This is a genomic window from Cytobacillus horneckiae (assembly GCF_002835735.1).
In the GTDB taxonomy this organism is placed as follows: Bacteria; Bacillota; Bacilli; order Bacillales; family Cytobacillaceae; genus Cytobacillus; species Cytobacillus horneckiae.
The window spans coordinates 1-57,671 of the sequence record NZ_PISD01000015.1; the positions used below are offsets into that span (position 1 = coordinate 1).

General features: G+C 36.8%; 46 protein-coding genes, 4 tRNA genes and 2 pseudogenes (1 of these 52 running past the window's edge). 40 read left to right on the plus strand and 12 right to left on the minus strand.

The window, feature by feature from the left end:
- The first annotated feature begins 378 nt into the window (after positions 1-378).
- The 19 genes from CWS20_RS07960 to rlmH (CWS20_RS28625) all read left to right on the plus strand — a co-directional run bounded on the left by CWS20_RS07960 (position 379) and on the right by rlmH (CWS20_RS28625) (position 18,012).
- On the plus strand, positions 379-1,329 hold the full coding sequence (locus CWS20_RS07960; RefSeq protein ID WP_066188614.1) for a YybS family protein: 951 nt from the start codon (positions 379-381) through the stop codon (positions 1,327-1,329).
- A gap of 24 nt (positions 1,330-1,353) precedes the next feature.
- Positions 1,354-3,327: a DHH family phosphoesterase gene (locus tag CWS20_RS07965; protein WP_066188616.1), complete on the plus strand. Its 1,974-nt coding sequence runs from the start codon at positions 1,354-1,356 to the stop codon at positions 3,325-3,327.
- On the plus strand, positions 3,324-3,773 hold the full coding sequence (rplI, locus tag CWS20_RS07970; protein ID WP_066188618.1) for a 50S ribosomal protein L9: 450 nt from the start codon (positions 3,324-3,326) through the stop codon (positions 3,771-3,773). The genes CWS20_RS07965 and rplI overlap by 4 nt, the downstream gene beginning before the upstream one ends.
- 155 nt (positions 3,774-3,928) lie before the next feature.
- On the plus strand, positions 3,929-5,293 hold the full coding sequence (gene dnaB, locus CWS20_RS07975; RefSeq protein ID WP_066188623.1) for a replicative DNA helicase: 1,365 nt from the start codon (positions 3,929-3,931) through the stop codon (positions 5,291-5,293).
- 193 nt (positions 5,294-5,486) lie between these two features.
- The gene (locus CWS20_RS07980; RefSeq protein WP_066188626.1) at positions 5,487-6,779 is read left to right on the plus strand and encodes an adenylosuccinate synthase; all 1,293 of its coding nucleotides are present in this window, start codon (positions 5,487-5,489) and stop codon (positions 6,777-6,779) included.
- 223 nt (positions 6,780-7,002) lie between these two features.
- Entirely contained in the window at positions 7,003-7,389 is a 387-nt protein-coding gene (locus CWS20_RS07985; RefSeq protein WP_066188628.1) for a DoxX family protein, read from the plus strand.
- Between the two features lie 140 nt (positions 7,390-7,529).
- A tRNA-Lys gene (locus CWS20_RS07990) sits at positions 7,530-7,605 on the plus strand.
- Between the two features lie 13 nt (positions 7,606-7,618).
- Positions 7,619-7,690, plus strand: a tRNA-Glu gene (locus CWS20_RS07995).
- Positions 7,691-7,760: 70 nt separating this feature from the next.
- Positions 7,761-7,837, plus strand: a tRNA-Asp gene (locus tag CWS20_RS08000).
- A gap of 81 nt (positions 7,838-7,918) precedes the next feature.
- A tRNA-Phe gene (locus tag CWS20_RS08005) sits at positions 7,919-7,991 on the plus strand.
- A 445-nt stretch (positions 7,992-8,436) separates the two neighbouring features.
- Positions 8,437-9,903, plus strand: coding sequence for a peptidoglycan DD-metalloendopeptidase family protein (locus tag CWS20_RS08010; protein WP_101226266.1), 1,467 nt, complete (start codon positions 8,437-8,439; stop codon positions 9,901-9,903).
- A 357-nt stretch (positions 9,904-10,260) separates the two neighbouring features.
- Positions 10,261-10,971, plus strand: coding sequence for a response regulator YycF (gene yycF, locus CWS20_RS08015; protein ID WP_066188633.1), 711 nt, complete (start codon positions 10,261-10,263; stop codon positions 10,969-10,971).
- A 7-nt stretch (positions 10,972-10,978) separates the two neighbouring features.
- Complete coding sequence (gene walK, locus CWS20_RS08020; protein WP_066188636.1) at positions 10,979-12,808, plus strand: cell wall metabolism sensor histidine kinase WalK; 1,830 nt, start codon at positions 10,979-10,981, stop codon at positions 12,806-12,808.
- Positions 12,805-14,145, plus strand: coding sequence for a YycH family regulatory protein (locus tag CWS20_RS08025; protein ID WP_083957097.1), 1,341 nt, complete (start codon positions 12,805-12,807; stop codon positions 14,143-14,145). The genes walK and CWS20_RS08025 overlap by 4 nt, the downstream gene beginning before the upstream one ends.
- A gap of 17 nt (positions 14,146-14,162) precedes the next feature.
- Entirely contained in the window at positions 14,163-14,948 is a 786-nt protein-coding gene (locus CWS20_RS08030; protein ID WP_066188638.1) for a two-component system regulatory protein YycI, read from the plus strand.
- 8 nt (positions 14,949-14,956) lie between these two features.
- The gene (locus CWS20_RS08035; protein WP_066188641.1) at positions 14,957-15,751 is read left to right on the plus strand and encodes an MBL fold metallo-hydrolase; all 795 of its coding nucleotides are present in this window, start codon (positions 14,957-14,959) and stop codon (positions 15,749-15,751) included.
- 212 nt (positions 15,752-15,963) lie between these two features.
- Entirely contained in the window at positions 15,964-17,181 is a 1,218-nt protein-coding gene (locus CWS20_RS08040) for a S1C family serine protease (protein ID WP_066188644.1), read from the plus strand.
- A gap of 103 nt (positions 17,182-17,284) precedes the next feature.
- On the plus strand, positions 17,285-17,446 hold the full coding sequence (locus CWS20_RS08045; protein ID WP_066188646.1) for a CxxH/CxxC protein: 162 nt from the start codon (positions 17,285-17,287) through the stop codon (positions 17,444-17,446).
- Between the two features lie 80 nt (positions 17,447-17,526).
- Positions 17,527-18,012, plus strand: coding sequence for a 23S rRNA (pseudouridine(1915)-N(3))-methyltransferase RlmH (gene rlmH / locus CWS20_RS28625; RefSeq protein WP_083957098.1), 486 nt, complete (start codon positions 17,527-17,529; stop codon positions 18,010-18,012).
- A gap of 612 nt (positions 18,013-18,624) precedes the next feature.
- On the opposite strand, the pseudogene CWS20_RS28630 reads toward rlmH (CWS20_RS28625), so the two are convergent.
- Both CWS20_RS28630 and CWS20_RS08060 read right to left on the minus strand, forming a co-directional pair.
- Positions 18,625-19,665, minus strand: a pseudogene (locus CWS20_RS28630) (recombinase family protein); the annotation flags it as partial.
- On the minus strand, positions 19,665-20,441 hold the full coding sequence (locus tag CWS20_RS08060; protein ID WP_066188652.1) for a hypothetical protein: 777 nt from the start codon (positions 20,439-20,441) through the stop codon (positions 19,665-19,667). The gene CWS20_RS08060 and the pseudogene CWS20_RS28630, both read right to left, overlap by 1 nt.
- Positions 20,442-20,568: 127 nt before the next feature.
- Here CWS20_RS08060 and CWS20_RS27935 point away from each other — a divergent pair, with 127 nt between their 5' ends.
- The 4 genes from CWS20_RS27935 to rlmH (CWS20_RS08075) all read left to right on the plus strand — a co-directional run bounded on the left by CWS20_RS27935 (position 20,569) and on the right by rlmH (CWS20_RS08075) (position 22,783).
- Positions 20,569-20,724, plus strand: coding sequence for a hypothetical protein (locus CWS20_RS27935; protein ID WP_157087865.1), 156 nt, complete (start codon positions 20,569-20,571; stop codon positions 20,722-20,724).
- A 56-nt stretch (positions 20,725-20,780) separates the two neighbouring features.
- Positions 20,781-21,797: a hypothetical protein gene (locus CWS20_RS08065; protein WP_066188655.1), complete on the plus strand. Its 1,017-nt coding sequence runs from the start codon at positions 20,781-20,783 to the stop codon at positions 21,795-21,797.
- 97 nt (positions 21,798-21,894) lie between these two features.
- The gene (locus CWS20_RS08070) at positions 21,895-22,230 is read left to right on the plus strand and encodes a hypothetical protein (protein ID WP_066188657.1); all 336 of its coding nucleotides are present in this window, start codon (positions 21,895-21,897) and stop codon (positions 22,228-22,230) included.
- Positions 22,231-22,303: 73 nt separating this feature from the next.
- The gene (gene rlmH / locus CWS20_RS08075; protein WP_066188661.1) at positions 22,304-22,783 is read left to right on the plus strand and encodes a 23S rRNA (pseudouridine(1915)-N(3))-methyltransferase RlmH; all 480 of its coding nucleotides are present in this window, start codon (positions 22,304-22,306) and stop codon (positions 22,781-22,783) included.
- Between the two features lie 316 nt (positions 22,784-23,099).
- Here rlmH (CWS20_RS08075) and radC read toward each other — a convergent pair whose 3' ends face one another.
- The 4 genes from radC to CWS20_RS08095 all read right to left on the minus strand — a co-directional run bounded on the left by radC (position 23,100) and on the right by CWS20_RS08095 (position 25,442).
- Positions 23,100-23,708, minus strand: a complete 609-nt coding sequence (gene radC, locus CWS20_RS08080; RefSeq protein WP_083957099.1) for a RadC family protein — start codon at positions 23,706-23,708, stop codon at positions 23,100-23,102.
- 198 nt (positions 23,709-23,906) lie between these two features.
- The gene (locus CWS20_RS08085; protein ID WP_142385369.1) at positions 23,907-24,665 is read right to left on the minus strand and encodes a hypothetical protein; all 759 of its coding nucleotides are present in this window, start codon (positions 24,663-24,665) and stop codon (positions 23,907-23,909) included.
- A 25-nt stretch (positions 24,666-24,690) separates the two neighbouring features.
- Entirely contained in the window at positions 24,691-25,197 is a 507-nt protein-coding gene (locus CWS20_RS08090) for a hypothetical protein (protein ID WP_066188666.1), read from the minus strand.
- 41 nt (positions 25,198-25,238) lie between these two features.
- The gene (locus CWS20_RS08095; protein ID WP_066188669.1) at positions 25,239-25,442 is read right to left on the minus strand and encodes a hypothetical protein; all 204 of its coding nucleotides are present in this window, start codon (positions 25,440-25,442) and stop codon (positions 25,239-25,241) included.
- A 261-nt stretch (positions 25,443-25,703) separates the two neighbouring features.
- Between CWS20_RS08095 and CWS20_RS08100 the strand changes: the two genes are divergently transcribed.
- The 11 genes from CWS20_RS08100 (at position 25,704) to CWS20_RS08150 (ending at position 46,707) form a co-directional block, all read left to right on the plus strand.
- Positions 25,704-25,952, plus strand: a complete 249-nt coding sequence (locus tag CWS20_RS08100) for a TIGR04540 family protein (RefSeq protein WP_066188671.1) — start codon at positions 25,704-25,706, stop codon at positions 25,950-25,952.
- 15 nt (positions 25,953-25,967) lie between these two features.
- Positions 25,968-26,570: a DUF1819 family protein gene (locus tag CWS20_RS08105; protein WP_066188673.1), complete on the plus strand. Its 603-nt coding sequence runs from the start codon at positions 25,968-25,970 to the stop codon at positions 26,568-26,570.
- A complete protein-coding gene (locus tag CWS20_RS08110; RefSeq protein ID WP_066188675.1) occupies positions 26,567-27,115 on the plus strand; it encodes a BREX protein BrxB domain-containing protein in 549 nt (182 codons plus the stop codon). The genes CWS20_RS08105 and CWS20_RS08110 overlap by 4 nt, the downstream gene beginning before the upstream one ends.
- Before the next feature lie 11 nt (positions 27,116-27,126).
- Positions 27,127-30,690: a BREX system P-loop protein BrxC gene (gene brxC, locus CWS20_RS08115; RefSeq protein WP_066188676.1), complete on the plus strand. Its 3,564-nt coding sequence runs from the start codon at positions 27,127-27,129 to the stop codon at positions 30,688-30,690.
- A 49-nt stretch (positions 30,691-30,739) separates the two neighbouring features.
- Complete coding sequence (gene pglX / locus CWS20_RS08120) at positions 30,740-34,246, plus strand: BREX-1 system adenine-specific DNA-methyltransferase PglX (protein ID WP_066188679.1); 3,507 nt, start codon at positions 30,740-30,742, stop codon at positions 34,244-34,246.
- A 51-nt stretch (positions 34,247-34,297) separates the two neighbouring features.
- Complete coding sequence (gene pglZ, locus CWS20_RS08125) at positions 34,298-36,790, plus strand: BREX-1 system phosphatase PglZ type A (RefSeq protein WP_066188682.1); 2,493 nt, start codon at positions 34,298-34,300, stop codon at positions 36,788-36,790.
- A 315-nt stretch (positions 36,791-37,105) separates the two neighbouring features.
- Complete coding sequence (locus tag CWS20_RS08130; protein WP_241504154.1) at positions 37,106-39,997, plus strand: helicase-related protein; 2,892 nt, start codon at positions 37,106-37,108, stop codon at positions 39,995-39,997.
- Positions 39,998-40,013: 16 nt separating this feature from the next.
- The gene (locus CWS20_RS08135; RefSeq protein ID WP_066188688.1) at positions 40,014-40,994 is read left to right on the plus strand and encodes a restriction endonuclease; all 981 of its coding nucleotides are present in this window, start codon (positions 40,014-40,016) and stop codon (positions 40,992-40,994) included.
- Between the two features lie 25 nt (positions 40,995-41,019).
- A complete protein-coding gene (locus tag CWS20_RS08140; RefSeq protein ID WP_066188690.1) occupies positions 41,020-42,396 on the plus strand; it encodes a HEPN domain-containing protein in 1,377 nt (458 codons plus the stop codon).
- A 743-nt stretch (positions 42,397-43,139) separates the two neighbouring features.
- Complete coding sequence (locus CWS20_RS08145; RefSeq protein WP_066188695.1) at positions 43,140-44,174, plus strand: AAA family ATPase; 1,035 nt, start codon at positions 43,140-43,142, stop codon at positions 44,172-44,174.
- Positions 44,125-46,707: a S8 family peptidase gene (locus CWS20_RS08150; RefSeq protein WP_066188697.1), complete on the plus strand. Its 2,583-nt coding sequence runs from the start codon at positions 44,125-44,127 to the stop codon at positions 46,705-46,707. Before CWS20_RS08145 ends, CWS20_RS08150 begins: the two co-directional genes overlap by 50 nt.
- Positions 46,708-47,359: 652 nt before the next feature.
- On the opposite strand, the gene rluF is transcribed toward CWS20_RS08150, so the two are convergent.
- On the minus strand, positions 47,360-48,067 hold the full coding sequence (gene rluF / locus CWS20_RS08155) for a 23S rRNA pseudouridine(2604) synthase RluF (RefSeq protein ID WP_066188700.1): 708 nt from the start codon (positions 48,065-48,067) through the stop codon (positions 47,360-47,362).
- Between the two features lie 245 nt (positions 48,068-48,312).
- Here rluF and CWS20_RS08160 point away from each other — a divergent pair.
- Positions 48,313-48,621: pseudogene (locus CWS20_RS08160) on the plus strand (SPASM domain-containing protein); the annotation flags it as partial.
- Between the two features lie 104 nt (positions 48,622-48,725).
- Here the strand turns inward: CWS20_RS08160 and CWS20_RS08165 are convergent.
- Both CWS20_RS08165 and CWS20_RS08170 read right to left on the minus strand, forming a co-directional pair.
- Entirely contained in the window at positions 48,726-49,664 is a 939-nt protein-coding gene (locus CWS20_RS08165; RefSeq protein WP_066188703.1) for a DUF1672 family protein, read from the minus strand.
- A 586-nt stretch (positions 49,665-50,250) separates the two neighbouring features.
- Positions 50,251-50,682, minus strand: a complete 432-nt coding sequence (locus CWS20_RS08170; protein ID WP_066188706.1) for a MarR family winged helix-turn-helix transcriptional regulator — start codon at positions 50,680-50,682, stop codon at positions 50,251-50,253.
- 116 nt (positions 50,683-50,798) lie between these two features.
- Between CWS20_RS08170 and CWS20_RS08175 the strand changes: the two genes are divergently transcribed.
- The gene (locus CWS20_RS08175) at positions 50,799-51,386 is read left to right on the plus strand and encodes an NAD(P)H-dependent oxidoreductase (protein WP_066188709.1); all 588 of its coding nucleotides are present in this window, start codon (positions 50,799-50,801) and stop codon (positions 51,384-51,386) included.
- 235 nt (positions 51,387-51,621) lie between these two features.
- On the opposite strand, the gene CWS20_RS08180 is transcribed toward CWS20_RS08175, so the two are convergent.
- The gene (locus CWS20_RS08180; protein WP_142385370.1) at positions 51,622-52,017 is read right to left on the minus strand and encodes a hypothetical protein; all 396 of its coding nucleotides are present in this window, start codon (positions 52,015-52,017) and stop codon (positions 51,622-51,624) included.
- Between CWS20_RS08180 and CWS20_RS08185 the strand changes: the two genes are divergently transcribed.
- The 4 genes from CWS20_RS08185 (at position 51,987) to CWS20_RS08200 (ending at position 55,413) form a co-directional block, all read left to right on the plus strand.
- The gene (locus CWS20_RS08185) at positions 51,987-53,021 is read left to right on the plus strand and encodes a vWA domain-containing protein (protein WP_066188715.1); all 1,035 of its coding nucleotides are present in this window, start codon (positions 51,987-51,989) and stop codon (positions 53,019-53,021) included. The genes CWS20_RS08180 and CWS20_RS08185 overlap by 31 nt on opposite strands.
- A gap of 141 nt (positions 53,022-53,162) precedes the next feature.
- Complete coding sequence (locus CWS20_RS08190) at positions 53,163-53,909, plus strand: methionine ABC transporter ATP-binding protein (RefSeq protein WP_066188718.1); 747 nt, start codon at positions 53,163-53,165, stop codon at positions 53,907-53,909.
- Positions 53,902-54,564, plus strand: coding sequence for a methionine ABC transporter permease (locus tag CWS20_RS08195; RefSeq protein WP_066188724.1), 663 nt, complete (start codon positions 53,902-53,904; stop codon positions 54,562-54,564). The genes CWS20_RS08190 and CWS20_RS08195 overlap by 8 nt, the downstream gene beginning before the upstream one ends.
- 18 nt (positions 54,565-54,582) lie before the next feature.
- Positions 54,583-55,413 carry a MetQ/NlpA family ABC transporter substrate-binding protein gene (locus CWS20_RS08200; RefSeq protein WP_066188727.1) on the plus strand — a complete coding sequence of 277 codons (831 nt, stop codon included), beginning with the start codon at positions 54,583-54,585 and terminating at the stop codon, positions 55,411-55,413.
- A gap of 854 nt (positions 55,414-56,267) precedes the next feature.
- Here CWS20_RS08200 and CWS20_RS08205 read toward each other — a convergent pair.
- Both CWS20_RS08205 and CWS20_RS08210 read right to left on the minus strand, forming a co-directional pair.
- Positions 56,268-57,653, minus strand: a complete 1,386-nt coding sequence (locus tag CWS20_RS08205; RefSeq protein WP_066188730.1) for a HAMP domain-containing sensor histidine kinase — start codon at positions 57,651-57,653, stop codon at positions 56,268-56,270.
- Between the two features lie 10 nt (positions 57,654-57,663).
- Positions 57,664-57,671: the end of a response regulator transcription factor gene (locus tag CWS20_RS08210; protein ID WP_066188732.1), read on the minus strand. 703 nt of this gene lie beyond the right edge of the window; only the last 8 of its 711 coding nucleotides appear in the window; the start codon falls outside the window, past its right edge — the gene reads right to left on this strand; the stop codon is at positions 57,664-57,666.

Genomic DNA, 57,671 nt, shown 5'->3' on the forward strand with positions numbered 1-57,671 from the left:
TCTGAAGAGAGTGATTGCAGAATGTTTCAGGTGAATAAAGATGATTTATTCCTCTGAAGAAAAGTACTTTACAGCATTAGAAAAGAAAAAATAGAGCGAAGCTTTGCAGATTCAAAACAACTGCATGGGCTTCGCTATTGTCGCTTCCGCGGAAGCAATTGTTACTCACCGCAGCTTGTCAACAGATAATAGAGTTACAACAGGTTATTATTTTGTTATAAATAAAAAACTTGTAGAAAAAGCCAAGGTTTCTCTACAAGCTGAGAAAACGCCATTTGGGCGTCTTCTTTTTCTTATACAGTCCTAAAGTTGAATGCAGCGTGTGATGTGTATAAAATAGGATACGTGGGCATGTCCCAATTTGTGAGGTGAATTTATTTGAAGAATGTACATAAGCTTACTGAAGGTGCAGTTTTATTAGCTGTTTTTACAGTTTTATTATTGATGTCACTCTATATTCCAGTTTTCGGAGTGTTATTAACCTTTGTTTTACCACTGCCGTTTATTCTTTTTGCAGCAAAGAATAAACGAAGTGATTCGATTGTCTTTTTTATTGCAGGACTTCTCTTTTCCTTAATTGTCGGTACGGTCATTTCCATTCCAATCACACTTGCCTTTGGCTTAACGGGGCTCGTAATTGGAGACTTTATTCGGGAGAAAAAGGAAAGGTCTGTCACTTTTATTGGCGGTACATTAACTTTTCTAGTGGTATCAATATTGATCTATGCGGCAATGAATGTCCTGTTTAATATTAATTTCGTTGAAGAAATGACGAAAGTGATGGACGAATCCATTGAAATGTCACGTTCTGTTGTTGATTCAATCGGAGCAGGTGCTGCGGATACCGAGGAATTATTTACTCAGTTAGAAACCGCAATGAAAACGATGGAGACATTAATTCCTAGTATACTTGTAATGATGTCATTAAGCACAGCTTTTATTATCCAATTAATTGCTTTTCCTATCGTTAAAAGGTTTGGGGTCGAAGTAACTAAATGGAATTCATTTGCTGATTTAACTTTTCCAAAAAGCATTTTATGGTATTATTTGATTACTATATTTGCAACCTTAATGATGAATCCTGAAGAAGGCACATTCTGGTATATGGCACTGCTGAATTTGTCCTTTATTTTGCAAATGCTGATGGTTATTCAAGGTTTATCCTTTGTCTTCTTCTTCAGCAGACTAAAAGGCTGGCCAAAAGCCGCGCCTGTCATTATCCTGATTTTAACAGTGTTCATGCCAATCTTCCTTTATATTATAAGGATATTAGGTATAATTGATATAGGGTTTGATTTGAGGAAACGATTAGATAAAAGGGATGCATAACACTACTGCTTAGGAGTTGAAAACATGCCATCGTATTTAGAAAAGCGATCCATTCGTTACTGCTTTTTTGGCTTAATAGGCGTAACGGTGGTGCTTCTCGGCATATTGGCGTTTTACAATTGGGTATTGAGTATTGTGGGTTTGCTCCTTTTCGGCCTTCCTTTTTACTTCTTATTTAAACTAGATTTAGAACAGAGGAAAGAGACGGAGGAGTATATCACCACATTATCCTATCGCGTAAAAAAAGTCGGTGAGGAAGCACTGATGGAAATGCCGATAGGAATCATGCTTATTAATGATGATTATTATATTGAATGGACAAATCCCTTTATGGCCTCTTGTTTCGATGAAGATACATTGGTCGGCCGTTCGCTTTATGATGTAGGCGATTCGCTTATCCCAATTATTAAACGGGAAGTGGAGACAGAGACAATCACCTTAAATGAACGGAAATTCCGTGTCGTTCATAAGCCGGAGGAACGCCTGCTTTACTTCTTTGATGTGACAGAGCAAATTGAAATTGAAAAGCTTTATGAAGATGAAAGAACAGTCATTGCAATCATTTTTCTAGATAATTATGATGACTTAACACAAGGCATGGATGATCAAACGAGAAGCAGTTTGAATAATCTTGTCACATCAATTTTAAACAAATGGGCAATGGAGAACGGCGTGTTTTTAAAGAGGGTCTCATCTGAACGGTTTATTGCAATTTTTAATGAGCATATTCTAGCGCAGTTTGAGAAAAGCAAGTTTACGATTCTTGATTTTGTCAGGGAGACCACCTCAAAGCAAAATGTTCCGTTAACACTGAGTATTGGCGTGGGATCTGGGGTACCGGCTCTGCCGGAACTTGGGATTCTGGCGCAATCGAGCCTTGATCTTGCCTTAGGTAGGGGCGGAGACCAAGTGGCGATCAAACAGCCGAATGGAAAAGTAAAGTTTTTCGGTGGAAAAACAAATCCGGTAGAAAAAAGAACAAGAGTCCGCGCACGCGTGATTTCTCATGCTTTAAAAGAGCTTGTCTCTGAAAGTGATAAAGTGATTGTAATGGGGCATAAACGACCGGATATGGATGCAATCGGCTCGTCTATCGGTATTCAAAAGGTAGCGGAAATGAATCATCGGGATGGGTTTATCGTCATTAATCAAGATGAACTGGATAATAGTGTTCAGAGGCTCATGAATGAGATTAAAAAGAATGAGGCGTTTTATTCGCGGTTTATCACGCCGGAGCAGGCGTTAGAGATGGCGACAGATGATACGCTTCTCGTCGTTGTTGATACGCATAAGCCTTCTATGGTGATAGAAGACCGATTGCTTGCTAAAATAGAAAATGTAGTCGTCATTGATCATCATCGCCGTGGAGAAGATTTTATTCATAATCCGCTGCTTGTTTATATGGAGCCCTATGCTTCCTCAACAGCAGAGCTCGTTACTGAGCTATTAGAATACCAGCCGAAAAATCAAAAAATTGATATGCTTGAAGCAACGGCCCTATTAGCGGGGATCATTGTTGATACGAAAAGCTTTACATTGAGAACGGGTGCAAGAACCTTTGATGCTGCCTCTTATCTGCGCGGACAAGGAGCAGATACGGTCCTCGTCCAAAGATTTTTAAAAGAGGATGTCGATACATTTATAAAGCGCGCCAAAATCATTGAAACCGTCTCCTTCTACAGGGAAGGGCTTGCGATTGCAAAAGGCAGAGAAGATGAAGTGTATGATCAAGTTCTCATCGCTCAGGCTGCAGATACGCTATTAGCAATGGATGGCGTCACTGCTTCATTTGTCATCTCTTATCGGGCGGATCAGATGATCGGTGTCAGCGCGCGTTCGCTTGGTGATATCAATGTGCAGGTCATTATGGAAACGCTAGAGGGTGGCGGTCATTTAACGAATGCAGCAACCCAGCTGCAAAATCTCTCCATTGAAGATGTCGAATTAAAACTAAAAGAAGCAATAGATGAATATCTAGAAGGGAGAAAGCAAGAATGAAAGTAATTTTTCTAAAAGATGTAAAAGGCAAAGGGAAAAAAGGTGAAGTGAAAAACGTAGCTGATGGCTATGCACAAAACTTTCTAATCAAACAAGGTTTGGCAGTCGAAGCAAATAATTCAAATGTAAGTTCATTGAACGCGCAAAAGAAAAAGGAAGAAAAAGTTGCGGCTCAAGAGCTTGAAGATGCAAAAAAACTAAAAGAAACGGTTGAAAAAATCACAGTGGAATTTTCTACAAAAGCCGGTGAAGGCGGACGTTTATTCGGTTCCATTACGAGCAAACAAATCGCAGAAGAGCTTAAGAAAAACCATGATATTAAAATCGATAAGCGTAAAATTGAGTTAGATGATGCGATTCGGACACTAGGGTATACTAAAGTGCAAGTGAAATTGCATACTGAAGTGGCTGCCACTTTGAACGTGCATGTGAAAGAAGCAAACTAATATTTCCAAATCATTTAAGCACGAAACATGTTAGAATAGTATAGTTAAAGAAAAATGTGATCGGTGAAAGCTGATCACATTTTTCTAATGAAGATATGATGAGGCGCCTTCGTATTCAAGGGAGGCATCTGCACGTATTAAAGGAGGTTGTTTAGATGAGTGATTTATATGCCGATCGTCTTCCTCCGCAAAACATGGAGGCTGAACAAGCTGTCTTAGGTGCGATTTTTTTAGAACCTTCCTCTCTTACAATGGCATCGGAAATTTTAATTCCTGAGGATTTTTACCGTGGCGCACATCAAAAAATATTTAATGTGATGCTTAAGCTGAATGACGAGGGAAAAGCGGTCGATCTCGTAACGGTAACTGAAGAATTAAATGCTGCGAAAATGCTTGAGGATACAGGCGGTGTCAGCTATTTAAGCGAACTTGCAGGTTCAGTTCCTACTGCTGCTAATATTGAGTATTATGCGAAAATCGTGGAAGAGAAGTCACTTCTGCGCAGACTGATACGGACTGCTACAAATATTGCACAGGATGGCTATACACGTGAGGATGAAATAGATTCCTTGCTCGGAGAAGCAGAGCGGAGCATTTTAGAGGTATCTCAGCGCAAAAATGCTGGTGCCTTTCATAATATAAAAGATGTACTTGTTAGAACCTATGACAATATCGAAGTCATGCACAACCGAAAAGGAGACATTACAGGCATTGCTACTGGATTTGCTGAGCTTGATAAGATGACAGCAGGTTTCCAGCGCAATGATTTAATTATTGTAGGTGCTCGTCCTTCTGTTGGTAAAACAGCCTTTGCCTTAAATATTGCTCAAAATGTGGCTGTTAAGACAAGAGAAAATGTCGCCATCTTCAGTCTTGAGATGGGTGCTGAACAGCTGGTTATGCGTATGCTTTGTGCAGAGGGAAATATAGATGCACAGAGGCTTCGTACAGGCTCGCTGACTGATGATGACTGGGGCAAGCTGACAATGGCTATGGGAAGCCTCTCAAATGCAGGCATATTTATCGATGATACACCTGGTGTGCGAATTACAGAAATTCGGTCTAAATGCCGCCGTTTAAAGCAAGAGCATGGGCTTGGCATGATTTTGATTGACTATTTGCAGCTCATTTTAGGCAGCGGGAGATCTGGAGAGAATCGTCAGCAGGAAGTATCTGAAATCTCAAGGTCTCTAAAAGCCCTTGCACGTGAACTGCAAGTCCCTGTCATTGCTTTATCGCAGCTCTCTCGTGGTGTGGAGCAGCGTCAAGATAAACGCCCGATGATGTCAGACATTCGTGAATCAGGGAGTATTGAGCAGGATGCGGATATCGTAGCCTTTTTATACCGTGATGATTATTATGATAAGGAATCAGAGGATAAGAATATTATTGAAATCATTATCGCTAAACAACGTAATGGTCCTGTAGGAACCGTTCAGCTGGCATTTGTAAAAGAGTATAATAAATTCGTAAACTTAGAGAAACGGTTTGACGAATCATTTTCCCCGCCTGGGGCATAAAGGATCAGTGAGAGCTGATCCTTTTTTGTTTGCGCTTTTGGAGGCTACATTTTCTATTAGTATACCGAAATGATTACGAACATATTTTAATAATTTTATATAAAATGTTCGTGTTTTGTTGACTTTTTATCCTTGAAAATGTAAAATTAGTTTGTTTGATAAGGGATTAAGAAACCTCGGAGGTGCATGTAACATGTCATCAGTAGTAGTTGTTGGAACACAATGGGGAGATGAAGGTAAAGGAAAGATTACGGATTTCCTCTCTGAAAATGCAGAAGTCATTGCCAGATATCAAGGCGGAAACAATGCAGGCCATACGATTAAATTTAATGGCGAAACGTATAAATTGCATTTAATTCCATCAGGAATTTTTTATAGTGATAAAATTTGTGTCATTGGAAATGGAATGGTTGTTGACCCGAAAGCGCTAGTTGCTGAGCTTGCCTATTTGCATGGAAAAGGTGTAACAACAGATAATTTAAGAATAAGCAACCGTGCGCATGTCATTCTTCCATATCACCTTAAATTAGATGAAGTTGAAGAAAACAGCAAAGGCGATAATAAAATCGGTACAACGAAAAAAGGCATTGGTCCTGCTTATATGGATAAAGCAGCCCGCGTCGGTATTCGAATTGCTGATTTACTTGATAAAGAAGTGTTCGAAGAAAAGCTTGCTCGCAATCTTGCTGATAAAAACCGTCTTCTTGAAAGAATTTATGAAACAGAAGGCTTCAAATTAGAAGATATTTTAGATGAGTATTTTGATTATGGTCAGCAAATTAAGAAATACGTATGCGATACATCAGTTGTGTTAAATGATGCACTAGATGATGGCCGCAGAGTGTTATTTGAAGGCGCTCAAGGCGTTATGCTTGATATTGACCAAGGAACATACCCATTCGTTACATCATCTAATCCAGTAGCCGGCGGAGTGGCTATCGGTTCTGGTGTAGGTCCAACAAAAATCAAGCATGTTGTAGGTGTTTCAAAAGCATATACAACACGTGTAGGCGATGGTCCTTTCCCTACAGAATTAAACAATGAAATCGGCGATCAAATTCGTGAGGTCGGCCGTGAATACGGAACAACAACTGGAAGACCGCGCCGTGTTGGCTGGTTTGACAGTGTCGTCGTTCGCCATGCCCGCCGCGTGAGCGGAATTACAGACCTTTCCCTTAATTCCATTGACGTATTAACTGGAATTGAAAAGCTTAAAATTTGTACAGCTTACAGCTACAAAGGGGAAATCATTGAAGAATTCCCAGCAAGCTTAAAAGTATTAGCTGATTGCGAACCAGTTTATGAAGAGCTTCCAGGCTGGACAGAAGATATTACAAACTGCAAATCTTTAGATGAGCTTCCTGATAACGCACGTCATTACTTAGAGCGTGTCGCTCAACTAACAGGCATTCCGCTATCAGTATTCTCAGTAGGCCCTGACCGTACGCAAACAAACGTAGTCAGAAGCCCATGGCGCCAAAACTAAAACTAACTACTCAACCACAGCACCCCTCCAAGCTGCCCAACAGCTAAGGGGTGTTTTTAATTTAGCTATAATCAATTATTATCAATTAATACGAATAATGTTGAACGATGTTGAATAATGTTGAATGATGTAGGTGACAGGTACCCAAAACAAACGAAATGATGGTTTAAATTGATGCAAATAAAGGGAAAGGTTAGCAGTATTACGGTTGGAGGTGTGATGGGTGAAGACATTTTTTCGGGTAGTGTATTCGTTGATTTTGCTTGGGGCTGGGGTTATGCATTTTGTTAAGGAGAAACAATTTCGCAGTATTGTTCCTAAGGCATTGCCATTTAAGAAGGCAATTGTACTTATATCAGGCGTGATGGAAATTGCCTTTGCTCTACTATTATGGTCACGCAAAGGGCAAGTCATTATTGGCAAATTATTATCGCTTTTCATGATCGTTATTTCTCCTGCAAATATCAATATGGCAGTCAAAAACAATACATATTATAAAGGGAAGAAACTCCATCCGCTTATATTATGGCTGCGTCTGCCTATGCAAATTCCCCTTATAATGGGCGCATTAAAGCTGACAGCAAATTCTAGTGAAACAAAGAAAAACTAAATGACTGCGGTTATTTAGTTTTTTTATCTTAAAAGATTTTTTCTATTAAACTAAAAATATTTTAAAAAAGCATTGTACAAATAATAGTCTATGTGATATTATAAAAAGCGTCGTCAAGAAAGCGCTTCATTAAAATATTAGAGCCATTAGCTCAGTTGGTAGAGCATCTGACTTTTAATCAGAGGGTCGAAGGTTCGAGTCCTTCATGGCTCACCATTTCCTAAAAAATGGCCCCTTGGTCAAGCGGTTAAGACACCGCCCTTTCACGGCGGTAACACGGGTTCGAATCCCGTAGGGGTCATCGGCATTAGGTTGATAGTAAAAGTCTGGCAAGGACGGACTTTTACTATCGTCCTTTACATAAAAAATCTGGTCCGGTAGTTCAGTTGGTTAGAATGCCTGCCTGTCACGCAGGAGGTCGCGGGTTCGAGTCCCGTCCGGACCGCCATTTACATATATGTATGCTTTGATCTTATTAAGGGAATTATGGATGTTATAATATGAAAATCCATAAAAATTATCATTTTATGGCTCAGTAGCTCAGTCGGTAGAGCAAAGGACTGAAAATCCTTGTGTCGGCGGTTCGATTCCGTCCTGAGCCATCAAAAAGGGAGTATGAATTCAATTCGTGCTCTCTTTTTTTTATTCCGCGTAAATTACCACTCTTCTAAACTTACCCTTACAAATTCTATCCATTAATATTACATTGCCATGACAAAATACCCCATGACCTTTGTCATTTTTTCCACTAATAAGACATAAAGTGTCACCCGCTATACAGTTTTATTACAATATAGAGACTTCCCATCGATAAAAAGAACGATATGGTACATTAAAAGGGCGTGAAAAATAGGATAGACGATACTTAGCTAGTAAGCTAGTTTAACTTATTTAAGTAAATGTTTCCTATAAACTTTAGCTTCTAGTTAAAATATCTCATAAGCAAAACTAAGCCATTCGCCGGTAGAACTTGGCGAAGACCAAGTTTTTTCTAATAGATAGATAGATAGAACGAAGTATGTGCTCAGTAGTATAGGAGGATAAGCCGTGGTACATTGGAAAGAAAAACTAACTACATATACAGAACATACATCAAAGCATATGACCAGCAGACTAAAGAAAATAGCCATAGCTGCTTTTACTGCAGGAATGATAACATTTGCTGGCGGTACAGCAGCTTTAGCTAATAATGATTTTCAGACAGTATATTATGTATATATAGGTGATCAATATTTTGGTACAGTCAATAACCCGCAAATGATAGAGAATATGATTGCAGAAGAGCTAGAAATGCAAGGGAAATCTTATGACGGGTTAACGATGGCATTAGGTTCAGAGGTTTCCTTTATCCCAGAAAAACTATTTACAAAGGATTCCATGATAAATGATGAAGAGATTAGTGAGGAATTAATGCAGGAAATCACAATTAAAGCAGAAGCAGCTGCGATTGAGGTTAACGGCGAGCCAATTGCTTATGTAAAAGATAAAGAACAGGCAGAGACAGTCCTTAAAGAATTAAAGCTCGAATACCTTTCTGAAAATGAATGGGAAGAGCTTGAGAATAGACCGGATACACTTGAACAATTACCCGAATTAGAGGAAGGCGAAACACGGATTTTAAATGCGCTGTTCTCCGAAGAAATGACGATTACAACTGAAAAAACGGAAGCAGAAAACGTGCTGACTGTTGCAGAAGCAGTAGAATTGCTGCAAAAAGGGACGCTTGAAGAGAAGCATTATAAAGTTCAAGAAGGTGATTCTCTTAGCAGCATTGCTGATGACCATGATTTAAGCATGGATAAGCTCCTTGAGATAAATGATTTAGAAGCAGATCATTTGCTTAAAGTCGGGCAGAAGCTTAAAGTAACTGAACAGCAGCCCTATGTAGATGTTGTAATGAATAAAGAGGTATTTAAGGAAGAAGAATTACCTTTTGAAACAGAAGTCATTGAAGATTCCTCAATGTTTAAAGGCGAAACAAAGGTTAAACAGGAAGGGAAGCATGGTGAACGTACAGTTCTTTATCATATTACTGAAGAAAATGGCGAACAGGTAAACAAGGAAGAGCTTGAGGAAGAGGTTTTGGAAGAGCCTGTGAAGGAGATCGTCATCGAAGGCACGAAAGATCCTGAAAAAGGTGATGGTGAATTCGTTTGGCCTGCAGTAGGAGGCTATATTTCAAGTGAGATTGGCCATCGCTGGGGAAAAATGCATAAGGGGATCGATATTGCGAGACCAAGCGATCGAACGATAAAAGCTGCAGACAATGGTAAAGTGATCTCTGCTGGCTGGGGCAATGGCTATGGCAACAAAGTTGAAATTGACCATCAAAACGGCTATCGTACAGTCTATGCACATCTCGACTCTATTTCTGTTAATGTAGGAGACACAGTTACGAAAGGCTCGAAGCTTGGCGTAATGGGATCAACAGGAGATTCGACAGGTGTACATCTTCATTTTGAGCTTTATAAAAATGGAAAACTAGAAAACCCGCTTGACTATGTTAAACAATAAACTAAGGGCTGTTCCAAATGAAACTTATAAAGGAGCAGCTCTTTTTTTTATAGAAAAGAAATTTAATCACGTTAGGTGTTCGCATTTAAAATAGGGTATGATTTAAGAGGGGCAAATCTCTTTGGCCTCACCGCGAAAAGTGTGCATATAAAGCAGAAAATCAAAAGTTCCAAAACCCTCACTTTACCATAAAAGCAAGAAATATGATACATTACAAAAGGTGCTTTCCTGCTTGTAACATGATAAAGTAGTAATTGCAGAATAGACATTTTTTACAAAAACAAATGATTCGCCAAACTGGATTTTTAAACAATTGTACTTAAATAATAAAATTAAGAAATAAAGGAGAAACGACAGATGGATAAGAAAATTCTCGTAGTAGACGATGAAAAGCCAATTGCAGATATTCTGCAATTTAATTTGAATAAAGAAGGTTTTGAAGTAACTTGTGTGTATGATGGCGTTTCCGCCTTGGAAAAGGTAGAAGAAATCAAGCCTGATATGATTCTTCTTGATATTATGCTGCCGCAAAAGGACGGCATTGAGGTTTGCCGCGAGGTGAGAAAAAAGTACGATATGCCGATTATTATGCTGACAGCAAAGGATTCGGAAATCGATAAAGTACTTGGGCTTGAGCTTGGAGCGGATGATTATGTGACTAAGCCGTTCAGTACAAGAGAACTGATTGCACGTGTGAAAGCAAACTTGCGCCGTCATCAGCAAATTGCAGCGAAAGCTGGAGAAGAAGAAGAAACAAATGAAATCGAAGTAGGCTCACTTATCATTCACCCTGATGCTTATATCGTTTCAAAACGCGGTGAAACGATAGAATTAACTCATCGTGAATTTGAATTGCTGCACTATTTAGCGAAGCATATTGGACAAGTCATGACGAGGGAGCATCTATTGCAAACCGTTTGGGGTTATGATTATTACGGAGACGTGAGAACGGTAGACGTAACAGTTAGAAGGCTGCGTGAAAAAATCGAAGACAATCCGAGTCATCCGACATGGATCGTGACAAGAAGAGGTGTCGGATACTACTTGCGAAATCCAGAACAGGAGTAAGTAGAAAATGAATAAGGTTGGTTTCTTTCGTTCCATCCACCTGAAATTTGTTATCATCTATGTTTTATTAATTCTTGTTGCGATGCAAATTGTCAGTGTGTATTTTGTTAGGCAATTGGAAACAACATTAAATAATAATTTTAAAACAACGATTGAGGATAGTGTGAATCTGCTTGCCTACTACTTGGAGGAACAGATTGTAAAGGAGCGGTTTCCTGAAGAAGGAGATTTGTCGCTTGAGGAGGATGTCAACAGACTTCTGAGCGACTATAATTCCGCTGATATTAATGAAGTCCAGGTGATTGAAGGCGATTCATTAAAGGTGCTCGGAACCTCGGATGTGGAAAATCGCTCTATTTTAGGACAAAAATTACCAGACCCATTGGTAAGATTGGCTATTTCTACAGGTCAGGAACAAAATAATGAATTTATTAATGATGCAGGACAGCGCATTTGGGTGCTAGTAAAGCCTATTATGCAGGATGATGAAGTGTTAGGCGCTATTCATGTATCAGCAAAAATTGAAAATGTATATGATCAATTGCGAGAAATCAATAATATATTTTCAACAGGTACGGCAATTGCTCTTGCGCTAACTGCTGTCTTAAGTGTGCTGCTTGCACAAACGATTACAAGGCCGATTACTGACATGAGAAAACAAGCACTTGCGATGGCAAAGGGAAACTATTCTCGAAAAGTAAAAATTTATGGCCAGGATGAAATCGGACAGCTGGCAATGACCTTTAATAGCTTGACGAGGAAGCTGCAGGAAGCACAGGCAACAACCGAAGGCGAGAGACGCAAGCTTTCCTCTGTATTAACCTATATGACCGATGGCGTTATTGCAACGGACAGAAAAGGACGAGTCATTCTTATTAATGAGCCTGCCGCTGATATGCTGAATGTTTCACGTGAAACTGTGCTATCGACGTCGATTGTTTCTTTACTTGGCTTAGAAGAGGATTATACTTTTGAAGAGCTTTTAGAAGAAAGAGAGTCTATTATATTAGACTACAGCGATCATAAAGAGAATTTAATATTAAGGGCCAACATTTCTGTGATCCAAAAGGAAACAGGCTTTATTAACGGCCTCATAACCGTTCTCCATGACATTACTGAGCAGGAAAAAATTGAAGAGGAGCGCCGCGAATTCGTGGCGAATGTGTCACATGAATTGCGCACGCCGCTTACAACAATGAGAAGCTACCTAGAAGCGCTGGCAGATGGGGCATGGCAGGATAAAAACCTCGCTCCGAACTTTTTAGATGTGACGCAAACAGAGACAGAGCGGATGATCCGGCTAGTCAATGACCTTTTGCAGCTCTCAAAAATGGACAGCAAAGATTATCAGTTCAAAAAAGAATGGATTGATTTTGTTAAATTTTATCATCGCATTATTGATCGATTTGAATTTACTAAACAGCAAAATGTCACTTTTGAAAGAAGATTGCCGAATCATGCTGATTTTGTCGAGATAGATGCAGATAAGCTTACTCAAGTCATGGATAATATTATTTCGAATGCGTTGAAGTATTCTCCGGAAGGCGGCAAGGTCACTTTTAGCATTGAGGAAAGGGACCAATTCCTCATCATTAGTATTTCAGATGAAGGAATGGGCATACCGAAGGAGAATTTGACGAAAATTTTTGATCGATTCTATCGTGTAGATAAAGCGAGAACTAGAAAATTAGGCGGAACAGGATTAGGATTAGCCATTGCGAAAGAAATGGTAGAAGCCCATGGCGGAGAAATCTGGGCTGATAGTGTTGATGGAAAAGGGACAACGATTTCCTTCAGCTTGCCGTATGTCCGCACTGAAGAGGATGATTGGGAATGACATATGAAAATATAAAAACAGTCATACTTGTTATTTTAGTGGGATCAAGTGTTTTATTCACTTGGAATCTGTGGACATTTCAGCCACATCTTGACCCGATTGAACCATCGAGCATGGCGGATCATCCAATCGGCACGGAAAAGGAAATTAAAGAAGTAGTAAAACCCTATCAAATCATGAACGTATTTGAAAATGATAAATTGGTTGGCACAATGCATTCATCAGAAATGGATGGAGTCATCAAAGAAATCAGTGGCTGGACTTACGAAAAGATAGAAGACATATCAAACAGCATCAATGATATTCCTTCCTTTTTAATGAAGGAGGGGCACTCGATGATTCTCTTCCCTGATGAAGTTCCATTTGAATTATATCGCAATGTACTGAAGGTGGTTGATAAAGAGTCTCCGAACTTTAATTTTGATACCATTGTCATTGACTCAAATGATACAAACGAGGAGTTTGGCTTTGTTTACTTTTTATCGAGAAGCAATCATCAAGTCTTCAGAGGGGAAATAGATGCTTCTTTCCTGCAAGAATATAAAAATAATCAATACGTCGCTTCTGCTTCCAGTGAAAACTTCGCTGAGTTTGATTTTATCCTAGGGGAAAATAACAAACCAATTTATCTTCCAGTCGAAGGCTTGACATTAAATAAGTGGATGTATTTACCTGAGGATATTGACGCAGACAGATTAATGAAATCGCTTTTCAGTGAACCATCCGTCGTGCAACGAAGTGTGCAGTCCTCGACGAAAGAGTATACGGATAGCACAAGTATTATGAGGGTATATGGGGACAGAAATTTAATTTCCTTTAAAAATTTGTCGGTTGGCACTGATAGAATGATGGAATCTAATCCTTTACTTAGAAGAAGTATCGATTATATCAATGATCATGGCGGCTGGACAGGCAATTATCGCTTTTTCTCTATGGATCCGGAAAGAGATCAGGTTGTATTTCGGTTATATCATTCAGCTGGTTACCCAATTTTTAGTGATTCGGCTATATCCAAGATAAAGCTGGAATGGGGACAAAATGCAATCAATGAATATGAGAGAGGCGATTTTTCTCTCGATACACTCATTTCTGATGAGGCGGCTGAACCACTTCCATCTGGTGTGGAAGTAGTGAATTTACTAAAACGTATGCCGGGATTTGATATCAATAAATTACAAGATGTGACCGTTGGCTATAAAATGAGCAAAGATCAAGTATCGAAGCAAGAGGGCGTCAATTCAAATAGCCCTGACGTCATTAGCTTGGAACCGAAGTGGTATTATCGCTATAATAATGAGTGGAAAATGTTTTCGCAGGAGGATTTCTTTAATGAGTAGGACAGGAGGAGGCAATTATGGATTGGAGTAAGATTAAAACCATATTTATATTAACCTTCCTCGTGCTCAATGTCTATTTATTGTATGAATATTTCAGTCTAACAAGCCAGGAAAGGGAAGTCATCCCTAAGAATTCATTGGAGGAAAGACTGAAGGGTGATAATATTACGATTAAACGTTCCCCTCCGAAAGAGGAAATGCGCGGTCAGCTATTAAGTGCGCAGCCGAAAGTACTTACTGAAACGGAGCTAAAGTCTCAAAAGCTTGAAGACCAAAAATCACTTGATGGCGCAGTCATACTTGATAAAGATGAGACGTTTAAAATCAGCAATAATTTTGATCCGAAAGAGCTGGATGAATTTATCAAAGAAAATATTTTATATGGCGACCAATATCGCTTCTGGGAAAAGCGTGACAGTACAATCACTTATTATCAAGTATATGGCGATCAGATGTTTTATCAAAATAAAAATGCCCAGCTCACATTCTATTTGAACGAAGAAAATGAAATTGTATCCTATAGCCAAACCATGCTGGAGAAAATTGAAAAAATCGGAGAAGAAACAAAACTGATTTCGCCGATATCAGCGATTGAAATACTTATTAAAAATGGTAAGATATCACCTGATAGCGAAATTACTGATTATGAGCTTGGCTACCATACTTATGTAGATATAAGTACCACTCAAGTTTTAACACCAGCATGGCGTATTGTCATTAATGGGGAAGAAAATCTATTTGTACACGGCATTGCAGGAGATATCCTTGAGTTAAATAAAGAAGAGACTAAAACAGTGGAGTGAGAGAAATTATGTCTTTGCAATTTAGCGTTCTCGCGAGCGGAAGTACTGGGAATGCCATTTTTGTCGAGACCGACAGCCATTCTTTTTTGGTTGATGCTGGCCTCAGCGGCAAGCAAATGGAAGCCTTATTCCAGCAAATCGACCGCGATATGAGCAAGCTATCAGGTATTCTAGTCACCCATGAGCATAGCGACCATATTAAAGGCGTCGGCATTGTAGCACGCAAATATAAATTGCCGATCTATGCCAATCAAAAAACATGGCAGGCAATGGATCCGCTTATTGGACAAGTTCCGACAGAGCAAAAATTCACATTCGATATGGAAACAGTAAAAACATTCGGCGGCCTCGATATTGAATCGTTTGGCGTGTCACACGATGCCGCTGAGCCGATGTTTTACGTTTTTCACTATGGACAGAAAAAACTAGTTCTCATTACAGATACAGGCTATGTCAGCGATCGGATGAAAGGGTTAATTTCCAATGCTGATGCCTATGTTTTTGAAAGCAATCATGATGTGCAAATGCTGCGCATGGGGCGTTATCCATGGAATATTAAACGAAGAATATTAAGCGACGTCGGCCATGTTTCCAATGAGGATGCAGCCATTGCAATGGCTGAGGTTGCCGGAGATCGGACGAAAAGCTTTTATCTTGCCCATCTAAGCCAGGACAATAATATGAAGGACTTAGCAAGAATGGCGGTCTCGCAAACACTTGAGGGCCGCGGCATTCGTGTGGGCGATCAATTTCAGCTGTATGATACTGATCCGAAAACCCCAACAATCTTAACCGCAGTTTAAAAAGGAAGCAGGAGGTGAGCCTCTTCTTCCTTTTTTTATTACGAAAAAACAGCGAATGTATGAACAAATTCGTAAGATTGATGACTCGTTAAGCTTTTTTCTTAGCCAATCATATTTGAAGGAGTATAATTATGGGTATAGAGGAAGAATAGATAATAGCAATTATTGTGGAGCTTATGCTCCGGGATTCCATAGAAAGGGTAGGTTGATTTATGGGCTATTATGATGATCATACTGATTCAAGCCGCAAAAACCGACAAAAGGGAAATAAGGGCGGTTACTTATTATCAAGTGTAGCAGGTGTAATTATTGGAGCAGTGCTAGTTGTTGCTTTACTGCCTAGAATGGGCGATTTTGCTGGCATACAATTCGGCGATCAAGGTCAATCCAATACGAGTGAAAATGCAAATGTGGAAACAGAAAAAGTATCATTAGACGTTGTAACAGATGTAACAAAAGCTGTAGACAAGGCAGGCGATGCCGTTGTAAGTATCTCCAATATTCAAGCTGCAGGCTTTTGGTCAAGAGAAGAAAATGCGGAGGGTGTACAAGCAGGCTCCGGCTCGGGCGTCATCTATAAAAAAGAAGGTGATCGCGCCTTTATCGTCACCAACCATCATGTCGTAGAAGGTGCACAGCAGCTCGAGGTCAGTCTTTCGACTGGAGAAAAGCTGCCAGCTAAAATTGTTGGAACTGATGTGTGGACAGATTTAGCGGTCATTGAAGTAGACGGGTCGCAAATTAAAACAGTGGCAGAATTTGGCGATTCTGATGCGCTGAAAATAGGAGAGCCGGTCATTGCGATTGGAAATCCTCTAGGTCAATTCGAAGGCTCAGTCACTCAAGGAATTATTTCTGGTTTAGAACGCACAGTACCAGTTGATATTGACCAAAACGGCACTGTCGACTGGAATGCTGAAGTTATTCAAACCGATGCGGCCATCAACCCAGGAAACAGCGGCGGCGCATTAGTCAATATTAGCGGCCAAGTAATTGGCATCAATTCAATGAAAATTGCCGAGTCGATTGTAGAAGGAATCGGCCTTGCCATTCCAATCAACTTCACAAAAACAGTCATTGCTGATTTAGAACAGCATGGTGAAGTCAAACGGCCATTTATGGGCGTTCAGCTTGCATCGGTGAATGAGATTCCAGGCTATTATCAGGAAGAAGCATTAAAGCTTCCTAAAGACGTAAAGTCAGGTGTAGTCATTAGCAGTGTCGAACCAAACAGCCCGGCATCAAAAGCAGGATTGCAGGATATGGACGTCATTGTCGAATTGGATGGCGAGCCAATTGTAGATGTCATTGACCTCAGACATCATCTGTATACGAAGAAAAATATCGGCGATGACATGAAAATCAAATATTATCGCAATGGCAAAGCAGAAGAAACAACCATGAAATTAGCACCAGAAAATACATTCTAATGTAAACACAGGGAAGCAATTGCGCTTCCCTGTTTATTTTTGTTTTGGTAAGATGAGATGTGGATAAAATTAAAAGTATAGAAAATAACAGGAGGAAACAACCATGATTTATAGCTGCGAAGAGCATGTGGATATCGCCATCGATACAATTGTAGATGACTACGAAACGTTCCCGCAATTAACAAAGCTGAAAGATGTGGATAACTCACCAAAAACATGTGAATTCTGTCAACAACAAGCAATATATATGGTGGCGAACAAATGATTCCATACAAAATGTGGATGGATGATGTGGATATGTGGATAAGTTCTGTGGATATCTTGTTTATGAAATGAGGATGGCTTGTGAATATCTCAATTATCACAGTTGGTAAACTAAAAGAAAAATACTTGAAGCAAGGAATCGACGAATACTTAAAAAGATTGTCAGCCTATGCCAAAATGGACATCATCGAAGTACCGGACGAAAAAGCACCTGAAGAACTAAGCGAAACAGAAATGAACATGGTCAAACAAAAAGAAGGAGAACGAATCCTCGCCAAAATTCACCCTGACACCCACGTCATTGCCCTCGCCATCGAAGGCAAGATGAAATCTTCAGAAGAACTCGCCGACACCATCGACAAACTAGCCACCTACGGCAAAAGCAAAATCGCCTTCATCATCGGCGGCTCCCTCGGACTAAGCGATGACGCCTTAAAAAGATCGAATGATAAACTTTCTTTTTCGAAGATGACATTTCCTCATCAATTGATGAAGCTGATATTGTTGGAGCAGGTTTATCGGGCTTTTCGGATTAATCGGGGGGAACCGTACATCTTTCAAGGGTAAAATATTAAGCGAATCCATCATTTCGCTCAACATTTTACCATCCTCATTTTCTAACATCCATGATTCCACAGGTGCAATAAAATCCATAGAAACTGTATCTAATAACTCTAGGGTATGTTCTTCTAATCCCTCTATTGTAAAGTCAAAATATAGATTGATTTTCTTTATATGTCGCCCAATCCCACGATGTGCCTCTTTACTAATCTGTATATTCTTTATGATTAAGCGGAGTAATGCCTTTTGTTGTTCAGGCTCTGCATCCTTTATCACCTTATCAAAGTTTGTTAAAAGATTATGCAATGCGTGAGCATCAATAGGTGTTGTATCACATTCTTCTAATTCGATATTTAAAGCTTTAAGTTTGCTTTGAAGCTCTGCTTGTTCTTCGGTAAGCCCGGTTAATTTTGGCTTGAAAATAGCAACCAGTGAGGGATCATCCATTAATTGATTCGTAATGTTATTAATTCGAACTTCTACCTTATTCAGCTTAGTTTGTAATATCTTAATCTCATCATTAATTGGGGTTCTTGCATCAATACGCTTCTCATTAACATTATCAACAATCCGTTTCAATACATATGGCTCAGACACGATGCGTTCCAATTCCTCAAATACTTGTTCTTCTGCTCGATCTGCACGAATGGAATGTGCACTACATGCTTTGCTACCTTTGTTGTGGAATAGTCCACATACATAATAACGGTATTTTTTACCCTTCGCTCCTTTTGATGATCCAGAAACCATTCCATATCCGCATTCAGGGCATCTAATAAGTCCATTTAATATGTATGGATTATTGGATTGGGCTGGCTTTATTGAGCGCTTTTTTCGAGATTGCTGTACGCGATTCCATTGCTCCTGTTCGATAATGGTTTCATGTTTCCCGTGAACAAGGATATAATCTTTGTTCTTTCCTTTACGATGTTTTTCAGCCCAGTTTTCGTACATATTAAAACGAATTTTACCTATGTACAGCGGATTGTCTAGGATTTGTTTAATGGTGTTAATGGAAAAATCAAATCCTCGTTTTGTTTTATATCCCATGGTATTTATGCGGCTTACAATTGCCTTATAACCTAGATCCTGTTCGGCATAATCAAATATTAGACGGATGATATGAGCTTCTTCCTCATTTATCACTAAATGTTTATTAATACTGTCGTAACCAAGCACTCTTCCTCCATTGTAATAGCCTTCTTTGGCACGTTGAACCATCCCCATTTTAGCGCGGTCAATAATAGTGGAACGTTCCATTTCTGCAACTGAACTCAAAATAGTGAAAAACATCTTTCCTCCAGGGGTAGTAGTATCGATGTTTTCAGAATAACTGATTAGCTGCACATTATGGAAATCAAGCTTCTCTGCAATTTCTAATGCGTCCTTTGTTTTTCGAGATAGACGATCGAGCTTATATATAATAACAGCATGAAAATTTTCCTCACGAGCGTCTCTCAACAGACGTTTCATTTCAGGTCTACCTTCAATACTTTTACCACTTTTTCCTTCATCGATATACTCTTCGATGATTTTAATGTTATTCTTGTTGGCGTATTCGTATAGAAGCTCTTTTTGAGCATTTATACTATATCCTTCTGTAGCTTGCTCTTCTGTACTAACCCGTGCATAAAGGACGGCTTTTGTTTTGTTATCCATTATTTCTTCTCCTTTTCTTTTGGTTTTTGGTTAAGATTTTCTGAAAGTCTTTCAGTATACTCTGCAGCTTTTTCAAATGCTTTATTATCAAGGATTAACTTATCTTTACTAGCATGCCAAGGAAATGCATGTAAGGAAGTTTTCCCATATTGGATATAATCTTTAGCTAGTTTTATTGAATCTAGTTGCTTACTACTTTCCCCAAGTTCTGGTTCAATTGTTACATCAATCGTATTAATTTGATTAATGATTTGAGAGAGCAAGTAAAACAGGTGTTGTTCAGTATATTTTACTCGGCTCTTAAAGATAAACGTTATTTGTTCATCTTCATTTGAAGCTACTTTACTAACTGTTGTTTTTATTGCGTATTCATTTTCGAGAAGCGGGTTTGTTTTAATAGCCATTTGATTTTTATTATGTTCACTATTAGCCCAATTTTCCTCATCGATATCATCCTTGTTGTATAAAGGTGGAATTAATACAACGGATTCATGGCTGCTATTTTTATAGAAGTCGTCAAAGAACATGTATAAGTCAGCGCCGAAATCCTTGGCAATAGCATATAGAACCTTTGAGGGAATATCTTTCGTTTTATCTCTTTCAAACGTTGTTAATGTGGATTGAGAAAATAACTGAATTCTATTTGCCACGCTTTTTCCACTAAATGAATTCCCACACTCCTTTTGAAGATGTTCACGAATATAGCGTACTCTTTTTCCGATTGATAGATCTGCTAGATCAGTTAGGTTTGTCTTATTTAACGTAATCTTCTTCATTGTTTCACTTCCTGTCATTTTATTTTCTAAATACACTATAACACAAAATTAAAATATTAGATAGGGGTATTGATATTTTAAATTATGTTGTGTTATGCTTTCAATCAAGAAAGCGGGGTGACTTAAATTGAGTGAAACAATAAATGTAAGTGAATGTGATATTTCCTTTTTAAAAAATGAAGAGAGTATTGCTGATTGGCTAAAAGAGAAAGAAGAAAAGGGTAATCAGTTTATTCAAAGGATGGCAGATGTTGTGTATGAGCAATTCAAAAATAAGGAGTAAATTTCGCATTTCTCTGTAATACGTGCACAACTAGCTACTTAAGGAGCGTGAGATACATGTTTGATACTGTGAAAATAGCAATACCTTTAATGTTGTCGAAACTGGAAATAGAGAATATAGAGTGGGATCAAACGGAGTCTTCAAGAAGACAAGCTGTAAATAAAACCATCTTCAAGAAGCTGTACGATAATGATTTTAAAGGTTTACCATTCATAAGATACACATACAGGGAAGACGACCCTTCTAAATGCAGGTTAAAAGTGGAGGTATCTATACCGGCATTTTTATATGGTTCTAATGTCAATGAACTACAAGCTGATGATATTGATACGTTTTTTAAAATGATGCGTAAATATATATCCGTAAAGCTCAAGGTTGATCTTTCAAGAATACCGCCAATTAATACTTGGACGGCTGAAAAGGTGCATGTTTGTAAGAATTTTAATGTTGGTCAACTAAAGAGCCGATATTTAAATGCTATGTCCAGTCGTTCAATAGCGAAATACCAAAAAAGGACGTATAACGCTAAGGGAAGTGATAGGGTAGAATCGGTAGAATGGAAGGCCGCCAAGAAAAAAGAGAAGATTTACGATAAAGAGGCGGAGGTGGAACAACAACGTCAATATCCTGATAAATCCCGGCATCTAAAGAGAGCAAAAGGCATACTTAGGTATGAAATTGAGCTTTCGGATACAGAAACACGTAAAATAAGTCCAGGCAGAAGAGCAGTGGAGATTTTGAAAATGGACGTCGCAGCTGAGATATTGCAAAAGGGTTTGGATCGGAACGGGTTAAGTAGTGGTGTTAAATACACATCATTGCAGCAAGTAATAGATGCTATAAACCAGGAAACCATTCCACTTAGAACCAAATCATCTCTAATAGCATTTGCTACAGAGTTGCTGTTTAGCGGAGAGGATGAGTGCCTAAACAAATATGCTGCATCAACATTCAGAAAGAGAAAAATGCAATTAAGAAGTATTCTTGGAACAGATGTATTGCTTATTGGAGATAGCATGTTGCCTCCATTACGAGTAGTGCCACAAAAAAAGACTGCCACTGTAAAACAGTAGACAGCCATAGAAATTATAAGTTGATTTGATTATACCATTTGCTAAAATGTGCATCAATGCCTTGATACGTAGAAATAATGATAAGGAGCATAATGATATGAGTGTAATTGTAGATATTATAGATACTTTTCCAACACATGATATACTAGCTGTTGGTCGGGTTAAACTTGACTCAATACATACGATGAACGGTGTTATATTAAAAATAGATGATGACACAGAAATGTATGTAGTTGAGTTCCCGCAAACAAAAGGACGGGCTGTTGTAGAGATTAATGATGAAGTTGCTCGGAAAATACGGGATGCAATGGTATTTAAATATGAGCAATATATTATGTCTATTGATTTTACTGATATATCAAGCCATATTCCTTATATTTATACAATGGAGAAAGAACGAATAATGAATAACAAAGGATATCAGTACGCGTAAAAATGAATTCAATCTAGTGCCTTGAAAAATACCAAGGTACTAGCTGAATAATCTTATGAAGAGGTGATCTTCAATGCAAATACAGATTGTAAGTGTTGGTAAAGTGAAAGAAAAATACATAAAGCTTGGCATTGCAGAGTTTGAAAAAAGGTTACGTCCATATTGTAAATTAACAATGGACGAAGTGAGTGATGAGCAAGCCCCTGAGCAATTAAGTGATAAGGAACTGTATCAAGTGAAACAAAAAGAAGGAGAACGCATCTTAAACAAGATTAAACCGAATCAATATGTTGTTGCTCTTGATATACAAGGAGATAACTGGTCATCAGAACAATTGGCAAGTGAAATGGAGAAGTTGAGTATCCATGGTAGAAGTCAGCTTTCATTTGTTATTGGTGGCTCAAATGGTTTAAGTGATGATGTGTTAAATCGTGCAGATCAAAAACTTTCGTTCTCTAAGATGACATTTCCACATCAATTAATGAAGCTTATCTTAATGGAGCAGGTTTATCGTGCATTCAAAATACAAAAAAACGAACCTTATCATAAGTGATTTATAAGGATAGTTTTGATATCCATAGGTAGGGTATTTATAAATATATCAAGTTTCTCAAATTTCAATGTTACAATTTCGGGTTGTAGCGGATTAATACATAGTAATTGGGCATTTTTAGTTTTTAGCAAATTATAATATTTATACAGAATTCTTAGGAAACCCTATATACCAAGGTTTAAGGTCATTTCCATAGCGGTACCCATCAAAAAAGTGGTGACTTTTTCTATCTTTAGCCCATAACTTGAGAAAATTAAGAGAAAGCCAGTGTTGGTGCTATTTCTAGCACTTTCACTGACTTTCTGGAAATTATTTTTTATAGATATCCTTTTTCTTTCAAACTAGTATATTTTTCATGGCCAACGATGATATGATCCAAGATCTCAATACCCATCATCTTTCCGGCCTCACCTAAGCGTTTTGTTACATTAATATCTTCCATGCTTGGTGAAACGTCGCCACTAGGGTGGTTGTGTGCCACTATTGCACTTGCACAACTTCGACGAACTAAATGATTAAACACCTCACGTGGAAGTACTATACTAGCGTTTAGTGAGCCGACAAATACTGTTTCACGGAAGACTATTTGGTTTTTAGTGTTTAGTCCAAGTACAACAAAATGCTCTTGATTTAAATATTGCATATCTTTCAGGTAATCATAAGCATCTTGGGGTGAACGGATCGTAAATCGTTGTTCAACAGGGCAAGGGTTCATGCGTGCAAGCTGTAAAGCAGCAATGATTTGTTTTGCCTTTACTTTTCCGATTCCCTTGATTTGTAGCAACTCATCCTCAGTTACAGCTAATAATTCCTGAATAGATGGGTAGCGGCTGAATAGCTCGCTCACTACATAACTATCTTCTTTTTCACGAGTTGTTGTTGCTAATAGATTTCTAAAAGTGATTTTATCGATTGAATTATTCATTATAAATTCCTCCATTAATTGTTTGATTGAATTAAAAAAGGAGAGACGATTTGCGTCCCTCCTAATTGAATGAAAACTTTTGATACGCTATACTGTTGTTGAATAAAATTAGAGTGTAGATGAGTTCATATGCTGATGAGCTCATCTATTTTTGTGCATTAAAAAAGCACATCGACCGCAATCGCAATCCATGTGCTTTCAATCAATATGGATTTGTTCATCCATCGTCCTCACCTCCTTTAGCACCAGTAAATCTTGGATAAAGTCTGATGCCTGTTTCTTGGTTAGCTGTGTACTACGTTCAACTCCAAAAGTCATCTTCATCAATTCCTTTGCAACATCCGTCGGCATATCCATTTCATTAACGATACGGAAGATCTTCTGTAGTTGAGCCTTTGTTGCTTGTTCACCACCTCCTTTAATAGCTTTAGTTTTTGCTTGTGGAAAATCTTCAATGTCTTGTGTGAAGATACCACTTGAACGTGTTGCAGATAGAACTGCATCGATCAACGCTCTCTTTTTTGCCATCTTCAATACGGTGTTGACGATTGTATAAGGATCTTGTTGCTGAAAAGATGATTCCCTGCTGTTGCATGAACCTAAGCCTTCAGCTTCAACGAGTCCATTGTCTTTGCGTATAAGGGTCATCTTCACTTCATAAGCAAATATACCTGAATCCCATTGTTCGATACGATTTACGACATCTGCTGTTTTCGAGAACCCAAATACATCGCATAACTTTTCGGCACCTGGTTTAAGTAAGGTAGGCTTTGAAAATCCATCTACTAAACCATAATCAACACCTTTCACCATCACTTCTTCAACGAACGTTTGTAGTTCCTCTATACGTCGTTTTGATTCAGAAGATGAAACGACTATATTAGGTAGTGAAACAATCTCTCCATTACCAAAGAATGGTACGATATTGTTCTTTAATGGATGTTTGCTAGTTTCCATGTGTTTCTCACCTCCTTTCAATAGATTAAGATTTTTTATTAATTGCATTAGCAAGTTTGAATAATCCTTTCGACGTCTTCTTTACAAGAAACTTTCCTACTTTATGATTTAGTTGATTACCTTTACTGAATGCTTTAGATGAGATATCTAATGACTTAGTTACCAGGCTGTGTGTAGAATGACTCATTTTTTCTAAGCCCTTAACAATGTCTAACAGTACATCTTCTCCTTTTGATTCCAGTGATTCAGCAGCATTACTAAGTACATGGGAAACTCGTTCTTTAGTAGAGACGTAATTTTTTAAAACATCCTCGTGTAACGACTCGACCTCCTTTATAGCTGTTTGGATCTTACTTCTACTAGCTAGTAAATGAGATAGCCTAACATAGTCATTGCATTCAATAGAATCTACAATCTCATCTTTAATTCTTTCATCATCATTTAATAACGATTGATAGATTGTTTTAATCTCTGGAATTGTAACTCCTTTCCCATTAATTAATTCATGATCCAGCCATAAGTTCTTCCGCATAATAAAATTCCTCCTAAATGTTATTGGATAATCCTAATTAATTATTTGTTGAAGTGGTGATAACCCTTGAGTGTTAACTTCAGTACCAATCCATCTGACTTACTTTTCATAGTCAGAATGAGTCCATCATCCTCAAGTTTTGCTAGATTAACCTTTTGAATGTCATATTTCACTAGGAACTTTGCAGGGATCCATTTGTTGATTTTCTTGGCTTCAATTAGGATCTTGACCAATGAGTTGTTCATCTTCATCCCTCCTTTCTTAGTGCGCTCCTCTCACCACGCATGTCGTCTCTGTAATGCAAAAAACCGTTATCTATCCGAATGGATAAACAACGGTTTATATAAAGGGGTGGGGCATGAAACGGATGGGTACCCCCTTTCGTATATGAATGCAGGTGCTTCGGGAAAATATATACAATTTTTACCTTCACTGTTGTATTACTAAAGAACTACCTATAAAATAAAGATAAAGTATAAAAAAAGTAAGAACACCGAGGTGGTTTTATGGAAATAAAGGTATTTCAGAAGACACAAAGGGATTTAGCGGCAACTATAAACCTTGTAATAGATACATATTGGGAAGATGAAATAGATGAATCAAAGATGATAGAGCTTATCCAAAAGTTGTATGCCGCCAATACAAATAAATTTATGAAGGAAGGCATCTACACAACAATCCTTCGGCAACAATGTGGTAAACGTAGGTTGGAAGTGGTTGACCAAGTTATCCATCAAAGTAATGTAAGTCATTAGATGGAGGTAGTTGTAATGGAATATTCAGCTGGGTTTACGAAGGAAAAATGGTCTGAAAATGATATTGCTATTGTTATCGAGTTATTGCAAAAAGATAAAAGTAAAAATCAAATCATAGAGGAAGTTATTGAAAGTAACCTCTTTCAGTTAAGAAGTCCAGTTAGTATCAAAAATCGATTTAACATGGTATATAATCGTGCGACGGCATTAAACAATGAGATGCAGAAGCATTTCTTACAAGCGAATGATTATGATCGAAAGGCATTAACTCTATATTCATTTTTACAGGCATATCGAATACCTTTAGAGTTTTACTTGGAAATTATTATTTATAAATATGAACAGCAAGAACCATTATATAGAAATGACTTTCAATATTTCTTTGAAGGAAAAGCGAATATCAGTGATAAAGTCAGTCATTGGAGACTTGAAACAATAAAACGTCTTATCAGCACATTGATGTTGTTTTTTAGAGAATCAAAGATGATTGAAAAGATTGACCAGACGAAGTACCATGTAAATCCAATACATATTAGTCAAACTTTAAAAACTTATGCTGAGAGGAGTATTCCACTACTATATTCCTTTACAGTTTTAGAAAAGGTGAATGAACGATGAAATCGACATATGAACGATTGGAACAAATGGAAAGGCGGATTATACAAGATGGTTTCACGACCCCTAAAGGGATTGGAAGTGATATTCCTCATTTTGTATTGGACTACCCTCCAGAAGATGAATTACAGGTTCGTGTGTATGTAAAGAACATGTTGAGGCGAACCAAAATGGATATCAAAGAAGTAAATTTATTTGAATTTCTTCTTTCATTTTTTGATGAAGATGAGTTGGAAGAACTATTTGAAATGGAAGAGGAAGAAGGATTACAAGGTTTGATTGATGTATTTGAACCAATATTAAATGAAAGCAATACGATGATTCAGCAATTTAAAGATATTACTGAAGAGGCTGATCTTATTTTTATTACTGGGGTTGGTTCTGCACATCCATTTTTGCGGTCGAGTCAATTACTAAAAGCCGTTTCCAGCAAGGGTTATAAAAAAACAATCGTTTTATTCTATCCGGGTGAGTTTACAGGACTGCGATTAAAATTATTTGGCATTCTTGACTATGAAGATGACTATCAATTATCACGTATTTCTTAGGGGGTATGGACATGCAAATAAAGGATCTATTTTTGAAAGATATTTTCCGTCCGATTAATAATGTTGTTCAAGCTGAGCAAGTGGAAGAAGACGTAGTTAGAACAGAGTTGGATGAATATGTCTTAACAGAAGAAGGCGAACATTACTTAGAACGTTTTTATCGTAATTATCTTGCTGTTTATAATCAACCATCAACAAAGGTTGGGGTTTGGATTTCAGGTTTCTTTGGATCTGGTAAATCACATTACTTAAAAATTTTATCCTACTTGTTACATAACCAAACGATTTCAGGAAGGACACCTGCTGATTACTTTGAAGAAAAAACAAAGAACCCAGAGTTGCTTGCTATGATGAAAGAGGTGTCTGAAAAGAGAACAGATGCCTTATTATTCAATATTGATTCACGGTCTACGTCCTCTTCTAAGGATTCAGAGAAAGAGCGTATAATCGAAGTTTTCCTACGAGTTTTTAATAATCATTTAGGTTATTCAGATACGTTGTGGGTTGCTGAAATGGAACGTCAATTGGATGACGATGGTAAATATGAAGCATTCAAACAAGCAATAGCCAATCATAACGGAAAACCATGGGAAGTATTCCGTTTAAAGATTCTTTTGCGTAAAAAGAAAGTTGTAAAAGCACTAGAATCCGTAGGATATGATCAGGATACAGCAGAGACTTTCTTTGATATGAGTAGAGAATGGTTCTCTATTGACGCTCAGCGGGTAGCTGAATTAGTAGCAGATTACTGTAAAAAACAAGGCTCGGATTACCGAATTGTATTTCTTGCAGATGAAGTAGGACAATATATTGGTAATAATACGAGTTTAATGCTTAACTTACAAACTATTACTGAGAAATTGGGAGACCTATGTCAAGGACAGGCATGGGTGATTGTAACATCACAAGAAAAATTAGAAGCAACAGTAACGGATCTTGATAGTACGAAAGACTTTTCAAAAATCCAAGGACGATTTGAAACCAAAATTAATTTATCTAGTGCTAATACGGATGAAGTTATCAAAAAACGTCTATTAGAAAAAGAAAAAGTAGGTGCAAATACATTAAAAACTATTCATGATCAAGAAGGTAAGTTGATTCATAATCGCTTAGCATTTGATAAGCAGAATACACAGTTACGTTCAGGGTATCGTACAGTTGATGAATTTGTATCATTTTATCCATTTGTTCCGTATCAAATTGAGTTATTACAAAAGATCTTCACTAAAATCCGTAATCTAGGGGAAGGTGGACAGCACACTTCACGTGGTGAACGTTCATTACTTAAAGCATTTCAGGAAGCTGCACAATTAAATGCCGAGGATAATATCGATAATATGGTGACTATGGCAGAATTTTATCCTTCTATTCGTGATTATTTAGAATCCTCAATCACAAGTACAATAACGAGGGCTCAGGATCGAGCGAGAAATAATGAGGGTTTAGAAGAATATGACGTAAAGGTTTTACAAGTGCTTTATCTAATCAAAGGGATTGATGATATAAAATCAACACCCAGTAATATCGCAACCCTTATGGTTGAGACAGTTTATGATGAACGTCAGCCATTGGAATATCGTATTAAAGAATCATTGAACCGACTTCAAGTAGCAATGTTCATTGAACAACATGCAGATGGGTCGTACTCATTTTTATCAGATGAAGAACAAGAAATTAATCGTGAAATACGTGTAGAAGAATACAATACTGCTTCTGTTAAAGAACGATTAGGTAACCTGTTTTTCAATGTGATGTATCGCCATACCAAGTATGAATATAAGCATAAAGAACAGTCAAGACATTTTGATTACAATAAACGATTTGATAGTTACGTGAAGGGTCAGATGAATCACGAGTTAACAATGCAAATATTCACTGAAGGTATGACTGATTCGGAAGCTGCTTTACAGGCAAACTCTGGTCACTTAATTATACTTTTAGACAAAGATCTTGTTGCTGAGGCAGAAAGTGCTTTGGCCTATATTCAACAAGTGGATAGCTATGTGCGTCGCAAACAATCTAGCTCTACAAGTCAGCAGCAAAAGAGAATTTATGAAGCTAAGATTACTGAAGTAGATGAATATGCAGAAAAAGCAGAAGAGTTGTTGAAGAAGGCTTGTGAGAATGCGGAATTTTATATCCAAGGTCAACGCCGTGAATTTAGTGGGGGTTTTGAAGGAAAAGTTGATCAAGCTATGAATATGTTGATTCGCAATACATATACAAAATTCCATTATATAGAAGAGCCTATTTCTTTTAAAAATAGTAAAAATGAATGGATGCAAGTAGCGGAAAATCTAGGACAACAAAGCCTATTCAGTGATTTAAACAAAAATGCAATTGATGAAGTAAAGCATTTCATAGAGGAACTTGAACGTTCTCATGACCAGCGAACATTAAAACAGATCGTACAAAAATATAAGGCTGTTCCTTATGGATGGGAGGAACAAGATACGATTGGTATTTTAATGGGCTTAATGAATTATGGAAAGCTTCGTTTCATTTATGCGGGTGAAACCTTTAACACAAAATCCAATCAATTCTATGACCGGTTAGAAAAGGTTTCTGAACGTGATCGTATTGTTGTATTACCAATCGTTGAGATGGATCATCAGGTTAAACAGGAGCTTATTGCCTTAGTACGTGATTTCTTTTCTAATGCACAAACATACGACACATATGATGCTTATAAAGAAGTCATACGGGAAAAGATTGAAGAAGAATTTGTACAACCGATTGAAAAGATTCGAGGTAGAAGACGCCAACAAGATCCAACAAGTGAGTACCCTTATCCTGGTGAAAGTGATATACGAACAATTGTGAATGATACTCAAAAATTACTTGCTATCCGTGATTCAGAACAATTCTGCCGCACGTTCATTCAATATGAAGATGATATTGAAAATTGGTATGACATTTTAGAGACACTTCAAGGTTTCTATGAGGGGAATCCAATTGCTAATTTTGACGAGGCGGCTCAGGCTCTTAAAGACCATAAGCAAGACTTAGAAATTATTCATAATGAAGGGTTAGAAGAAACAGTACAACGTATGAAACAGATTTTATTACAAGAAGAACCGACAAAAGAAATAAGCCAATTGCCAAAGTTGACGGATGTTTTAAAGAATATAATTCAGGAAGAAACTACCAAACAAAAACAGGCTGTAATGGTTCAAGCCGATAAATCGTTGAATCAACTTGTTAATATAATCAATCAATATAGCCAATATGGAAGCATTGTTGAATATATTCAATCACAAAAAAGTCAAGCAACACAGCTGCATGAGAAAATAAAACAGAGTGAACGTATATCTAGTGCTCGAATCAATCAACAACAGCTCAATGAACTTGTCGAAGCAACAAAAACAAAGGCACGTCAAATGCTTAAAGATTTAATGGATGATTCAGACACTGTTGAGAGACAACCAAAGACAATTACTGAGCAAGAATTGTATGCTTCCTTCTTTAGTCAGGTAGATACAATAGAATCTGAAGAGGATTTAGAACGTGCTATTGAGTCATTGAAGAAAAGTCTAATCAAAGAACTACAAACACATTATTTCGTGAAGTCATAAATTATGGGGCGGATTAACCATCTGCTCCTCTACATATAGGGGTGAAACAATGAATAAGACCGAATTAAAGAAATTTGCTGTAGAAGCTAGACGTGACTTAATGGCTAAAGTCTCTTTAAAAGCAGAGCAATATGGTATTACCAAAGCTAATCAGGAATTAAAGATTGTAGAAAACTATGGACAATTATTTATAAACGATAATTCCTATCCAATTGAAAGAAAACACGCATTTCATACGTTACAACAACGCTTAAAAACTGCTGGTTATGATCAGATTATTGAAGAAGTGGCATATACATGGTTTAACCGAATCATTGCGATTCGTTATATGGAATTGAACAATTATTTACCAGACCGAGTAAATGTATTATCGAGCAATACAGGTAAAAACGAGCCAGATATTTTACTTCAATATGAAACGATGAACCTAGATGTGGATCCTAAACAAATAGGTGATTGGTTACAAAAAGGCGAAAGTGAACAAGCTTATCGTAAATTACTTGTTGCGCAATGCAACAGTTTGAATAAACTATTACCTTTCTTATTTGAAAAAATTGATAATTTCACAGAACTATTATTACCCGACTATTTATTAGATCAGGAATCTATTGTACGCAAAATTGTAAATGATCTATCTGATGAAAACTTTTTTCAGCTTGATGAAGATGGTACTCGTTCAGATAATGTGGAAGTGTTGGGATGGCTCTATCAATACTACATGTCTGAAAAGAAGGAACAGGTTGGTGGACTAAAAAACAATGCAGTTAAGAAAGAAGATCTTCCAGTTGTTACACAGTTATTTACACCAAAATGGATTGTACAATATATGGTACAAAACTCTTTAGGGAAACTATATGACGAAAAATATGAAGACAATCAATTGGCTCAGAATTGGGAGTATTATTTAAAACATGAAGAAAATCACCATTTGTACCCTGAATTCGAATCATTAGAGGATTTGAAAATTATGGATCCAGCCTGTGGATCTGGTCATATCCTTATATACGCCTTTGATATGTTATACGATATGTATGAAGAGGCAGGATATCCATCAAGGGAAATTCCACAGTTAATCTTAGAAAAGAACTTGTATGGACTAGATATCGATAAACGAGCTCAACAAATTGCGAACTTTGCATTGCTGATGAAGGCTGCCGAAAAGCAACCACGTTTTATCTCAAGATTAAGTCGTAAAGGTCAAAGTCCAAAGCTGAATGTCTTTGAAATTGTAGATGCTGACCAATCATTATCAGAAGAAGCCATTGATTATTTTGCTGAAGATGAGACTGATAAATCCCTAATTAATGAATTACTGAGTCAATTTGGGAACGGAAAACAATTTGGTTCATTAATAAACCCTATTAAAATTCCTTACGGAGAGTGGATTAACCGTTTATATAATCTTGAAGAACAGAAAAGTGATTTACTGCATGAAGCTTACTTTAATGAATTAAAATATAAATTTTTGCCTATTCTTGAACAGTCTTTATTATTATCACAAAAGTATGATGTTGTTGTAACAAACCCACCTTACCATAATAACTATAACGATATTTTAAGAAAGTTTATGGAAAATAAATATGAAAAATATAAATCGGATTTATATATTGCATTTATTTATAAAACTCTTAAATTGCTAAAACCGAAAGGGTATACGGGTTTAATGACTCCTTTTACTTGGATGTTTATTGTAACTAATGAAAAAATAAGAAGGTTTGTATTAAACGAATCTGCTATATCATCGCTAATCCAATTAGAATATTCATCATTTAAAGAAGCGACTGTTCCAATTTGTACATATGTGCTCCAATCACAAAAAGAAAATACATTTGGACAATTTGTTAGGCTAAGCGATTTTAAAGGCGAAGATATGCAATATGAAAAAACATCGGAAGCTGTTAGAAACCCTGATGTAAGCTATAGATACAAGTTTAATAGTAGTAAATTTTTTGAAATGCCTTCTCTACAATTAGCTTATTGGTCAAGCGAAAGAGTGAGGAATATATTTATGAATAGCTCTAAAATTGGTGATGTTGCGGATGTCAAACAAGGTTTAGCAACAGCTAAAGATGCACTTTATTTGAGACTTTGGCACGAAGTAAATCTTGATAAAATTGGATTTAATATGGAATCTAGAGAACAAGCTAAGCAATCAAAGAAGAAGTGGTTTCCATTTAATAAGGGTGGAAAATACAAAAAATGGTTTGGTAATAACTGGTATGTGGTGAATTGGGAAAATGATGGGGAGGATTTGATTAACTTTGAAAAATCAGTAATTCGTAACCCGCAGTATTACTTTTTACCAGGAATAACGTGGGGGCTGGTCTCCTCTGGAAAAGCATCATTTCGATATTCATCTAATGGTGTAATACCAGGACATAAAGGTTCTATGATTTATTTCAAAGATAATAGATATGAATCAATTTGTTTTGCTATCTTAAATTCAAAAATAGCAAGAACACTGTTTGAAATGATTGCTCCAAATATTGGATTTGAAGTAGGGAACATAAAGGCTATTCCTATAATTGATATTGGTCAGGAAACAAAGGAAATTGGGGAATTAGTTAAAGAAAATATTCAAACTACTAAAGAAGATTGGGATTCAAATGAAATATCATATGATTTTGATAAACCTTTATTTTTAAAACGAAAAAATGATAAAAAGCTTCTCTCTACAATTTTTAGTGAAGTACAAAAATACCAAGATTCAAATATAAAAATGATAATAAAAAATGAATACAAGATTAATGAAATACTTATTAATTTGTATGGACTAGAGGATGAGATAAAGGCTGATATTGAGGAAGAAGATATTACTTTAACAATTTCAAATCAAACAACGAGTGCAAAGTCCTTTCTATCATATTTTGTTGGATGCCTTGTGGGGCGATACTCTCTCAGTACAAATGGGATTGCATATGCCGGTGGTGAGTTTGATGAATCAAAATATAAGAAATTCAAGCCAAATAAGGACGGTTTAATTCACTTTACGGATGACCATTATTTTGATAATGATATTTTTGTTCGTCTACGTGAGTTTTTATCAGTAGCGTTTAGTCCAGATACAGTTGATGAAAATATGCAATGGTTAGCTGAATCGCTGAAAATGAAGAAAAGTGAGTCGCCGGAGGAACGTTTACGACGCTATTTCTTAGATGAATTTTTCAACGACCATTGTAAAATATATCAAAAGCGACCAATTTATTGGTTAGTAGACTCCGGTAAACAAAAAGGATTACGGACTCTTATTTATATGCATCGTTATCAGCCAGATACGATGGCAACGATTCGTTTTGAACATTTACAAGAAATTCAATCTAAATATCAAATTGAAATAGATATGATTGATACACGTTTAGCAAATCCGAACTTATCGGCTAGTGATAGGCAGAGTCTTGAAAAAACTAAATCAGCTTATCAAAAGAAGATTGAGGAACTACAAGAGTTTGATACGGAATTAGCGACGTACGCTAATAAACAAATTAACATTGATTTAGATGATGGTGTTAATGTGAACTATGCTCAATTTGGAAATATACTTGCAAAGATTAAGTAACTGAAAGAGGGGAGGTTCTCCTCTTTCTCTTTAAATAAAGAGGTGGAATCAGTGAATGTCATTGAAAAATTACAAGAGAAAATACAACGAGAAAAGGAAACAAAAAAACGAGCAATTGTTTTTTGGTACGATCCCCAAGCACAAGCGAGTATGGATGAACTAAAAGGACAGTTAGAAGATATTGAGGTAAGGCAATTAACGAATCATAATTTTTTTCAACTTAAAGTCGAGATTGAACTTCAACGATCAAATGAGTCATTTTTAATTTATTCCGATGAAGCGAAACCAAACGACAAAGAAAACATGCTATTAGATTTATTGTCGTACAGCACTGAATTCAAGGCTGATGAAACCGCAATGTTATCGGAAACATTGCAAGTATCTGATCATGTATTACGTCCAATGATGGAACAATATCCTTTGTTCTTTGGTAGTAAAGAGCGGAAAAGAAAGCTAAGTAATATATTGCCTAAGGATGCCGATGACAATCAATTTGAACTGAGCATGATGGCTGTTTTAGTAAGGGCAACTGTACCCGATATACGTGTGATTACACGTCAACTTCTATTGAATGCGTTACATAAGGAAGAAAATGAGTTATTAAAACAACTAGAACGTAACTATTCATTAGAACGAGCTTTAGAATCTATTAGCCGCCATTTTGGTGTTTCCCTGGAAAAGGAGAATGAACCTTTAGTACAACTTTTAAATGTTCTCATTTATCAACACTTTCGTCAGAATGCTGGTTTTACCGTTGAGGATTGGGAGGCTCAATGGACATCGTCATCTCCTAACATTTGCGCATTATTCGTTGAAGAGTTCTTACAACACGATGGAGAAGTACTTGAAGAATATATCAAAGAATGGGAAAAGGTGCATAAAGTAAGAGGTGTGTTATCTAAGCAGGATATAGAAAACTACCAGCTAATTAATACTTTCCCAGTTGTCGATGTACTCATTATTGAAAAGTGTATTGATGAATTGGTTCATCAAACAATCCATGTGGATGAACGATTATCTTTAATTGGGCAACGTTTGAAAACCTATTGGGGATCAAAAGGTAGACTAAAAGCTCTTTTTGAAACTCTATTTGAAGCAATTAGACTTGAAAAGCTAAAACCTGTTGTAAATCGTTTGCATCAACCAGAAGATCTTTATGAAAGTTATGCAACATACTTATATGAAATCGATCATGCCTACCGTCATTTTATGCATAATTTTACGAACCTTGATGCGAAAGAAATGCTTGAAGAAATCGCTAGTCATTTAACAAATTGGTATGAAAATGAATATTTGCGTAGAACATCAGAGGAAATGAATTTCAGAATGGAAGATGGCTATGTATCCAAACTAATGCCTCAAAGAACATTCTTTTCTAAGATGATTCTCCCTATTTTGGAAAAGGAACAAACGAGGGTGTTCGTTATTATTTCAGATGCTTTACGTTATGAAGCAGCTTATGAACTTCATGAACAATTAAAAGAACGAGAGAACGGAAAATCAAGTATTAATTCTATGGCAGCAAGTTATCCGACGTATACGCAATTAGGGATGGCATCTTTGCTACCATATCGTGAACTTGTAGCAGATGAAAAGAAAGGTGTCTTGGCTGATGGCCAATCAACGAAAGGGACAGATAACCGACGTAGCATTCTACAGTCAGTCGAGCCGCAAACTGAAGTTTTGAAATTAAAAGAACTTCTGGATATGAAAGCAAGTGAAGCTGATCATTTGTTGAAAGGCAAAAGATTAGTGTATCTATATCATGACCACATTGATGCTCTTGGAGATTCGGTTAAGTCAGAACGTGAAACCTATGGAGCAGTTCATCAGGCGATTCAAGATTTGCAATATGCGGTTGACCGATTATCACGTCTTCAAGCAAAACGAATTTTTATTACTGCTGATCATGGATTCTTATTTCAATTCAAACAAATTGAAAACCATGGCAAAATACCAGCTGTTGAAGGACAAGTTATAGATCATAATCGTCGTTTTGCCATCGGGCATAAATTAACGGTCCCAGAAGGTTCGATTAAATTAACTGAACGACAAACTCCGTTAAAAAATGTAGAGGTTGTTTTGGCAAAAGGTATAAATCGATTTAAAACTGGTGGAGGTCTTCAATTTATTCATGGAGGTGCTTTACCGCAGGAAGCGGTCGTCCCATTAATAGATTACCGTCGTATTGAAATTGGACAACCTGTTGACATAGTAGTTGCAATGATTAATAAGGTAATTACAAATTATCGCATCTTGGTTTCTTTCTATCAGGAACAAAGTATTTCAGACAACTATACTTCAAGAAAAGTTCATGCAGCTTTTTACCAAGGTGATGAACGGATTTCAAATGAAATTGAACTTGTATTTAATCTAAAAGGCGAAAATCGTGATCGTAATAGACAAGTATCGTTTAATTTAGTTGAAAAGCATTATAAGATTGGTGAAACTTGCACATTAAGAATCAAGACTATAACCAAGAAAGGCAAAGAGCCTTATTTAGAAGAGGAATTTGTCTTACGCTTATATGAAGCGTTGTATTAGGTTGAAAAGGGAATGGGGGTGTAATTATTGCTTAAAAAAGGTGAAATTGTCGGAGCATCGTTTTGGCCAGAAGCCGTCCAAATCAAGCATGTTGAAAGCATTGATGATGATTTATATTTAGTGGAAGCGGTTGGACGAGAGTCTAATCAATTCTTCGAAAATTATCTTGAGAAACATCAATTACTGGAAGTTAAACATTATTCCGATGAAGATGCTTCAGATCAATTGAGAGATAGATTTCAACATTACTTACAATATCATGTGTTACGAACAGAGAAAGAATATTCACATTCTCGGGCCCGTGGAAATAAGAACATGATTCCTTTGCCCCACCAAATTGAAGCGGTTTATAGCAAAATGCTACAAGCACCCCAAGTACGATACTTATTAGCGGATGACCCAGGTGCGGGTAAAACGATTATGTCCGGGATGCTCATCCGTGAATTAAAAGCACGAAATATGATCCGGAAAACGTTGATTTTAGTCCCTCCCCTTGTGTTAAAACAATGGCAAATGGAATTAAAGGAAAAGTTCAATGAAGACTTCTTAATCATTACACGTTCTTATTTGGATGCTTCAGGTGAACTCAATCCTTTCGATATGCATCAGCGGGTCATTGCATCGATGTACTGGGCGTCTAGAGAAGATATTAAAAACATGATTATTAACTCTCAGTTTGATTTAGTCATAGTCGATGAGGCTCATAAAATGGCTGCATATACAGTTGGTCAAAAGAAACGCAAAGTGAAGCGGACAAAGATGTTCCAACTAGGTGAAAATTTGTTGAGACATACTGAGCATGCTCTTCTATTGACAGCAACACCTCACAAAGGGGATAAAGAAAATTTCCGTCATTTGATGAGTTTGATCGATCACGACATCTTCTCGCAACTTAATAAAAGTGATTCAATTCTAGAGAAAAGTAATCCATATGTTATCCGTCGATTAAAGGAAAAAATGGTTAACTTTGATGGAACCCCCCTATTCCCGAAACGTACAACTAAAACGTTAGGGTTTGACTTGAGTCCAGCGGAATTTGATTTGTACGAAGCTGTCACAGAATATGTAAGACATCACTTTAACCGTGCAAAACAGAATAATAAACCAAATGTTGCTTTTGCAATGATGATATTACAACGTCGATTAAGTTCATCCGTTGAAGCGATATATTTATCACTTGTACGTCGGAAAGAACGACTGCAGAAAGCATTAGAAACAGGGCAAAAAGTAAAACAGATGATATTGGATTACGAAGAATATGAAGATAGTTCTCTTGAAGAACAGGAATTGCTCGAAGAATATGCTGAGGGTGAATATGAAGAACTAGATTTAGATGAGTTACAAGTAGAAATTGAAATGCTAGATCAACTAATTCGTAAGGCAAATGTCATCAGGCAGAACCAAAATGAGCGTAAGTATCTTGAACTTGAAAAGACACTATTTGGTGCTAATGGCTTGTTGGCGCAAGGTGAGAAGATTTTAATTTTTACTGAATCTAAAGACACACTTAATTATCTAGAGAAGAAATTGAAAGCATACGTACCAGAGATAGCCAAAATTGTTGGTGACTTTTCTATGGATAGACGTCAAGAAGAGGTTGAGAAGTTTCGAAATGATTTGCAAATCATGATTGCCACAGATGCTGGTGGGGAATCAATTAACCTCCAATTCTGTAACCAAATGGTCAATTATGATATTCCGTGGAATCCAAATCGTTTGGAACAACGGATGGGACGTATTCACCGCATCGGACAGAAAAATGAAGTATTTGTATTTAATCTTGTTGCCACAAATACACGTGAAGGTGACGTATTAATACGGTTACTCACTAAGATGGAACAAATGCGTGAAGACCTTGGACAAGACCTTGTTTATGATTTTATAGGTGAAGTTCTTGAGGATCGCCAAGCAGATTTATCTTCGGTTATGGAGAAGGCAATTACAGGTCGTGAAGATTTAGACCAGATAATTGCAAACATGGAAAAGACATTATCGGAAGAACACAAACGGCTATTAGAACTGGCTCAGAGTGAGCGATTAGATGATAATTTTGATTTACCTGGGGTCAAGCGTTCATTTGAAGAAGTTTCGATAAACAGCATTCCTAATCGTTTATACGGGCACTTTGTAGTTGATGGATTAAAAAATACAAGAACGAGGTTGAATATTTCTGCAGATCACAAAACTGTCCGTATTGACCGTTTTCCCAAGCGGATTCGTGATTTTGCACGGGATCAGAAATTGATGTTCAACTTTGATGATTCTATTCGATTTGCTTTATCCACATCGAAATTGTCGGATTCAATACCAACGATTGAAAATGATAATCCGTTGTTTAACTTAGTGATGAAACTAACTGCTAAAGAGATGCAGCAAGCCGTGCTTCCACTCTATGAAGTGAAGGCATCGGTTCCAGAATCTATGACAGTTGAACTAAATCAAGTGACAATTGTGGACGGTAATGGCCGTGAACTTGAGCAAAAGTTAATGTTAACTGGTAAACGGGCAAACGGTGAGTTTATACAAATTTCACCCTATATACTTTTTAATGAATCGTTGTATGTTACAAATACGTATAACATAGAAGAACAGGATATTAAGCGACACGTGATTAAACATGCTAGGAAACTATTAAAGTCAATACAACGCAAGCGTGAAGATTATGCCAGTCGAAAAAGGGTTTTCTTGAGAAAGTCATTTGAGGATCAAATGGAAACCTTGCAAGAACGGTTGAAGAAGTACCAAGAAGAAAATGTAGAGGGTAAAAACAGTGCTTTAATTAATCAAACTTACTCGCAATTAGATGAAATGGAAGATAGGAGTAAAGAACGGTTAACAGAAATTGATCGTCAACGATCCATTCAATTGAAGCCAATAAAAAGGATAGCACAATTTAAAATCGAACTAAATGGCACCGATTGTGGCCGTGTAATACCAGAGGACTATTTATCAATGATTGAAGCACATGAACTAAACCAAGGTAGATTGAACGTAAGAGTACAGCAAACACTTGGGTTAGTTGATTTCATTAGCGAAGAAGCAGATGGCGAGAGTCGATTAATAGTGGTTTCGGACGACATACATCAGTTTAAACAGCAGTTGGTAGGGGAAGATTATCAGGCGATTAAAAGTCGTGTATTTGTGTATGAGGTAAAAGAAAAACAAATAACAGAGCATCAATTAGATCAAGGTTTGATGTTTGTTTAATGAGGGGGAATAGACAATGAAGAGATGGTGGATGATTCGTGCGGGAGATAATAATGAACTAATCCCAATTTGGAAGGACAAAGGTATTGCTTCTATTGGATGGCCAAAACTTGAGAATCCAAAGCAATATAGAATTAAAGATGAGATGACTGTAAAAGCTAATACAGTTTTTACTGAAAGTAAACCTAGATCTAGGAGCAGTTGGGTTAACCAAGTATGGCGGTTCAGTAGAGAAATTAAAAAAGGTGATCGAGTAATTACTTATAATAAGGAAAAACGGGAATACATGGTTGGGTCTGTTTTAGAACCGCACTTTTATGACGTATCTGTAGGCGATCCTGCTTATCCTAATAACATTATGGTGGACTGGGAAGAAATTACGGTTGAAAGGGATTCTTTATCACAAGCTGCCAAAAATAGTCTAGGATCAGTTTTAACGGTATTTCGAGTAGATGATTGGGGAAATGAAATTGAAAATTTATTAGAACATCCATTTTCAAATCCTGAACCATCAGATGAAGTTGAAGAGGATGAAATTATTGAAGACCTGGTTGGTAAAGCCACGGTAATGGTACAAGATAAAGTGGACAAGCTTGATCCATGGCAAATGCAAGAACTAGTTGGAGGGCTTCTGCGTGCAATGGAATATAATGTTCAAGTGAGTCCTAAGGGCCCAGATGGAGGTGTTGATGTTTTAGCATATAAAGATGCTTTTGGATTTGAAAAGCCCATTATAAAGGTACAAGTAAAACATCGGAAATCCTCAGCAAGCGCACCTGATATTCAACAGTTATTGGGTGCTAATCCAATTGATGCTAATAGTCTATTTGTTTCAACGGGTGGATTTACATCACAAGCTGTAGTGGTAGCTAAACATAATTCAGTTAGATTGGTAGATTTAGAAGAACTAGTTGATTTAGTTATGAAATGGTACGAAAATATGCCGAGTGATGTTAGAGCATTATTGCCATTGCAGAAGATGTATGTGCCTGAATGATTAAAATATTGAAGGTAGGTTAAAGATGGAAAGGTTAGCAAAAAAGGTTTTATTTCTGTTAAGGTACAATTTCAATAGAGAGAATTGGAATTGTGGATTAGAGGACAAGGAAACATGGAAGGTAATTACTACAATTGCTCGACATAATGAGTTCTCTGAAATTATTGATATAGAGGATACAGAAGGTTGGCTTATCGATATTTTTAAATGGCTTAACTTTAAAGATAAGAATATGTTTGAACTAGATGATGCACTGAGTGTTCTTAATTTGTTAAAAAAGAACTTAGAAATTAATATGAATGATTATTGGGTAGTTTTCCCGCTAGTGAATGCAACTTTAAATGATACGATTTGTTTGGATGAAAGTATCTATATCATTGGAGGCGACAAGGAGAATAAACTAAATCAACTAGAACAGATTACCAACATTCCTATTCAGGAATTGGATTCAAGATTTGAACACACGAGACGATCAAGATCGCCCATATTTTTATCACACCCGATAATTGCGATAAAAATCCGCCATCAATATTCAAGTGTTAGCCGTATTGCTTCTGATTGTGCTTTTTATGCTGTTAGTTTATTAAACGTTATGTATAGAGCATACATATACCCTAATTATGAAAATACCAATATTTCACTTGTATTTAGGCAGTTTATAGAAAATGGGAAATCTACTGATTATGATAAATTAAATGGTCATATTGCAATTCATGGAGAAAAAAATTGGATACATATACCAATTAATTTTAGTTATAAGTGTAGTTTTGATCTTGATTGGCTAAAAAGTAGGGGGCATAAAGAGCGATTTATAAATCTATATAGATGGTCTCAGGAAACTAACGACGCTAATGAATTAAAGGGAAGATTTCTAAGAGCAATAAAATTTTTTATGAAGGCAATAAACTTTGGTAAAGGATCCAAGTCATTAGATAGTGAATCTGATACTGTATTATACATCAATATTGCAGCAGAAGTAATGCTTTTAAAGAAAAATGAAGATAAACATACCAGGAAAAAGAAATTGACCTTTTTGTTAGAACATTTAGTTACCATAGAAGGGATAGATCAGGCTAGTGCAATCGATGAAGTATGTAAATCAAGAAATGAATTTGTCCATGATGGATTAGATTATATTGATGATTATTTTTATAGAAATGAGATTGATCCGTTTGAGAATAGAGCTAAAGGTAAAACAGACTTAGAAGTTTTTATAAAGATTATTGCGATTTTAATCAGCAAGGTTGATTATTATATTCAATATGCAATAGAAAATAAGAAACATAGTAGTTTCAATGCAAAAGAATCTTGGTTCAGTTTATTGGCTGATTACTTTGACAGTAGGCAGACTCCTACTGAATTAATTGAAGTAATCCATACATGCAATATTAATGAGAAGTGAAATATGATTTACTTGGAAATGTTAAATAATCATTCAATAGAGCAACAGGGAACGGTTTGCAACTTTCCCTAGCCGAAGCAAATTAACCATCCCCGCACTTCTTATGATTATACCAAGTCGTTGGTATGTTGGAGGAAAAGGATTAGATAAATTCCGTGAAGGGATAGTGTTATAACACGAACTGAATGGGTGGATAGATGGAAAGTTTCCACTAGCCGTGCAATAATATTTGAACTGAATTTATTGATGACAACTTAAATACTATTATTGGAGAACCTAACACAATTTGTACAGAAACTTACATTGTAATAGGTACTGATTTAAATTTAAATAAAGTTTCTGCTCAAAACTTAGCTAAATAAAACTAAACTAAATTTGCTAGATATCTGCATAGCTTAGTAAAAGCAAGCAAGATACTACACAGAAAACGTATAGATTTATTCCCATGTGGATTTCGGAAGTAATAGTTCCTTTGATTGGTTTGTATCAAGCGATAGTATAGACAAGCAGCTTTATAAGAAATACTATTTAACAATAGAAGAGGAAGAATACATCGATAGTAAGATTAAGCAAATGAAATAAATACAAGCTAAAATGGAGGCAGTTCCTTAATTATTGGGGTTTAGGATCAGACCATATTTGTAACAGGATATTTATACCAACAGAAATAGGTATCTCATGTATTTGTAATCGTCGATATTTTTATCATGAAATTTAGAATGGTTGATTGGAGGTGATTTTTAATGGCAAGAGCGGATCTCATGTTAAAACTTGTTGAGGCTGGATCAATAGGTAATATGAAGCTTTTTAATAAAACCGTAGAAGCTATTATTGCTGAAGAAAGAAGTAAAAATCATAATGTTTTAGCTGATAGGCTACACGAGATTATTAATCAAAAGGCAACAAAAAATAACACACATTTCAGTAATACAATAACAACAACTCAAAAAAAGTTATTTTATGAGACCAACCCTCAAACAAGGTTACATGACTTAATATTAGACTCTTATATTTTGGAATCCTGTAATGAACTTATTGAAGAACATTTTCGTAGTGATTTACTTAGGTCTTATAACTTGGAACCTAGACACAGAATTATGTTAGCTGGGCCTCCAGGGAATGGTAAGACTTCACTAGCAGAAGCAATAGCTAATGAACTAATGGTACCGTTCATCACTGTTAGGTATGAAGGCGTGATCGATAGCTTTTTGGGTGAAACATCGAATAAGCTAAATGAATTGTTTGAGTATGTAAGGTCTAGAAAATGTGTGTTGTTTTTTGACGAATTTGATGCTATTGGTAAGGAAAGAGGTGATTCTCAAGAAACTGGAGAAATAAAACGGGTTGTAAGTTCTTTACTATTACAGATAGACCGTTTACCAAGCCATGTAGTTGTAATAACAGCAACAAATCATCCAGAATTACTTGATAGGGCTGTGTGGAGAAGGTTTCAAGTGAAATTAGAATTAGCTCATCCTACTAAGAAACAGATTAATCAATGGTTAGATAAATATGAAATAGATTATGATATGCCATTAGAATATACAAGAAGAACATTAATCGATAATTTAGAAGGCATGAGTTTTTCTAATTTAAATGACTTTGGATTAGATATTAGAAGAAGGTATGTGTTATCACTACCAAATGCAAATACAAAAGAAATTGTTAGAAGCACTTTAAAAAATTTAAGAAACCAATATGTGCATTCAGATCTGAGAGGTGAAAATAATGGAAGAGAAACCACTACTAATGCTTCCGACTCCAACGACGGCAGATAGAGCGCGGAGAAATGGAGGAGGGGGAAATGTTCATTATCCACCAAGAAATCAGCAGATTAATAGAATAACTCCCAAGTTTCAACGATTAGAAAGTGCAATAGCCCGACAAAATGCGTCTTTTAGGGACAGTTTAACTGGCGTTACTCCAGAACATGCATTGGTATTTGAAACAGTCGGTACGATTGAAGATTTTGTTAAAGCAGTAAATAAAATTGATGGACTAGAATGGCTTATTGAGCTTCAAGAATATATTAGCCCAGATGATGATTTTTATGAAATTAAGGATGGAGAAAGAAATGAAGATAAAGAACTAAGTGGCCGATTGTTTCTAATAATGTCAGATCAACAGGCTTTAAGGGAACTTAAGTCTTTGTGGGACAGGTACAGAAATGGAGAGGCTTTCGTAAGGGGATATACTAAATTCAGAGATTTATTTTCACAGTTAAAAGATATAAGACTCTGGGATGTCGAGGACAGATTTTTTAATACGGGGTTATTGGAAGATTGGGAATATAGATTAAAAGAAAATGAAGAAATAATTAGATTCGAAGTTGAATTATGGTATAGAAGTAATCAAACAAAGAGGCAGCAGGTTTCAGCGGCTATTAGAGACTTAATTTCAAGGGAAAGTGGTAGGATCATTACTGAAAGTGTAATTGAAGAGATTGCTTATCATGCACTTCTTGTAGAGGCACCAATAGGAATATTTGAAGACATTCAAAATAAACCAGATGTATCTTTGGTTAAAGCAGATTCTATTATGTATTTTAGACCGGTTGGACAGTCTATTGTTATTTCTCCCGACGATTCAGATGAAATAATTGAACTTGAAAAAATTGAGGAAACAGAAGTTGTTCAAAGAGATCCAATAATTGCTTTATTGGATGGATTACCTTTGCAAAATCATTCTTTACTAAAAGATAGATTAATTATAGATGATCCCGATGGTTACGAAGAATATTATCAAGCAAATGAAAGAATTCATGGCACGTCAATGGCATCTTTAATAATTCATGGAGAATTAGATAGTAACGAATCACCGATTCCTTGGCCAATTTATATAAGGCCAATAATGCGTCCTAATCCGAATGACTGGATGAATAAATCAGAACATATTCCCGAGGACGTGTTGCTTGTTGATTTAATACATAGAGCAGTCAAAAGAATTTTTGAAGGGGACGGTACTGAACCTCCAGCGGCACCAAATGTTAAAGTTATTAATATATCCATAGGTGATTTATCCCGTCCTTTTGATTTACAAATGAGTCCTTGGGCTAGATTATTAGATTACTTGTCTTATAAATATAATGTCCTTTTTCTAATAAGTACGGGAAATTATACAGGTAGTATGACTTTAGATATTGCTAGAGATGAATTTCAACAATACAAAGATGATCCTATTGTTGAAAAAAAGGTACTGGAGAACATATCAAATAATATCTTAGATCGTAGAATTCTTTCACCATCTGAATCGATGAATTCAATAACTATAGGGGCTAGTCATACAGATGAATCAACAATAGAGACTTTGGGTAGAAGAGTTGACTTAATGAAACATTCAAAATTGGTAAGCCCGATTAGTAGAGTGGGACTAGGATACAGAAATTCTATAAAACCAGATCTATTATTTCCTGGAGGAAGACAGTTATACGTTGAAAATGTTTTAGGTGACGAAGGAAGTGCCAAGTTTGATATTCTAAATAACACTAATGCGCCGGGTCAAAGGGTTGCATTTCCCGGTAAACAGGGTAAATTAACAGAAACAATTTACACAAGAGGAACAAGTAATGCAAATGCTCTAGCAACACGAATGACAGCAAAAACATACATGATGCTTGAAAAATTAAGGGAAAACAATGAGATAGGAACGAACCTAACTGATGAATATATGACACTTATGCTTAAAACATTACTCGTTCATGGAGCTAGTTGGGGACAGGCATATTCTTTATTGGAAGAAACTTTAAGAAATCCAGAGGATAGGACTTTTAAAGATAAAAATGTTCCAAGATATTTAGGTTATGGTTTTGTAGATGGTTCAAGAGTATTAAATTGTACGGATCAACGTATAACGTTATTGGGATTTAGTAAAATAAAGAAAGATGAAGGGCAAATCTTTAATGTACCATTACCTCCTAGCTTAAGTAGTAAAAGTGTAAAAAGGAGATTAACAGTTTCCTTATCTTGGTTTACTCCTATCAATGCGAATAATCTAAAGTATAGACAAGCTCAACTTTGGTTCAATCCTCCTGGGGATGACCTCCTGGTAAATAGGCTAGAAGCAGATTGGCAGGCAGTGCAAAGGGGGACAGTTCAACATGAAATCTTAGAAGGAGATAGGGCAGCACCATTCTTAGAAGATGCATCTTTAGGGATTAAGGTTAGTTGCAGAGAGGATGCAGGAGGACTTGGGGATATAGAAATTCCTTATACACTTGCGGTGACTTTAGAAGTAGCGGAGGGAATTGATATTCCAATATATAATGAAATTAGAGAAAAGCTAAGGACTATGGTTAATGTTCAAGCTCGATAAGATAAAAAATTAAGAAAGAGTTGTCTGAACATGAATTCTTACTTCAGGTTTCATAAAGATTAAATCCAAGAATGATGCTTAGAGAATTATGGAGAAGGATCTCTTGTATCACATTCTCTAGTTAAAACAGATGAACATGTCCTACCCTTAACTAAGGGCGAAATTTGTTCTTGATGAATAACTATACATTGTAAATATACATTACTCTGGTATTTAGCATACATTTAATGCTGTTTAATGAATTGGTAGGTATAAACAAAATGTCATTTCCCACATTTAATTATACATTTCTATACATTTATTTCTATTATGCTTGTAGGACGAGGAGCCAGAACAAAGTATAATGATTCCCCATAAAATAGGGACAAAAATAGGGACATTATAGAACAATAATAAGACGAGGTAGACCGTTATAGACAATTTAGTGGTTGTACCTCGTCTTTTTAATTCAGGAAATAATATTAGTTTACCCTATAAACCGGTACGGTGAACCCTACCATAAGTAATTCAAAAATATAAATAACCCTTATACCTATCCTCCTCAGTGCTTCTTTCCAAGAAAGAAGCACTAAAATTTAATAATAATGAGATTGCCCTCTAAATGGACATTAACCCAATCATCATTCTACCAACACTAAACGTTCCATAATTTTTACCATTCTTTTGGCTCATAATTTAATTCTCTAAATAATTGAGTGCGCTCTTTCTTGGATAAATCCCTCCATTGTCCAGGAGGAAGTTTGTCTAAATGAATATTCATGATTCGGGTTCTTTGCAATCGGTAAACTTCGTATCCACATTCAGCGCACATGCGGCGAATTTGGCGATTTAGCCCTTGTGTTAATATGATTTGAAAATCGAATTTTGATAATTGATCTATTTTACAAGGAAGTGTTTTTGTACCTAATATTTTGACACCCTCTGACATCTTCTTCAAGAATTCAGGAGTAATTGGCTTATCTACTGAAACGATATATTCTTTTTCGTGCTTATTTTCAGAACGCAGAATTTTGTTAACTATGTCACCATCGTTCGTAAGAAGTATTAAACCCTCTGAATCTTTATCCAGGCGCCCAATATTGAAAATTCTTAATGGATGGTTGACCAAATCAACAATGTTTCCTTTTACACCTTTTTCGGTTGTACTAGTAATGCCTACAGGTTTATTTAAGGCAATATAGACATTATTCCTTGCTACTCGAATGGGATTTCCATCTACTCGAACGTCATCCCCAGGTTCAACTTGGCTACCTATAGTTACACGTTTTCCATTAATAGTAACTCTCCCATCGGTAATTAATTTATCAGCACCTCGTCTAGATGCTTTTCCAGATTCACTAATATATTTATTAATACGCATGTTGTCACATCCTTAATCAGAGGATTGTTTTATTAGATATTAACTATACTTTATATTATGGGTGAATCACAAACACTTATATAGATATAACGGATAAAAGTTTGTGGGAAATTGAATGAGGAGTATTTTCGTTTTGCGTTCGCTAACATGTGAAGACTATTGGAGAAGATTCTATGATGGTCTTCTACTATTATCTAAACAGTACAAGGATAAATATTCCATTTAGATTATAAAATCTAAGAGAAGGTCGTGGCGTGAAAATTACGGACCGGATCTTCATCAATTAAGATTACGAGATTCAATGGCCTGCGTTATATGAAGAAGATGATGGAAGGACTTCTGTTATGGCATGCAAAAATCAAGCAGGTATTTTAGCAAATGGAACAGTTATTCCTTGTTGTCTAGATGGTGAGGGAGTTATCCACCTTGGAAATATTAATGATAATGAACATTCATTTTCTGATATTATCGAGATGGATAGAGCAAAGAACCTTGAAGATGGTTTTTCACGAAGAGTGGCAGTGGAGGAACTATGTAGAAAGGCAAATGACTAGGATTTAGTAAGTTTGATAGAGTCATACCAACTCATTACTTTATTGCTGCTATATCTGTATTAATATTTAGTAAATCCTTTAGTGTCTCCATATATTCACCTGCTTTATTCCTTGATAATGTAATCCGGGAAACCGCGTTTTAAAGAATTATCTTTAGCCCCTTCAGAACTCTGTTTATCAATGAAGTTATCATTGAGAGAAAAGCTGTAGGTGCCTTTAGGTATTGAGTTCATTTCTTCTAGTTCTTTTGTGACTTGCTTAAAGATTTCTTTGCTTGGTTTTGCCTGCTTATCGGCCATAAATAATTGAATATTAACTTTGAAATTTTCAGGAATAAACAAACCCTCTTCATAGGCATTCCGCAAATTTTCTGTATTTTCATCAGGATTACTAATATAAAGGTCATAAACTGGTTTAATAGCCTCTTCTTTACTTGTTAAAGCTATAAAGTAATATGGAGTCATATATCCATGCCCACCAGCATTTTGGAGGGCTTCTTTTGTTTTGCCAGTAACTTGCCCTTTCGCTGCAAGCGACTCAAGGTAATTATCGAGCTTCTTGAACTCTTCACTAAAGATCATGTGATATAATCCGCCTTTAATGGCATTTTCCACCTGGAATTCGTCTGCCCAAATTTTATCTATCATCACTTTCTTTCCTAGTTCATCAATCGGTACAACTGCATAAGTATAGAATTGTAGCTCCCCTTTGGATTCAACAAAAATCGTAGCCCCATCACGGGCACCGACTATATTATGCACATAAACATCGGTTTTGTAGTTTTCCTTAAAAAACTTTATAGTTGCTTCTTCGATCTGATCTCGGTTTGCTTCAGCAATTTGATCGGTTTCTTTTCCGTATGGAAGAGCATAACCTTCACCTGTGTAATCCTGAACGCTCACCATCATTTCTCCAGATGCAGCCTGGGTTTCTTTTGTTTTTTTACTATCATTATTGGTATTTGTACTATTCATATCCGAACATCCTCCAAGCATCATTGAGATCCCAACACTGCAGAGCAAAATTTTTGTTTTAATATACATAGTTTGTATTTCCTCCCTAAAGGACTGTGCTATATCATTTATTGTAGCGGATAATGTTATATCTTTACAGTTCTGAAGGTGAAAAATTACCCTTTTTATGCAAAAATAGGAGGAAAGTCAGGTAGGGACTTTATCAGTTGAAGGTAAAATTGATAAGAAATGGACTGATAACCTTATGGGTATATCACCTGAAATTGCTGCGAATGCAATTTCAGATGGATATCATGACAATGGTATAGCTGCTATATATTTTGATGGGGATAATAACGAATTATATTTTGTCAATCTAAGTGGAATCATAGTGGAAATAAAACGGGAGAAGACGTTGAAATGATAAAGTTTACAGATAGAATTTGAAATATTATTGAATGTAGACTTGACCACTTTATTGAAAAAATAAAAAAGCAAGAGCAAGAATTGAAAAATTATTTAAAGAGCACTTTTCACAGAGAGATGAGCTCATTTTTAGTAAAGTGAAATAGATATTAAACAACGATTATAAAAAATAATGAGCTTCATCGATTGAAAGTAAATTGACATTGTATTTTCACTCAATCGATGAAGCTGTTAATAGTCAACCTTATGCTTAAGGATGAAATAATTTCTCCTGAAGAGTATCGATTGCGCGTTCAATCTCTTCTAAATCTTCTTTAGAAGCATGTTGTATACGATTTAGAAAACGGGTTTCAATAGTAGCAAATGCTTCTTTCATTATTACTTCCCCGTCTTTCGATAGATGAATGTATTGTTTTCGTCGATCTTTGCTATCATTTACCTTTTTAATTAATTTTTTCTCACTTAATTTGCTCAGCTCACGACTAGTATTGGACATAGACATGCTCAGACAATCGTTAATTTCACTAGGAGTCACAGGTTGACTAACTGCAATAAATTCAAGAATGTTATATTGAACCTGCGAAATTGAATTTGACTTTGTATTTTTTGTTAATTCATTTGTTACACGATGAACGGAAGAGGTAAATGATACGAGTTTGTTAAAAAGTTCGTTTTTGTCCATGCTCTCACTCCTTAAGGACAAGATAACAAAGTGGTTATCAAAATACAATTATCATTTGATAATTAAATTTAATGATGATACAATTTAGTTATCAAATGATAATTAAGAGGTGCCGTATGAAAATGTTAATTATTTATACATATCCCAATCATAATAGTTTAAATTATGCCTTTTTACAAAACGTTATTAAAGGCAGTAAACAAAATCAGAGGATTAAAGAGTTACAGGTCTTAGATTTATATGAGGAGGAATTTAACCCACTTTTATTGTTTAACGAGCAAAAACGAAGACGTGATATGCATACTGATCCTAATATTGAAAAATATAGACAACAAATTACATGGGCTGACAAGATTGTTTTTATCTATCCTATTTGGTGGGGAAGACCTCCCGCAATGCTTTTGGGATATATAGATCAATTATTTGCTTCCAATTTTGCTTATAGAGATAAGAAGGGACTTTTCCCGGAAGGGCTGCTGAAAGGAAAGTCGGTAATATGTATATCTACCATGAAGGGTCCTACTCATTATCCATTTCTATGGTTGTATAATGCCCATAAAATTCTAATGAAAAGAGCATTATTTAATTTTGTGGGAATAAAGAAAGTGAAGTTCTTTGAATTTGGGAATATGGAAAGTCCAAAAGGAAAACAAATGAAAAAACTAGAAAAGATTTATAATTATATTAATAAACTAGAACACTAGGATTATCGAGAATTCATTCGGTAATTACAGGGAGCCAATATGGAGTACCTATAATAAAAACTTTCAAGTTTAATGATAGTTTTTTATCGTGTCCAATTTAAGTTGGGCATTTTACCTTTCTTTATGAACAGCCGACTAAATCAGGAGTAATTCAATCAATTCAGATTTATTATTACTAAATGTAGGGGATTTAATGAAGCTGAAATTGCGAAAGGAATTATTATCCAATTTTTATCTAAAATTCCTTTTTCACACCACTATCCAATATTTTTTCAATCAAGTCTCCATCTTCTTTATCTAATACCTCAATACTTAATATTTTATTACTGCCATCGGGAGCTTTATTAACAATTAACCATTTATCAGCATATTCAAAGATTGAAACCTCGTTAAGTTTTTCAGGAATATCCTTTAAAACCATATGAATTTCCTCATATTCTTCTTGAGAGAGGTCTTGCCTGCTATCCTTGTAAAATAGCTTTTCTAATTCCTGATAATCATCTGAATTAGACATTTTCTTATGAAGTGAGATGGCGCCTTTAGGACTAGCCCATAAGTTAATTAGGATCATTCCAATGATTAATAATAGAAAAAAGGCAATTGAATTCCGTATTTTTTTGCTGGTTTTCATCTATCGAAAAATGCTCGTTTACTGCAACGCTGGAAGGAGATACGACTTTCAGCTCAGTTCAAGGGTTAACGATTATCGTAAAAAGCGATCAGGGGGAAGTTCATTATGAAGTAAATGATGCTGCTGAAGAAAGGGCGCTTGTTCTTGCTGAGGTTTACCGATATCAGTCAAAGTTTAAGTTTCGGGCAATTGGAAGAGGGTTTAATGGTGGCTTGAAGCCATTGGCTGAGTCGTTTGGTGTGGAGGTGGAGGAGGAAGAATCCTCATCTTCGCAACAAGCCAAACCACAGCCTGAAGCAGAGAGGCCTGTGCAGAAAATCTCGCTGACAAAGATTGATTTGCTGAAGAAAAAGGTGGCTATTTCACTAGAAAAGAAGAAAATCCAGCAGGTAAAGGCGCGTGTGGCGGTTGTTTTCGATGCTTCTGGCTCTATGGCAGGTTTGTATTCGAAAGGGACGGTTCAGCGGGCTTTTGAGCGTGTGCTTGCTGTGGCTGCTTGTATGGATGATAATGGGGAGCTGGATGTTTGGTTCTTTGCTTCAAAGTTTATGAGAGCTGCCAGTGTGAGGGAGCATGATTTTGAAGATTATATTCAGCGTACGTATCCAAGGCCAAAAATGTTCGGCGGGCTTGGCGTCGGCAATAATGAGCCTGCGGTGATGCACGATGTCATTAAAAAATATACAAAAGAAGAGCCGCGTGATGATATGCCGACTTATGTGATATTTTTCAGTGATGGCGGGATCTTCGAAGATAAAAAGATTTCAAATATATTAATAGACTCGTCAAAACAAAATCTCTTCTGGCAGTTTGTCGGCATTGGCAATGCGAAGTATGGCATTCTGCAAAAGCTGGATACATTGCCAGGTAGATTCATTGATAATGCTGGCTTTATCTCATTGGATGATTTAGATCAAATTGATGATGAGGAATTATATAATCGCCTTCTTCATGAGTTTCCAGTCTGGCTTTCCGCAGCAAAGGCGCACGGCTTGCTGAAATAAAACGATCATATGTTAAGGTCCGGTCCTTCCAAAAGACCGGGCCTATTATAGTTGACTCAATTATCTGTCAAAATGACATCCTCACTGGATTAAGCTATAATTAGTAGCGTTGAAATCACCCTCATAGAAAGGGGTTTTTTGATGATTAAACTACATCAGGTGAGTAAAAGTTTTTCACAGTTCCAGGCCATTAAGTCTGTTTCTTTAACGATAAATAAAGGGGAGATTCATGGAATTATCGGAGCGAGCGGCGCAGGTAAGTCGACTTTGCTGCGGCTCATGAATTTGCTCGAAATCCCGGATGAAGGCGAAGTGGAAGTGAATGGCGCAAAGCTGACAAGCTTGAACAGCAAGTCGCTTCGGCAGGCACGGAAATCGATTGGGATGATCTTTCAGCATTTTAATCTTGTGGCGAATAAAACGGTTTACGATAATGTTTTGATCGCGTTGGAATTGGCAAGCTATCCGAAGGCGGAACAGAGGGACCGTGTGGAGGAATGTCTTCAATTTGTCGGGTTAAAGCAGCTGAAGGATAAGTATCCGGCCCAATTGAGCGGCGGGCAAAAACAGCGTGTAGCCATCGCGAGAGCATTGGCCAATAATCCGCAGGTGTTGTTGTGCGATGAACCGACTTCCTCGCTTGATCCAAATACAACGGCTGAAATCTTAGGTGTACTGGAAAATATCAATAAAACGCTTGGTGTAACGATTGTGATTGTCAGTCATGAAATGGAAGTGATTAAAAGCATTTGTAATCGTGTGACGGTTCTAGCAGATGGAGAGGTCTATGAAACTGTTTTAATCGAACCGAACGGGATAAAGGCGGTAGACAACAGTCCAAACTATTTTGTAGAACAATTAAAGGATGGTGAGAGAGACCATGCCTGATATTTTAGTTCGATACGAAGCAGAAATTTGGCAGTCTATCGGTGAAACGTTAACGATGGTCGGTATTTCTATTATTGCTGCGGTGCTGGTCGGGCTTCCTGTGGGAACGCTGCTTTTCCTTTGCAGACGGGGCAATATACTAGAAAATCGGCTCGTATTCTCTACCTTGAATTTATTGGTTAATACGATTCGTTCGTTCCCGTTTCTGCTTTTGGTTGTTTTCCTTATCCCATTTACAAGGCTGATTATTGGCACGGCCATTGGGACAGCGGCGGCAACGGTGCCCTTATCAATTATTGCGATAGCCCATTACTCGCGCCTTGTCGAGCAATCTTTACTCGATGTGCCAAAAGGTGTAATGGAAGCGGCGATTTCAATGGGGGCTTCTATAAGAGAAGTAATATTTAAGTTTCTGTATGTTGAGGCACGTTCCGGTCTTGTTCTTGGGCTGACGACTTCAATCATCAGCTTTATTTCATATTCGACGATAATGGGTGTTGTCGGAGGCGGCGGAATCGGCGACTTCGCCATTCGCTATGGCTATCAGCAATTTATGACTGATTTAATGATATACATGATTATCATTATGGTCATACTGGTACAGCTCATCCAATTTATTGGAACAACTGTATCAAGAATCATCGATAAAAGATAAATCACCAGGAGGAAAAAAATGAAAAAGTTACTCTTTCTTATAACGATAGCAATCATTATACTGGCTGGGTGCGGACAGGATAATGAAGCAAAAGAGAATGAAAACAAGGAAAAAGATAACAGCAAGGAAGAGGTCACATTAAAAGTGGCTTCACTTATTCCGCCAATGACGGAAATTCTTGAGCTTGTTAAACCAAAGCTGGCAGAGGAAGGCATTAACCTTGAAATGGTTGTCTTAAGTGACAATGTTCAGCCTAATACTGCCCTAGCGGCGAAAGAAGTCGATGCAAACTTCTTCCAGCACGTGCCTTATATGGAAGAATTCAATCGCAGCAATGATGCGGAATTAGAGCCGATTGTACCGATTTATTTTGCTAATTACGGCGTATATTCTAAAGAATATCAATCAATAGATGATTTGCCTGAAGGCTCAGTTATTGCGATTGCGAATGATGTGTCAAATATCGATCGTTCATTAGCATTGCTTGCTCAGCATGAAGTCATCACTTTAAAAGAAAAAACAGGTCCATACTATACAAAATCAGATATCGTGGATAACCCTAAAAATTATCAATTTGAAGAAGTCGATTTGCTTATGCTGGCAAGAATGTATGATGATGCTGATGCAGTGGTCATGACACCTGCGTATGCGGCACCGCTTGGCTTGACGCCAAAGAGCGATGCCCTTCTTACTGAGGGAAGCGATAATGATTTTGCGATTACGCTAGTGGCACGTAAAGATAATGCGGACTCAGAGGCGATCCAAAAGCTGGCCGAAGCAATGACAAGCCCGGAAGTACGCAAATTTTTAGAAGAAAACTATGATGAAACAGCCATTCCGGCGTTCTAATTAGAAAAAAGCTATTCAAGCTGCGTTTGCAGTCATGAATAGCTTTTTTCTTTAATTAAAGTGCCTGTTAGCAGTCAGATGTAACAGCGATGAGACCTGGCAGCAGGTGAACTGCGCCCCAATTATTGTGGCTTTTTTTGATAAGAAATAAAAATTTACCCTAGAAGAGAAAATCTCAGACCGTTTTCAGCTTGACTAGGTCCAAAATTGGTTCTAGCTGTGCAAACTATGACCGTTTTCAGTTTGACTTTGTCTAAAATTGGTTCCAGTTACGTAAACTATGACCGTTTTAGCTTAACTACACCAAAATTTGGTTCCAGTTGAGCAAACTATGACCATTTTCAGCATGACTACACCCAAAATTGGTTCCAGTTGAGCAAACTATGACCATTTTCAGCATGACTAGGCCAAAATCGGTTCCAGTTAAATAAACTATGACCATTTTCAGCTTGACTACACCCAAAATTGGTTCCAGTTAAGCAAACTATGACCATTTTCAGTTTGACTGCACCCAAATTCGGTTCCAGTTAAATAAACTATGACCGTTTTCAGCTTAACTAGACCAAAATTGGTTCCAGTTGAGCAAACTATGACCACTTTCAGCTTGACTACGTCCAAAATCGGTTCCAGTTAAGCAAACTATGACCACTTTCAGTTTGACTGCAACCAAAATCGGTTCCACACAAACAAGGAAATATCTCATTGCTATAATAACCTACGGATTAAGCTAAAATTAATAGGATTAATTCCAGTACAAGCCCGAACTCAGTCCAAGGGTCGATAAATAATGTGTCTAAATTTTGGGGGTCACTTTAGTGTTTAGGCAATTGATGAACTATCAGCAAAAGAGAAGGTTATTCACTCTTACTCATCCGAATCTCCACTCTTGTCCCCATGCCAACCTCGCTTGTTAAGCTTACTTCCCCGCCATGTGCCTCGATAATATCTCTTGAAATCGCCATGCCAAGACCTGTGCCGCGAATATTGTTGGTATTTGTGCCCCGATAGTAGCGTTCGAAGATTTGTTCCAGGTCATCTGCTCGTATGCCTTTTCCGTTATCTTCAATCGTTAGGCTGTCTGGGTTGATGCGAATCGTTACGGCAATGTTTCTGTCATTATGGATCAGCGCATTGTAAACGAAATTTAAAATCGCACGTTTCATGAGATGGCGGTCGATGTTCCACTTCAAATCAGGTGAATCACTAACGAAGGAAATGGCGTATTGCCCAAATTGCGGATCATTTAATAAATCAATGACAATTTCGCGCACAAAGCTTTCAAGCCGCGTTTCCTGCAAGGTGAGGGGCATTTCCTGATTGCGGAGACGCATCGTTAAATTAAAATCATCTAGCAGGTCCTTCATATAAATGGATTGACGTTCAATGACTTCGGCATATTCCAAACGTTCCATTTGTGATACGTCTTGATCGCGAAGCAATTCTGCATATCCTCGAATGGAGGCGAGCGGCGTTTTTAAATCATGAGAGACATTGCTGATCCATTCATCGCGCATCTTTTCCAGTTTTAAACGTTCTTCTTCATGTGCCTGCAATGTTTGCGAGACATCATTTAAATTAGAAAAAACAGGCTTGTAAATACCGGGCCTTTTCGTTTCTTGCACTATGAAATTCCGTTTTTTGAGCTGTGAAATCCGGTCAATAATATAGGAAACAGGTTTTGTTAGCACGGTACTAAATAATAACGCAACGAGCATGGCAATGAATAAATCGACGATGACAATCGCTAACAAAGACTTGGTCGCATAGGAAAAAACAGTTTCAGGATCCATCATGAATAAAACGCGTTCCTCTTTCGAATCAGGGACACCAATCAAATAGCTGTAGGATTCAAACGCACCAATGAAATAAGTATTAAATTCATCATCCATATATTTATATTTGTGGACAAGCTCAATTGGGCTATAGTGTGTTGAAACATCCTCCGGTGCTAGATAAGAGGATTGAACCTGTCCGTTCTCATCTAAAATCTGCATCCATCCCCCGAATGCCTGTAGAGCTTCAATGCCTTCCTCGGAAACAATAGGCTCTCCATTTTCAAGCGATAGATATTTTTGGAAGCTGCGAGTGAAGTTTTCGCCTGAGTCCTCGGTCACTTCATCGATGCCGTATGTCTGCTGATAAAAAAGCATGCCAATTAAAATAAATGTATTAAGGAAGATAACGATAAAGACAATGCTGAGCACCGATATTAAGTAGCGGACGGTTAATTTCCATTTCACCTTCAATCACCTACTTCA

Coding starts and splice junctions, on each gene's coding strand:
- CWS20_RS07965 (WP_066188616.1), top strand. CDS start 1,354: ATGCCATCGTATTTAGAAAAGCGATCCATTCGTTACTGCTTTTTTGGC.
- rplI (WP_066188618.1), top strand. CDS start 3,324: ATGAAAGTAATTTTTCTAAAAGATGTAAAAGGCAAAGGGAAAAAAGGT.
- dnaB (WP_066188623.1), top strand. CDS start 3,929: ATGAGTGATTTATATGCCGATCGTCTTCCTCCGCAAAACATGGAGGCT.
- CWS20_RS07980 (WP_066188626.1), top strand. CDS start 5,487: ATGTCATCAGTAGTAGTTGTTGGAACACAATGGGGAGATGAAGGTAAA.
- yycF (WP_066188633.1), top strand. CDS start 10,261: ATGGATAAGAAAATTCTCGTAGTAGACGATGAAAAGCCAATTGCAGAT.
- walK (WP_066188636.1), top strand. CDS start 10,979: ATGAATAAGGTTGGTTTCTTTCGTTCCATCCACCTGAAATTTGTTATC.
- CWS20_RS08025 (WP_083957097.1), top strand. CDS start 12,805: ATGACATATGAAAATATAAAAACAGTCATACTTGTTATTTTAGTGGGA.
- CWS20_RS08030 (WP_066188638.1), top strand. CDS start 14,163: ATGGATTGGAGTAAGATTAAAACCATATTTATATTAACCTTCCTCGTG.
- CWS20_RS08035 (WP_066188641.1), top strand. CDS start 14,957: ATGTCTTTGCAATTTAGCGTTCTCGCGAGCGGAAGTACTGGGAATGCC.
- CWS20_RS08040 (WP_066188644.1), top strand. CDS start 15,964: ATGGGCTATTATGATGATCATACTGATTCAAGCCGCAAAAACCGACAA.
- CWS20_RS08045 (WP_066188646.1), top strand. CDS start 17,285: ATGATTTATAGCTGCGAAGAGCATGTGGATATCGCCATCGATACAATT.
- CWS20_RS08060 (WP_066188652.1), bottom strand. CDS start 20,441: ATGAAGAAGATTACGTTAAATAAGACAAACCTAACTGATCTAGCAGAT.
- CWS20_RS08065 (WP_066188655.1), top strand. CDS start 20,781: ATGTTTGATACTGTGAAAATAGCAATACCTTTAATGTTGTCGAAACTG.
- CWS20_RS08070 (WP_066188657.1), top strand. CDS start 21,895: ATGAGTGTAATTGTAGATATTATAGATACTTTTCCAACACATGATATA.
- rlmH (WP_066188661.1), top strand. CDS start 22,304: ATGCAAATACAGATTGTAAGTGTTGGTAAAGTGAAAGAAAAATACATA.
- radC (WP_083957099.1), bottom strand. CDS start 23,708: ATGAATAATTCAATCGATAAAATCACTTTTAGAAATCTATTAGCAACA.
- CWS20_RS08085 (WP_142385369.1), bottom strand. CDS start 24,665: ATGGAAACTAGCAAACATCCATTAAAGAACAATATCGTACCATTCTTT.
- CWS20_RS08090 (WP_066188666.1), bottom strand. CDS start 25,197: ATGCGGAAGAACTTATGGCTGGATCATGAATTAATTAATGGGAAAGGA.
- CWS20_RS08095 (WP_066188669.1), bottom strand. CDS start 25,442: ATGAACAACTCATTGGTCAAGATCCTAATTGAAGCCAAGAAAATCAAC.
- CWS20_RS08100 (WP_066188671.1), top strand. CDS start 25,704: ATGGAAATAAAGGTATTTCAGAAGACACAAAGGGATTTAGCGGCAACT.
- CWS20_RS08105 (WP_066188673.1), top strand. CDS start 25,968: ATGGAATATTCAGCTGGGTTTACGAAGGAAAAATGGTCTGAAAATGAT.
- CWS20_RS08110 (WP_066188675.1), top strand. CDS start 26,567: ATGAAATCGACATATGAACGATTGGAACAAATGGAAAGGCGGATTATA.
- brxC (WP_066188676.1), top strand. CDS start 27,127: ATGCAAATAAAGGATCTATTTTTGAAAGATATTTTCCGTCCGATTAAT.
- pglX (WP_066188679.1), top strand. CDS start 30,740: ATGAATAAGACCGAATTAAAGAAATTTGCTGTAGAAGCTAGACGTGAC.
- CWS20_RS08130 (WP_241504154.1), top strand. CDS start 37,106: ATGATTCCTTTGCCCCACCAAATTGAAGCGGTTTATAGCAAAATGCTA.
- CWS20_RS08135 (WP_066188688.1), top strand. CDS start 40,014: ATGAAGAGATGGTGGATGATTCGTGCGGGAGATAATAATGAACTAATC.
- CWS20_RS08140 (WP_066188690.1), top strand. CDS start 41,020: ATGGAAAGGTTAGCAAAAAAGGTTTTATTTCTGTTAAGGTACAATTTC.
- CWS20_RS08145 (WP_066188695.1), top strand. CDS start 43,140: ATGGCAAGAGCGGATCTCATGTTAAAACTTGTTGAGGCTGGATCAATA.
- CWS20_RS08150 (WP_066188697.1), top strand. CDS start 44,125: ATGGAAGAGAAACCACTACTAATGCTTCCGACTCCAACGACGGCAGAT.
- rluF (WP_066188700.1), bottom strand. CDS start 48,067: ATGCGTATTAATAAATATATTAGTGAATCTGGAAAAGCATCTAGACGA.
- CWS20_RS08165 (WP_066188703.1), bottom strand. CDS start 49,664: ATGTATATTAAAACAAAAATTTTGCTCTGCAGTGTTGGGATCTCAATG.
- CWS20_RS08170 (WP_066188706.1), bottom strand. CDS start 50,682: ATGGACAAAAACGAACTTTTTAACAAACTCGTATCATTTACCTCTTCC.
- CWS20_RS08175 (WP_066188709.1), top strand. CDS start 50,799: ATGAAAATGTTAATTATTTATACATATCCCAATCATAATAGTTTAAAT.
- CWS20_RS08180 (WP_142385370.1), bottom strand. CDS start 52,017: ATGAAAACCAGCAAAAAAATACGGAATTCAATTGCCTTTTTTCTATTA.
- CWS20_RS08190 (WP_066188718.1), top strand. CDS start 53,163: ATGATTAAACTACATCAGGTGAGTAAAAGTTTTTCACAGTTCCAGGCC.
- CWS20_RS08195 (WP_066188724.1), top strand. CDS start 53,902: ATGCCTGATATTTTAGTTCGATACGAAGCAGAAATTTGGCAGTCTATC.
- CWS20_RS08200 (WP_066188727.1), top strand. CDS start 54,583: ATGAAAAAGTTACTCTTTCTTATAACGATAGCAATCATTATACTGGCT.